This window comes from Uruburuella suis (assembly GCF_004341385.1).
GTDB classification, from domain to species: domain Bacteria; phylum Pseudomonadota; class Gammaproteobacteria; order Burkholderiales; family Neisseriaceae; genus Neisseria; species Neisseria suis.
In genome coordinates this window covers 57,672-115,342 of sequence record NZ_SLXE01000001.1, presented here as the reverse complement: position 1 = coordinate 115,342, position 57,671 = coordinate 57,672, and the positions used below count along the sequence as shown (strand labels likewise).

Below are 57,671 nucleotides of genomic sequence, written 5' to 3'. Positions count from 1 at the left end.
ACGCCTGCTTTTTCCACCCCTTTTTCACCGTTTTCACAGAAAGAATGCCATGTCTGCCCATGATCCGCTTTTGCCGCACCGCAATGCCATTGACGAAATCGATGCCGCTGTTTTGCGCTTGCTCAACGAGCGGGCCGGGCATGCGCGCGCCATTGGTGAATTGAAAGGCACGGGCGTGGTGTATCGCCCCGAGCGCGAGGCCGAAGTGTTGCGGCGTATTCAAAGCCTCAACACCGGCCCTTTGCCGGGCGAGGCGGTGGCGCGGCTGTTTCGCGAAATCATGAGCGAATGCTTGGCGGTGGAGCGCCCGCTCACCATCGCCTATCTGGGCCCGGCCGGCACCTTCACCCAGCAGGCGGCCGTCAAGCATTTCGGCCACGCCGCCCACACGCAGGCCTGCACCACCATCGACGAATGCTTCCGCATGGTGGAAGCGCGCCGCGCCGATTATGTGGTGGCGCCGGTGGAAAATTCCACCGAGGGCAGCGTGGGGCGCACGCTGGATTTATTGTCGGTGTCGCCCTTGCAGGCGTGCGGAGAAGTGGTGCTGCGCATCCACCATCATTTATTGCGCAAAGACCATGCCCAAATGGCCGGCATCAGCAAGGTTTATGCCCATGCGCAGGCGCTGGCGCAATGCCACGACTGGCTGAGCCGCCACCTGCCCGATGCGGTGTGCATTTCCGTGTCGAGCAATGCCGAAGCCGCGCGGCTGGCGGCTCAGAGTGGCGAAGCCGGCGTGGCGGCGATTGCCGGCCAGAGCGCCGCCGAAATTTATCAATTGGTGAAAGTGGCCGAAAATATTGAAGACGAGCCCAACAACACCACCCGCTTTCTCGTGCTCGGCCATCAAGACACCGCGCCCACCGGCCGCGACAAAACCTCGCTGGTGATTTCCACCCCCAACAAAGCCGGCGCGGTAAACGCCCTGCTCAAGCCCTTTACCGAGCTGGGCATTTCGATGACCAAATTCGAAAGCCGCCCCAGCCGCTCGGGCTTGTGGGATTATCTGTTTTTTATCGACATCGAAGGCCACCGCAACGATGCCAAAGTGCAGCAGGCGCTGGCCGAATTGGGCGAACGCGCATCGTTTGTGAAAGTGGTCGGCGCTTACCCGCAGGCGGTGTTGTAAAACAAGCTTTCAGACGGCCTGCCAACATTCAGGCCGTCTGAAAACCAAATAAAAGAAAATCAGAGAAAACATGAATAAAATGAACCATATCGTAGTGTATTGCGGCTCCAATCTGGGCAACAAACCCGCTTATTTCGAAGCCGCCCAAGCCATGGGCAAAGCCATTGCCGAGCGTGGCAGCACGCTGGTGTATGGCGGCGGCAAAATCGGCCTGATGGGCACGGTGGCCGATGCGGCGCTGGCCGAAGGCGGCCAAGTAATCGGCGTGATACCCACTTTTTTGCGCGAAAAAGAAGTGGCGCATTTGGGCTTGAGCCAATTAATCGAAACTGCCGACATGACCGAGCGCAAAAACAAAATGATCGAATTGGCCGATGCCTTCATCGCCCTGCCCGGCGGTCTGGGCACTTACGAAGAATTGTTTGAAGTAGTGTCGCAAGCGCAACTGCGCCTGCATGCCAAGCCCGTGGGCGTGCTCAATATCGGCGGCTTTTTCGACGGCCTGTTGGCGATGATGCAGCAAACCGCCGATGAGGGCTTTATGCCGCAGGCCAATATGAGCCTGCTGTGTGTGGCGGATCATCCGGCCGCGCTGTTGCAAAAAATGGCCGACTACCGTTTTGTGGAAGCCGCAAAATGGGTGGCGCCCGCCTGGCAGAGCGAGGCCGTCTGAAATGGGCGCGCCCGATGCAGCGGTGTTGGGGCTGGGCTATCTCGGCCGCCCTTTGGCCGAAAAGCTCTACCAGCAAGGCCGCCGCGTGGCCGCCATCAAACGCCACCTCACTTCCGACGACATCAATCTGCCGCCCGAAGTCAGCCTCAGCGCGCACGATTTGAATGCCGCGCAGGCTTTTGACGCGGCACGTTGGCAAGATTGGGCCGATAAGCCCTTGTGGTTTTGCCTGCTGCCGCCCTCTGCCGTGGCCGATTATGCGATGGTGCTGCAAAATTGGCTGAGCTTGGCTCAAACCTTTGGCGTGCAACACATTATTTATGGCAGCAGCATCAGCGTGTATGGCGATGAAGCGCGCTTGTGCAACGAAGCCAGCACGCTCAATCCGCACACCGCGTCTGCCGAAAAAGTGCTGGCCGCCGAGCAGCTTTTTTTAAACAGCGGCATCGCACACATCGACATTTTGCGCCTGGGCGGCCTTTATTCCGCCAGCCGCCACCCGCTCACCAGCCTGCTCAAAAAAAGCCGTATCGGCGGCGCACAGCAGCCGGTGAATATGCTGCACCAAGAAAGCGCCGTGGCCGCCCTGCTCCATGCTGCCGCGCATCCGGCGGGCGTGCGCATCCGCAATATCGTGTCGCCCGCGCACCCGCCCAAACACGAATTTTACCGCGCCGAAGCCGCCAAGCTCGGCCTGCCTGAAGCCGATTTCGATATGGCCGACACGCGCGGCGGCAAAATTGTGGCCAGCCTTTATAACGATTTTATTCCGCAGGCCGTCTGAACACTTTTGGCGGCCTGCCAAGCGAGAACACCATGTTTGCCTTAGCGATTATCAACCATTTGATTCAGCAAAACCGCGAAACCCAAGCCGCGCTGGCCGGCTACAACGGCATTGTGTTGCGCATCAATGCCGCCGGCCTTGTCCTGCACGGCCGCTTCAACGCCGAGGGCTTTTTGGAAGAAAGCGATCGTGAAGCCGATGCCGAAATCACGTTTCACCAATCGGCGCTGCAAAAAGTGCTGCAAGGGCAAACCCCCGGCGTGGGCGATGTGGCGCTCGATGGCGACACCGAGCTGGCCTTGGCGCTGCTGCCACTGATGGGCAGCCTGCGCTATTATGCCAACGACGACATCAGCCGCCTGTTTGGCGATGCCGCAGCCGGCGGCATCAACCGGCGCGCGGCGCAAGTGGGCGGCACGCTCAAGCAGATCGGCCAAAGCCTGATGGCACAATGGGGCGACTTTGCCCGCGAGCCCGAAGCGCCGGTGATCAGCCGCGAAGAATTCGATGCCTGGACCGCCGAAGTGGAGCGCCTGCGCGACGACATCGAGCGCTTGCAGGCGCGTTTGAATAAAATCAGCCCGGAGGCGAATTAATACCCATTCAAAACGGTTTCAGACGGCATTGGTGTGTCATACCAATTCTAAAAAATAACCTTACAAATAAAGCAGTTCAGCAGCAGCATCCGCGTAGTTTGGCCAACGGCCAAAGCGATGTGCGTGCCTTGTTCTGCGAACAAGTGTCGGATTCGAGAATCCGACCTACAGGCTAATCGTGCCAACGTTTATTTGTATGTGGGAAATGAAGCGAGGCCGTCTGAAAAAAGTTTCAGACGGCATTGGTGTGTCATGCGTACGATTACGCTTTGCTTTCACAAAGCTAATTGTAGCTACGTTTATTTGAATGTGAAAAACAAAACGATGCCGTCTGAAAAGTTTCAGACGGCATCGCTGCTTAAACCACCAATATTTGTTTAAAAGCGTGCGCCTATGCCGATTTGCAGGCCGGTGTGGCTTTGGTTGCGGTGGCCGAAATCTCGGCTGGCGGCGGCAAAAGCGTGCAGCGGGCTGCCTTGCGGCTGCCATTGCACGCCGGCGAGCGCGCCCAGCCAGCTGCGGTCTTGCTCGGGCGTGGCGGAATAAAAGTGGCTGCCGCCCAAGCCTGCGCTGATGCCCTGATCGTCTTTTTTCCATTCTTTCACCCAGCGCAGGTTGGCAAAAGGCTGCCAGCTGCCGCTTTGGTGGCGCACTTCAAAGCCCAGCCCACTTTGCAGCGAATGCAGGTTTTGCTTGCCAAACTGCATGCGGGCGGCATCGCTGCCCTGCTCGGCAAAGCCGTTGATTTTGCCTTTGGTGAGGGTGAGGTCGGCCAAGGCAGATAGGCGCGTGCTGTTGCTCTGCCACACATCGTAGCCACCAAAGAGGCCGCCGGCGCGGCTGTTGCCACTGGTGTCGCCGCTTTGGGTTAATGCAGCTTGGCCGAGGTTGAAATGGCGGCGGGTGGTGTAATCGCTGTCGTTAATCTGCACCAAGCCGCCCAGCCACCAGCGCGGTTGATCGTAGCGGATAAAGCCGCTGAGGCTGTTGGTTTTGCCCTCGATGTCGGTGCGGCCGCTGCTTTGTTCGTTTTCGCTGCGGCTGAACACGGCACCTGCCTGCCAGTTTTCATTAAATTGCGCTTTGGCACCGGCATGAATGCTGTGGCCGTCGCCGCTGTGGCGCTGGTAGGCGGCGATGGCATCGAGCGTGTGCGGCGCTTGCGGGTTGCTGCGTTGGCGGTTGCTCTCTTCGCGCACAAAGTCTTGCACGTTGCGGCTTTGCTCCATGACGCTGCGGCGCAGAGCTGCCATGTCTTGCGGCGCTTGCAGGGTGTTGATGATGTAGTCGGCCATAATTTGGTGTGCGGCGGGGCCGGGGTGGAAGCCGTCGGCAAACAGGCGGCTGTCGGCCTGCGCGGCATCGGCAGGCCGGCACAGGCTTTGTGCGGTGCTGCCGCTGCAAGCCGGGGCGGTGGTGTTGGCCAAGCCGTAGCGCTCGGGGCTGGCGAGCATATCGGCAAAGAGGCGGTCGGTGTCGATGCGCACGATGTTGCCGCCCACTTGATTGAGCGCGGCGGTGGTTTGGCTGTTGAGCAAGGTGGTGGCGCTGGTGGCGCTGGCGGCAAAGCTTTGGTATTGCGTTTGCAGATTGGCGTTAAACGCCGCTTCGCTGATGCCGGCGGCGCTCAACGCTTGGCCGAGCGGGCTGCTGTAGATTGCGGCGGCGGTGTTGGCCAGCACGGTGGCGCGGGCGCTGTTGAAATCGGCCAGCGATTGTTGCTCGGTTTGCGCCAGCGCGGCTGAAGCCGCTTGAAAAGCCTGATTAAAAGCGGCGGTGGCGGCGCTGCCCATATTCGGCGCAACCTGCTCCACTTGTGCGCCGAAACCTTGCGCGGCGGCTTGGCCGAAGCTTTGAAACAGCGTGGGCGTGTAGACCACATTGGGCACGTTGGGTATCACCGCCAAATCCACGCCGGCGCTGCGCAACGTTTGCCATTGGCGGGCGCTTTCGGCAGCGGCGGCGGCGGTGTCGGCGCTCACCGATGCGGTGGGCGAGGCAGCACTTTGGGCGCGCTCGAGAATGGCGGCCATATCGTTGCCGCCGCCCCATAAAATATGCAGGCTTTCAGGGCGCACGCCTTGGGCGGTGTAATTCGCAATTTGCTGTTGCAGGGCGAGGTTAGGCTGCGCGGCGGTGAGCGCGCTGTTGCTGCCCAGCACCACGCCGCCGCTGTAGGCATAATTGCTGCCGCCGCTGCCCGAAGCGGTGAGGCTGCTGCCGAGCGCGGCGGCCACATGCTCGTCGTAGAGCTTGTGCATTTGGCCGTTGGCATCGAGGTAGCTGGCTTTGAGCGCCCAGCCGGGCTGGCCGGTGTCGCTGAGGCTGTCGCCGAACACGACCACGTTTTGCCCCAAGGCAAGCGCCGGCAGAGCCGCAATCAGGGCGGCGGTGAGTTTGCGTTTCATGTTTTCTTCCTTTGTGGGTGTTTGTTTTATTTATGGCCGCTTGTTGGCGGTGAGGTGATACTAACGGGCTTTACAGGATTTGACAATCAGAGAATGCTGATGAAATGTTTCTATGTTTTTGAAAAATGGGTTGAAGCTGCGGCAAGTCAAAACGGCGGATGGTGTTACCCGATGCAATTTCTTGGCTGTTTGCACGGATAATGTAAAGGTTGAGCAGGCCGTCTGAAAGGTTTCAGACGGCCTTTGCATATGATTCATCATGCAATGCCTTATTTATAGTGGAATGAATGCAAAACTGATACAGCCGCATACAGCAAACCCTGCACGCCAAAGCCGTTTAAACCGTGTGCGTGGCTGCGCCACACCCTGCGCACGGTTTGAGGTTTATTGTTTTGCGTCGGTTTTTCTTTGATTCCACTATATTTGAATGCTTGCAAAATATTGTCCAAACACAAAAAAAGCGGCGATACGTTTAAGCGTATCGCCGAAGCTGCTTGCTGAGACTGGCTCATGCAGGAGGAAGCAATCTATGCTTTGGCACACCTGAAACCCAGGTTGTGCAATGAGAATTTGGCTTGCAGGCTGGTGCGCAAACCGTAGCGCAAAAAGGCGGCATAATCGCTCGGGTCGGCGGTGCCGATGGCCGCACCGCTGCAAAACATATTGGCATCCGCGCTGCCGGAGCTCAAAAGGCTGCTGTTGAAGTCTTCTGTCCATTCCCAAATCAGGCCGTGCATGTCGTGCACACCCCAATAATTGGCGCGGCTTTTGCCCACTTCGCGCAAGCCTTGCTGGCTGCTGTCGGCATACCAATCCAAAATGGTGCGGCTGTAGCCGGGCTCGGTGGTGCCGTTTTTGCGGGTGGCCGAAGCCTGGCCGGCATATTCCCATTGGTCGATGGTGGGCAGGCGTTTGCCTTGTGCGGCGCAATAGGCGTTGGCGGCAAACCACGATACGTTGGTGACCGGTTTATCGGCATCACCGGCTTTGGGTGCAAAGCTTTGGCCGCTTTTCACCCATTGCTGTAAATAGTGGCCGTCGGCCTGCTTGCTGCTGATTTTGCCGCGCTGCCATTGCGGATTTTTCTGCACAAATTGGGCAAATTCGCGGTTGGTTACCGGCGTTTTATCCAATTCAAACGCGGCCACGGCGATCATGGGCGTGTCTTTTTTCAGATAGAGCGGCCGATAGCTGCCGCCGCTGATTTTGGCCATATCGGCGGCAAAGGCCGAGCCGCAGAGCATCAACAGGCTGAGGGAGAGCAGTTTGGCTGTGTTCATGGCGGGTGTCTTTATCTTTATCATCAAAATGTTTTTCAGACGGCCTTTTTGCAAAAGCCGTATAAAAAGCATTCTGTTGCCGTTTTTTTGTTTTAAAGGCCGTCTGAAACCTTTCAGACGGCCTCTGTGCTTTTACTTGGCTTTGCGTTCGGTGGCAACCTCGGCCGGTGTAACTTGGCCGCCGGCATTACCCCAGCTGTTGAGGATATAGGTAAGCACGTTGGCGGTTTGCTCGTCGTTGAGCGCTACAGCCGGCATCACGCTGCTGTATTCCTTGCCGTTAACGGTAATCTTGCCGCTCACGCCGCGCAAGATGGCATGGATGCCGCGTTTGGTGTCGGCCGCCAGATAATCCGACTTGGCCAGCGGCGGGAATGCGCCTTCCACACCTTGGCCGTTGGCTTGGTGGCAGGCCAAACAGTTGGACTCATACACCGCTTTGCCCAGCTTGATTTGGTCTTCTTTGCTGGCCGCTTTGGCGGGGCCGGCTTCCACACGAGCCGCTTCGCTGGCGCTCAAAGGCACGGTTTGAATCGCGCCGCCTTCAGGCTGGTAAACCGTGTCGCCGATTTTTCCGGAGAAGATTTCTTTATTTTCAGGGCCTTCCACCACCAATTGGCCGAGCGCACCTTTGTTGAAGGCACGGAAAATCGAGTGATCGACCAAAGTGTAGCTGCCGGGCACATCCACTTTGAAATCAACCATCACCGCACCGCCGGCAGGCACCAGTGTGGTTTGAATGTTTTTATTGACCAAATCGCCGCCTTCTACATGCACATTATCGAAAATCTCACCGATCACATGGAATGAAGACACCAAATTGGGGCCGCCGTTGCCCACAAACATGCGCACGGTTTCGCCCACATTGGCTTTGAGCGCATTGTCGCCGGCAATCGCGCCGACATGGCCGTTAAACACCACATAATCAGCCTGCTCTTTGATGGCTTTTTCCATGTCGAAAGGTTGCAGGCCGCGTTCGCCATAAGCGCCTTTGGTGTAGAAATCGCCTTGCACCACATAAAATTCTTTATCCACTTTGGGCAGGCCGCCTTTGGGCTCGACCAAAATCAAGCCATACATGCCGTTGGCAATGTGCATCCCCACCGGCGCGGTGGCGCAGTGATAAATATAAAGACCGGGCTGCAAGGCTTTGAAGCTGAATGTAGAGGTGTGGCCGGGCGCGGTGAATGAAGCCGCAGCACCGCCGCCGGGGCCTGTGGCCGCATGAAAGTCGATATTGTGCGGCACTGTGGAAGTGGGATGGTTGGAGAATTGCACTTCCACTTGGTCGCCCTCGCGCACACGGATAAATTGGCCGGGCACATCGCCGCCGAATGTCCAATATTTATAGTCGACACCATCGGCCATCTGCATCACTTTTTCCAACACCTCGATTTTCACCACCACTTTGGCCGCATGGTCGCGATCAATCGGCGGCGGCACATCAGGTGCGTGCGTTACCACGGCATCAATCACCGGCAATTCGCCCTGCGGCTCTTGAGCCGCGGCTTGTTGGCTGGCGCCGGAGGCGGCCGGTGCGGGCGCTTCTGCTTTTTCAGCGCTCTGGCCGCAGGCAGCCAAGGCAAAAACGGAGGCAATCAGTGCGGCTAAGGTTTGGCGTTTCATGGTGGTTCCTTTTCTTCCCTGCCGGGAGAAATATTGTTGTAGGAAGGCGTAGCAATTGCGCTTTACGCTTTTTTACGGATTATGTGTTAAGCCTGTTTTACCTTCTTTGATGCACATCAAATTATTCAAAAATTATGAATCTTTAAGCAGGAATGTAGTTCTTTGTAACTAGATTTTTTGCCACCCAATCAGCCTTGATTTTTAAAATTAATGATTCTTTTCAAAAAAATAGCTGAAATATAATCAATTTATCTATTTTGCCACATATTCCAACCGGAAAAGACATAGGCCGTCTGAAAGCTTGTTTTTTGAAAAACAGCCGTGATACAATCTTTAACATTCATATAATATGAATTAAAAACCACCCAAACAACCCTTTCAGGAGCACAAAATGGGACAGTATAAAAAGCTTTGGTACGCGCTGATTGCCGTGCTGACGATTACTTTCTCCATCCTCGGCTATTTAGGCGTCGAGGTTTACCGCAAGGCCCCGCCTTTTCCGCAGCAATATGTTTCTGCTTCCGGCCAAGTGCTGATGAGCAAAGAAGATATTCTGGCCGGCCAATCTGCCTGGCAGAGCACCGGCGGCATGGAGCTGGGCTCGATTCTCGGCCACGGCGCTTATCAAGCGCCCGACTGGACAGCCGACTGGCTGCACCGCGAGCTGGTGGCGTGGCTGGACATCACCGCGCAAGCCGAACACGGCAAACCTTATGCCGAGCTGGATAAAGCCACACAAGCCAATCTGCGCGAGCGCATGGCCGAGGAATACCGCAATCAAAGCCGCGTGGGCAGCGATGGCAATGTGGTGCTTTCAGACACCCGCATCAAGGCGATTCAAAGCGTGGCGCCCTACTACATCACCCTTTATGGCAATGATCCTTCCATGATCACCACGCGCGAACATTTCGCGATGAAAAACAACACCCTGCCCAGCGAAGAAGCGCGCCAAAAGCTCACCAACTTCTTCTTCTGGACTGCATGGGCCGCCTCCACCAACCGCCCCGATCACGATGCCACTTATACCAACAACTGGCCGCACGAGCCTTTAATCAATAATGTGCCCACCACTGAAAACTATATGTGGTCGTTTGCATCGGTGGTGTTTTTGCTCTTGGGCATCGGCTTGTTGGTGTGGGGCTTCTCTTTCCTGAGCAGCAAAAACCCGCACGAGCTCAACAGCCAAAGCGAAGACCCGCTCTCGAAAGTGGTGCTCACCCCTTCGCAAAAAGCTTTGGGTAAATATGTGTTTCTCACCGTGGCGCTGTTTGTGGTGCAAGTGCTGCTCGGCGGCATTACCGCCCACTACACCGTGGAAGGCCAACAGTTTTACGGCATCAACCTTTCCGAGTGGTTTCCCTATGCCTTAGTGCGCACCTGGCACATTCAATCGGCCATTTTCTGGATTGCCACAGGCTTTCTCACCGCCGGCCTTTTCCTGGCACCGATTGTAAACGGCGGCAAAGACCCGAAATATCAGGCGCTGGGCGTAAACCTGCTTTACGTTGCCCTGTTTATCGTGGTGGCCGGCTCTTATGCAGGCAACTTCTTTGCCTTAAGCCACATCATGCCTTCGCACCTGAATTTCTGGTTTGGCCATCAAGGTTATGAATATTTGGATTTGGGCCGCTTTTGGCAAATTCTGCTCTTTGTCGGCCTGCTTTTGTGGCTGTGGCTGATGCTGCGCTGCACCATCAGCGCCTTTAAAGACAAAACCAGCGATAAAAACCTGCTCGCCATTTTCGTGGCTTCAATGATAGGCGTAGGCGTGTTTTACGGCCCCGGCCTGATGTATGGCGAACACACCAGCCTGACCATTATGGAATACTGGCGCTGGTGGGTGGTGCATCTGTGGGTGGAAGGCTTCTTCGAAGTGTTTGCCACCGCCGCACTGGCCTTTATCTTCTACAGCATGGGCTTGGTCACCAAAAAAATGGCTACCGTGGCTTCATTAGTGGCAGCCAGCCTGTTTATGGTCGGCGGCGTGCCCGGCACCTTCCACCACCTGTATTTCTCAGGCACCACCACCCCGGTGATGGCCGTGGGCGCATCTTTCTCCGCACTCGAAGTGGTGCCGCTGATTTTGCTGGGCAAAGAAGCTTATGAGCATTGGTCTTACCAAAACGCCGCACCGTGGGCGCGCCGCCTGCGCTGGCCGCTGATGTGTTTTGTGGCCGTGGCATTCTGGAACATGGTCGGCGCCGGCGTGTTCGGCTTCTTGATCAACCCGCCGATTTCACTCTTCTACCTGCAAGGCCTCAACACCACCGCCGTGCACGCGCACGCCGCCCTCTTCGGTGTGTATGGCTTCCTCGCCTTAGGCTTCGTGCTCTTGGTGGCGCGCTACATCCGCCCCAACGTAGCCTTTGACGACAAGCTGATGACTTGGGGCTTCTGGCTGCTCAACATCGGCCTCACCCTGATGATTGTAATCAGCCTCTTGCCCATAGGCGTATTCCAAGCACATGCCAGCATTTCACAAGGCCTGTGGTATGCCCGCAGCGAAGGCTTTATGCAGCAAGAGCTGCTCGACACCTTGCGCTGGGTGCGCACCATCGCCGACCTGATCTTCATCGGCGGCGCCTGCTGCGTGGCTTGGCAAGCAACCAAAATGATCTTCAGCCGCAATAAATAATTTGTCATATTTTATTTAATGAAAGGCCGTCTGAAAGCACAACATGCTTTCAGACGGCCTTTTCACAGCCGCCCGAAGGCGGCTGGATAATGTGTGGTACTTTTGGCAGATGCTGAAATTGTTTCAACTCGCAGCCGCCCGAAGGCGGCTGGCCGACAAGCCGGCCACTTCCTGCATCGCGTTTTCGTTTCAACTCACAGCCGCCCGAAGGCGGCTGGGGTTGAAAACGCTGCACGAGCAAACAGATTCAGGTTTGTTTCAACTCACAGCCGCCCGAAGGCGGCTGGGAGGGTTTGGGCAATCCTGCCCTTGTCGCCGCGATGTTTCAACTCACAGCCGCCCGAAGGCGGCTGGTTTTTAAAAATGTTGCCATGGTGAGCGTTTTCAAAGTTTCAACTCACAGCCGCCCGAAGGCGGCTGGCATGTGTCACCGCGCCACCGCCCCGAAATCAGCGCAGTTTCAACTCACAGCCGCCCGAAGGCGGCTGGCAAGCCGCGCGGCACCGCCGGCGATGCCGTGCCCGTTTCAACTCACAGCCGCCCGAAGGCGGCTGGCAAGGCGGTGAGCGCCAGCGCCAAAGTGCTGCCCGTTTCAACTCACAGCCGCCCGAAGGCGGCTGGTTGGACACATGAAAAAGGTCTTAAGAGAGCTAAGACGTTTCAACTCACAGCCGCCCGAAGGCGGCTGGCAAACCACAAATAGTCCATAATCCCTCCCCTGTGTCGTTTCAACTCACAGCCGCCCGAAGGCGGCTGGGTGGCCGTCATATTTTGGAGCATATTCAAGAACGGGTTTCAACTCACAGCCGCCCGAAGGCGGCTGGTTGACAAGGAATTTAAACATGGAAAAACGTGAAAACGTTTCAACTCACAGCCGCCCGAAGGCGGCTGGGCTATCGGCGGTCATTTGGCCGCCAGTAGAGGCTGTTTCAACTCACAGCCGCCCGAAGGCGGCTGGGAGCCAACACAGGATAGACCAGTTCTCAAGCAATCGTTTCAACTCACAGCCGCCCGAAGGCGGCTGGCGCAAGAGCCGGAACCGGATAAAGACGGTGCAGCGGTTTCAACTCACAGCCGCCCGAAGGCGGCTGGTGCCGCCGCTGAAACCCTTGGCCCGCAAGGCTTGCATCGCCCTGTTTCGCTAAGGTTTCACCGAAGACACATGACCTTACTATATCACAGCCAAGTAAGGCCGATTTTTCCAAATTGTTAAAGAAATCAAGCCTCGCTGATCTGCGGGCTTTTTGATGAGCACTACAGGTTAGCGCTCGTGCAATCCGTTCAGATAATTCGCCACAAGTTCAGATAATCAGGGTGTCTTTAAAAATATCTACTGCGGCTTTGGCGCCGTGGTGTTCTACTTTGCGCCGCCATTTGCTGCCCAGATGGTAAAAGCGCAGGCTGTCGGTTTCGGGTTGATAGGTGGCCAGCAGTTTGGCTTTCAGCTGCACCCATTGGTCGGGCGCGAGGTCGCATTCGAATACGGAATATTGTACGCGCACGCCGTAGTCGAGGCAGTGTTTGGCGATGCGGCGCAGGCGGGTTTGGCCTTCGGGGTCGGCCAGGGAGATGTCGTAAGTAATCAGCATCAGCATTTCAGGTAGCCTTTAGCGCATCAAAAACGGTGGGTATTCGGCCAGATCGCCGCGCAGGTGCCGCGCCAGCAGCATGGCTTGGATATGGGGCAGCAGGCCGATTTCCACTTCTTCCTGCAAATAGGGGTGGACGATTTTTTCCTGTTTCTTGGCTTGCAGGGTTTGAAACAGCAACTTGCGGGCTTCGGGCTTGATGTTGACGGCGCCGCCGGCTTCGGTGCTGAAGTCTTGCAGCCGGATTTGGCCGCGGTTGATTAGGCTCAGCACCAGGCGGTCAGCCCACCAAGCGCGGAATTCTTCCAGTAGGTCTTGCGCCAGGCTGTCGCGGCCGGGGCGGTCGGCGTGCAAAAAGCCCACTTGCGGGTCCAGCCCCACGCTTTGCAGGGCGCCGCTGATGTCTTTGCCGAGCACGCTGTAGAGAAACGACAATAAGGCGTTCACCGGATCGCGCGGCGGGCGGCGGTTGCGGCCGCCAAAGGTGAAACCGCTCTTTTCGGTGAGCAGATGTTGGAATACGCCGAAATAGCGGGCAGCGGCATCGCCTTCTATGCCGCGGATTAAGTCCAATGTGTGCGCCCGCTGCAATTGTTGCAAACTGAAATTCAATGCGCTAATGGCCGTCTGAATCTCGCTATGCTCGCCGTGGTTGCGTTGGCGGCGCTGCAACACGCGTTTGGCCGACTGGATTTTGGCGGCAATAATATGGCGCGCAATCGGCACAGGGTTGCTTTCGGATAAGCGATATTGGGCGCGGCGCAGCAACACATTGCCGCTCTGCCGCCCCTGCAAACGCCCGAGAAAGCGGCCATATTCGGTGAAAAAAGCCAGATTAACGTTATTCTCACCACAAAAACCCATTAAAAACGGCGACACCAGCACGTTGCCGAAACAAAAAATATGGCCGATGGCATGCACCGGCAATTGCGCCACTTTTTTGCGCTCCTGCGCTACGGTTTGCTCAATCACCAACGTTTCGCGCTCTTTGTGCAGATAACTGCCTTGGGTGGTGATGTAGAGCGTGTTTTGTAGTTTGCGCATGGTGAATTCCCTTGGTTTTGACCGCTCTTTTATTATGGTTTTTTTCTGATAAATGATGATATGCAAATGTAAAATGAATGCAAGCCCACTGTTTAGGCTACCTGAAACGTTTTCAGGCGGTCTTTTATTTTCTTTGAGATATTTGTTAAGTTATCCCTCTAACCAATTCAATCCACATTCCCTATAAAAATAAAAAAATCATTAATAATCAAAAATATCAATTTCTTTGTTATAAATAATATTATCTAATCTATTAAAGTCATCTTTTAAAAAAATAGCTGTATTTTCCAAAATTCTCTTCATATTTTTTCCTTTTATCCAATCATGATTCCATAAAGAAATTTTTTCCTCATTAGCTAATAAACACAACTTTTCAGAAAAATAAAATGGAGCTAAATCAGATTTCAGCATGCGTTGTAACCAAATTTGAGCAAATCCCGAGTTTGGCATTTTGCTCAATTTATCATGAACCAAAAGCGCAATATCTTCAGATGATTGCTCCATATAAGAAAATAACTTACTAATAATCGAACAACATATTGGAATTGTTTTAGGATTATGATAAGCAATATCTGTAACAATACTAATAAGCTGTTTAATACTATTTGGTGTTCTTTTTACTAACTCTATTTTTTTGTCAAATTGATTTAATGCAACAGTCAAGCTGCCAGAGTTTGGATATTCAATACCATGCTGTCTAATAACCAAAAGTTGTTTTTGTAAATTTCTATGACTCTGCTTAATTTTTAACCATGCCAATTTATCTTTTTTAATTGATTGTGTAATAACATCTTGACTACCTTTCGTTTTACTAGCATTTAACTTCAACCCAAGAGGCATCATAATTTCCGACAATAATTTTAAGATTTTCTCCCCATCATTAGCATTACAAACAAATATCCGATAATCATCTCGATAACGCAAAATTTGATATTTAATTATCTTCTGCTTTTGCAAAACAGCACTCAACATTCGGTCAATATAACCTAATACAATTTCTGCAATAAAATCCATCAGTACCGAACCTTGGGGAATACCATTAGTTTGCTGATACTGTGCATTTTGAATACTTTTATCTATAAAATTACCAAGTCTGTTTCCACTTCTATCTTGCTTAGCAACTTGCTTACTTTCCACTGCCCATGCAATAGAATGTGTATAAATTGAACCATAACAATCCGCTACATCTGTATCAAAAACATAATCGTATTCTAGCGAAAGAAAAATAGATTCCTGCTCAACCAACTCCCACCACTTCAAAATTTGCTGTGCTTTGTCCGACTGTCTACTTTCTGATTGAACAGGAATGCTCAAACATTTTATTTTTTTATTTTTTTGAAATTTTTTAAACCTCGCTTGCAATTTTCCCCAATTATCTTTTTTGGTGATTTCATGCACTAAGTCAACATATACCAACGGATGAATAAGCTGCAAAGGCCTCCACGAAAGCTTGCCATCTTTATTAGCATATATTAGGTGATTTACATCATCTAATTCCCCTATTGCACCTTTTGACATACTAAAATCAGTTAATCGCTTTGGCTCTGTAAATTCATGAGATATTTTATCCAACAACTCTGAAAACGAAAAATACTTTGGCAAATCAATATTGCAATAACTTTCCTGTTTTAAGAAAAACTTTCTTGCCTCGTCATAAGTCAGTTCTAAAACATTTACCCTATTCATTATTTTATCCTTCACTCCCCAAACAACCCCTCAACATACCCCGCCGACCTATCCCTCCCCATCAACTGCGGCTGGCAAATCTCCACCAGCGAGCAAGCTTTGCAATGCTTGCCATACACCGGCGGCGGGGTGCTGCCGCTTTCCAGCAGCAACCGCACTTTTTCAATCACCGCCAGCGTTTCCTGCCTAAGGCTACCTGAAAACACCACCGGCTCGCGATGGCGGGTTTGCTGATACCACAGCGCGCCTTCTTCTACCGTTTTGCCGGTCATTTCTTCCAAACACAAAGCTTGGGCGCAGAGTTGGATTTTGTCCCACAAGCCTACTTTGGGTTTGCCGCGTTTGTATTCCACCGGTTTCAGACGGCCTGTGGCCAATTCGTGCTCAATCATATCGAGCACGCCGCTGATGCCGAGCTTTTCTGCCGATGCGTGCACGCTGCGCTCAAAGCGAACGCCTTTGCGGGTTTCCGGCTCGCCGCCGTCCACCCGCTCGTGCAGCACCCTGCCCTGCGCGGTGAGGAAATTCTCCGCCCACGCCTGCTCATTGTGGATCAACGCGCATTGGCGCGGGCAGAAGGCGTAGTGTTGCAGGGCGGCGAGCGGGATGGTGCGCATGTTTAGAAGCCGTCAATCGCGTCGGGCGTTAAGCCATCCAATTGGCTCAATACATAGCTGCCGTCTGCATTGACTTTTAAACTGCCGTGCACTTTGGCGGATGAATATTGGCCGGATTTGCAGTTATGCTCCCACCAAATCAGCTTTAATACCTGCATGCTGCCTTCGGGGCGGGCGGAAGAGGCATCGCCTTCGAATAATTGGGTTAACACGGTTTTGATTTTTTCGGCATCGGCATCGGAAAAGCCGGTGCGCTCGGCCAATTGCGGCGACATGGCGCCATAGGCCACATACACGCCGCTGTCTACACGGTGTTTCATGCCCATGGTGTCGGAGCTTTTCTTCACGTCACTATCTCCATCACCATTTACGCTTTTGGTAATCTGTGTACTGGTAATATTAATAGGCTCAATGCTGTATGCCGAATGAAGTGTTACAGGCCCCCTTACTGCAATGGAAACACCGTCTTCATCTTTACCGCTAAATGCAAACACCTGCCCGAAACTGCGCACATCAAACCAATTTTCACAGGCACTCTTTGCGATTTCATCTTTTTTCACATCTTTCTTGCTTGTTTTCTTTTTGGATTTTGTCTCTACTTCATCTCCCAATAAATCGGTAGTTTGTGAATTATTCTTTTCTTCCAAATGCTTGATAAATCCGTCATAGCGATTTTTCAAACTCACCATGCCATCATCCTTACGCTCATTGGCTTGAACAAAAATCATCTCACCATTCTCTTGCAGGCGGTCGCGGATTTTGCGTTTCAGGCACACGTCGGTCATCTCGCCGATGCCGGAAAAATCGGCACGCGGGCGGTTGCCGTTTAAGGGATCGCCGTTGGGGTTGGCATTTTTCACGCCGATAATCAGGGCGAAGTCGATTTTTTTAGTTAAGCTCATGGTGTTTTCCTTGTTAAAATTTAAACGGTTTCGTTGTCAACTTGTTCATCTTCATTGGCGTCATTTGCAGCATTCCATTGGTGTCGATAAGCCATTTTTTGGCTGTGATAACCCAATAAAAACTCCCCATTCAATGGATCATCCATGGCTATGCCTGCTTTTCGATATTCGTTCAGTGCCACGCCGATTTCATCCAGCTCTTTTTCACGATTCCGTAAGAAACCCATATAACGGTTATTGCGCAATCTGTCTTTATAAGGTTCCAATCCGTTTGCAATCTGCAACCATGTGGTTAAAGGCCGCATTGCAAAACGCTGCAGATAGCGCTCTGCGTTGGTTGAGCGTGTTTCTCCCGCCACTTGCAGGGCTTTCGATTCAATTCTTTCCAAAACCGCGAATAACCTGCCAAACAAATAGTCACGGGAAGTATTTTCCGTTTCCAAACTCATAGTAAATGTTCTCCGTTGTAATAAATCATGATGACGCGCCCGCCAGCCTTTGTATAGGGCGCAGGCCACGCCCACATTGCGCTCCCATTCCCAGCGCTCATAACCGCTGGGGCTGCAGGCTACCTGAAAGCTTTGCTGCACCCAATCGAAAGGTATCGGCACATTTTGTCCGCCGGCAATCACCGGCAGCAGACGCGCATAGACTTGCTTTTTCAAGGTGTCGCTCAATGAGCGGCCATACACGGTTTGGGCGATGGCCAAAGGCGATGGCGGCATCCACGGCCATACGGTTTGTTTGGCTGTTTTTTTGCCCTCTTGCGTTTCACGCGTGTAGCGCTGATACCAAGCGAAATCGTCGACCCAGACATTTAGATTATCGAAATAATCGGCAGGCAGAAATTCCTGATAATAGGTTAGCGCCATGCGCCCGGGTGTGGCCGAATCCAGCATCAGCAAAGAAATTTGCTCGTGCGCGCTTAATTTTGCTTTAAAGCCGTGCATTTTCTTTTTGATGATTTGGGCGGCTTTGCGGCCGATATTGATGGACCAATCCAGCGTATTTGCTGTTTCAGACGGCCTTTCGTTGGCAAGGGATGGCGCAGCGTTATCCGTATCGTCTTCATCGTCCAGATAATGGTAGCTGTCTTGCAGCGGCGCGGGCACGGTTGCGCCATTGATTGCCCAAGCCACGCTCACCTGATCGCCATTGCGGATGCCTTGGCGCGCAATCAGCCAGCGCAAGGCACTGTGCGCTTTTGCAGACACTTCCGATGAAACGCTGGCGGCTTCTTCGGCGGCTTCAAAACGGCCGCGAAAAGTGTAGCCGCTTTTGTCGTTGGCGGAAATCAGCTTGGCTTTATCGCCGGTGTGGCGCAATTTGGCGGGGTGTAGCGTTGAAACTACCGCTTCTTTACCTTGGACTACGCAAAACCCTTTTTCTGCCGCATCACTGCTCGCCACATAGGCTGTCCAAGCCTCTTGAATGGATTTATCCTCCCATGTTTCGCTTTCGACGTCGCCGGCAATTTCTACTTGCCAGCACACTAAAGCCGCACCCGGCTCTATTTCTCCTTTGGTTTTGGGCAACACCGAAAAAATGGGTGGTGCATCTCCGTCTTCTATCCATTTATTCAAAATATGGCCGTCTGAATCCAACTGAAAAATACCGGCTTGAACCAAATCGGCCATCACCCGCCCTTTGCCCACATAACGTGAAATGGCCAACACTTTAGGATGCATGAAAGATGATTCACACCATTTTTGTAATTGATTGAAATATCCGTCGAAAAATGAGTCTTTACTGCCGCCGTAATTTGCATAATCTTTAGCAACATATTGAATCTTATCGGCCAACGGATGGGGTGGTGGCTTGGTGCCGGATCTACTTTCCGACGATTCAGTCACCGGCAGCATCACCACCGTTTTTGGTGCCATCACCCGTGCCGTCTGAAAATCACCCGCACCATCAATCACCACCACGATATGAGCGGTTTGCAAAGTATGACCCACCGGCGTGAGCGGGGCATCTGTGTTTTTCAGATTGTGTGCCAAGGCGGCGTTATACGTTTGATACAGCTTCTGCATCCAGCTCATAAGCCCAGCTCCTTCGCTTCATCGGCCACTGATTTCATATTGGCGCCGAGCACAAATGCTTTTTCAGGCAGCATTTTGCGGATAACGCGGCTTTTCAGACGGCCTGAGTCATCTTGTGTGCTCGGAAAGGTAATCACGCCGTTTTGCATATTGGCCGGCCAAAAGCGGCTGAGCAATTCGTGTTTGCCGGTTTCTTCGGGATAGGCAAAGCTGTGAAACATCAGGCCGAAATCAAGGTTATGCTCACCCAGTTTTTCCTTATCATAAGCACCCTCGCCGCTGCCGAATTCGCACGGCTCCACATAGCCCTGGCAATCGCGTGTGCCCAGAAAAATATCCTGCCGCCCGCCGCGCGCCAGCATGCGCTCGGCGATGGCCAGATGTTTGCCGGCAATGCGGTCGCCTGCCAAATCGGGGCGGTGTTCGTTCCATTCGAAATGGGCTTCCACCTGATATTCTACATCTTGCAAAAAAGTGTAAATCGCCAAGGTGTTGCCGCCGTCCCAATTGAGCGGTTTGGTGGATTTGCTTTGGGTGCGGATGGGCTTGATAATGCGCACGCGGTCGATGTGCCAAATCAAGGTCGGCTTCCAATAAATGCTGCGGGCAATGCCTTTTAAGGCTTCATAAGTGGGCACTTGATAGCTGAATTTTTCACCGCCGATTTTGGTTACCGGGTCGGTAAATAAAGCCTGCCGCCCCCACACGCGGAAACTGATTGTGTTATTCATTATTTCTCCTTATAAATCATAGAAATCCATTGGCGCGACCTCATCCGCCGCCAAGCCGTATTCTTCGCTGTAATGGCGTTCGTTTAAATAATAAACGCCTGTATCAGCAATTTCATGTATGGCATTTGATTCAATTAATTTTTTCCACACATTGGGGAACACATTCACGCTAAACCGCTGGGCTTGATTCAGGTAGCCATAAAAAGCCTTGGGCTCATATTCGCCGCACAGCTTGGCAATCAGCGCCTTGCCTTCACCATAGGGCACAATCACGGCGCGGGTGGGCGCATTAATCACTTGAAACGCGCGGCCGGCACTTTTAAACGAGTGCATCAGCAAGGGATATTGCTTGGTTTGGCGGCGTTGGTCGTTTTTTGCCGCGTAGTTGTTGGAGCCGTTGTCACTCAGCCAATCCAAAAGGCTGCCTGAAGCGCTGTTTTTAACGGCATAGGCCATTTCATCGCTGCGCTGGTAAAAATAATATTCAAAATATTGCCGCATGGCCTTTGGCTGCAAAATATCCTGCCCGGCAAACTCGCGCAACACGCGCTCCGCCTGTTGTTGGCCTGCATCAATATCGGGCAGCACTTTTGCCAAGCTCGGCTCTTGCAGGTTCAACACCCACACCCGCCCTTTGCCCGCGTTTTCTCCGTGGCGGTTGCAGCGCCCGGCGGCTTGGGCAATGCTGTCGAGCCCGCCCAAAGCGCGAATCACGCAAGCCATGGAAATATCCACGCCCGCTTCGATTAGTTGGGTGCTGATGCACACTACCGGCAATTTTTGCTCCAAGCGCTGCTTCATTCGCGCAAACAAGGCTTTGCGGTGCGCGGCGCATTGATTGGTGCTCAGGTGAAACAAGGCTTCAGACGGCACATTCTGCTGTTGGCAATATTGATAAAGGGCTTTCGCCCACTTTTTGGTGTTGACGATAAACAGGCAGCTCAAGGCCGTCTGAAACTGCGTCAGCAAAAAAGCGCCTGCTTCATCCACCGACCAGCCGCCGGCTTTTTCGTTAAACTTAATTTCCACGCGCGATAAGTCGGCAAAAAGCTTATCCAAAGCCTGATTTTTGCCCATAATCTCGGCATTGGACGCAAGCTGAAGCAAGCCGCGGGCTTTAACGAGCGCTCTTTTGTCTTCAGGGAATTCGTCCACGCCACACGCGCTGAGCAAAGGCTGGGTGGCGGTGCACAACACCGCGCTGCTGCCGCCAAACTGCACCAGCCAATTGAGGGCATTGCAAAACAGGTGCACGCATTTCACCGGCAGCGTTTGGATTTCATCAAAAATCAGCACGCTGTTGGCCATCGGGTGGATATGCCGCGCGCCGCGGGTGCCGCCGCCAAACCAGGCATCGAGAAACTGCACCATGGTGGTGAACACAATCGGTTTGTTCCAGTTTTCCGACAAGAGTTTGTTTTGCCAGGTTTGCTTTTCCGGATCCAGATTGGAATGGTGCTCCAGCACCCACTCGTCGCCCAGAATATCGCGCACGGCTTCGGCGTTTTGGTCGATAATCGAAGTATAGGGAATGATATAGATAATGCGTTCCAGCCCGTGTGTTTGGGCATGGTGCAAAGCATGGCGCAGGCTGGCCAGCGTTTTGCCGCCGCCGGTGGGCACGGTTAAGGTGTAAATGCCTTGCGCATCGGCGGCTCTTTGCAAGCAATCATCGGCGATTTGGCGGCGGATTTCGTCAATCGGATAGCGCCGCTCAAATTGCGCCAACTTCGCTTCCAGCTTGTTGATGGCCGCTTGCCAATCGGGTTTTTCTTGCAAGCGGCGGATTTCTTTTTGATTTTCCCGCTCGAAATCGGCGCTGTTGATGCGGTCGGCATCAATCAGGCAGCTGAAAAGAAAGCGGGTGAAGCAGCCCAGATAAAATTCTTTGATTTGATGGCAGGCCTGCGCTTCAGGCAGCATCAACACCGCTTTAAGCGGCGCGAGCATCTGCACCAGCAAAGCCTTGTCTGCCAAACCTTCGGCCTGCCGCAACACCGATTCATCGGCATTTTGCAGGCATTCGCTCAAATGGGTGAGGCTGTCGTCTTTATTAAAGCGCTTTTGCCACACCACATTGCCTTCGTCATCGAGGCAATCAATCAAGCCTGCGCCGTGGTGCGAGGCAATGCACAAGCCCAGCATCTGCCCGCATAACACACCGCTTTCTTTCTGCCCCATCGCCGCCAAACGGCGGTAAACCCATTGCGCACCGGCAGTAGAATGATCCACCTTACTGCCGCCGGGCGTGCTTTCTTCATCATCCAAATCCGGATTAATCAAGCCCGTGGCATCGTAAATATATTTTTGGAATTTCAAAGAATATTTGCCGAAATCGTGCATCAGGCCGAGCAATTCACCGGCCAAATCCAAGCCCAGCTTAGCGGCCAGCATTTTGGCGATGGCGGCGGTTTCGGTGAGGTGGGTGGCAAGCGATTGTTTCACATCGCTGCCATGGCGGACGTGGGCGATATATTCTGTTTTCAATGTGTTTCCCCTATTTTTAAAAATAATTAAATTATGCAGCTTGGGTTTTATTGATTTTTTTAAAAATATAACATAATTTATTATGTTATATACACTCATCATTCAATCTGCAATAAAGATGCCGCCTGAACATTTCAGACGGCATCTTTATTACATTTTCGGCTTATTTCATGTCGAATTATTGCTTTAAAAAGGCTTTATGAATCAAGCCTGCCGGCCGCCACATTAACGGATGAATGGTAACCAAACCTTAATCCGCAAACGGTTTTTTCTGCCAATAAGGCTGCCATGTTTTCAGACGGCCTGCCGTTACTTCTTCTCCGTCCAGCTCAAAAAGCAATGCCCCCTGCCTGTCGGTGCGCAAGAGCGTGCCGCCGTGGGCGCGCACTCGCGCTTGCACGGCCGGTGCGGGGTGGTTATACGCATTGGCATAGCCGCTCGAAGCCACGGCATAGCGCGGCGAAACTGCATTTAGAAACGTGCCGGCCGATGAAGAATTGCTGCCGTGATGGCCGAGCAGCAGCACCTGGCTATAAAGTTTTTCGCCATAGCGTGCCACCAGCGCCCGCTCGCCCGCCTGCCCCAAATCGCCGGTGAGCAATAAAGCCGAGCTGCCCGCCAACACACGCAACACGCAGCTTTGGTCGTTGTCGCTTTGGCCGGCAAAATCTTCAGACGGCCTCAAAAACTCAAAATGCACGCTGTTCCATTGCCAGCTTTGCTCTGCGCAATGCTGCGCCTGCGGATAAAACTCAGGCTGCCCCGCCCACAACACCGCCGGCTTTTTCGCCTGCGCCACCGCAGCAAAGCCGCCATCGTGGTCGGCATCTTGATGTGAGAGCACCAACGCATCCAGATGCCGCACGCCCACCGCATTCAGGCTCGGCAGCACCGCCATATTGGCCGCACCCTCGGTGCCCGTGTCAAACAACAGCGCATAATCGGCCGTTTGCAGCCACACCGACAAACCCTGCCCCGCATCCCACACCACCGCTTTCAGACGGCCTTCCGCCACCGGCGGCGGGCGGTAACACACAAAGCCTGCCAACACCAGCAGCGCAAACGGCCGCAAACCCAAGCCGCGCGGCAGCAGCAAAAGCCCCACCGCGGCCACCGAGAGCCCCACCAGCGGCCACGGTGCCGCCGCCACCGCATATTCCGGCGCATGCCCCGCCAGCCAAATCAGCGCGCGCAGAGTGTATTCGCCGGCCGCCGCCGCCAGCCATTGCAAAGGCGGCCACGGCAGCAGCGAAGCGATGAGCGCCAAAGGCACCAACACCCACGAAAACCAAGGAATCGCCAGCGCATTCACCAGCGGGCTGATCAGCGGCAGCGAAGCAAACAACACCCCCAGCGCCACCACCGACAGCAACGACACCGCCCATTGCCCTTCCAGCGCCAATCGCCAGCCGCGCCTGCCCTCATCAAGCCGCCCGAACGACACCCACAGCAAAGCCGCCACCAAACCAAACGAGAGCCAAAAACCCACGCTCAGCGCCGCCGCCGGTGCCATCAGCAGCACCAGCGCCAAAGCCTGCCACCAACCGCGCCACACCGAAGCGCCGCTGCCGCGCCACCATGCCCAAGCCAAGGCCAGCAGCATCAACACGCTGCGTTGTGTCGGCACCGAAAAGCCCGCCAAGCCCGCATAAAGCAAGCCCGCCGCCACAGCAGCCGCCAGCACCCACACGCGCGGCCGGCCGGGCAGATAAGGCGAAAAACGCAGCAGCTTTTTCATCAGCCAGCCCGCCATCAGTGCCACCATGCCCACATGCAGCCCCGAAATGCTCACCAAATGGTTCACCCCCAAAGGCCGAAACGCCTGCCAAGCCTGCGGCGGCAACGCGCCCTGCTCGCCTATGCTCAGCGCCCGCATCAAGCCGAGGCCGTCTGAAAGCGCATGGCCGCGCGTGTCCACCGCCTGCCAGCGGCGGCTGATGTGTTCGCGCCAGCCCAAAAGCGGCGAAACAAGCCCCGCGCTTTCAGACGGCATTTCCAGCCGCTCCTTGCCCAGCGTGCCCATGCCGCCGATGCCACCGGCCAGCGCCCACGCTTCGCGATTGAAACCGGCCGGATTCACCTCGCCCACCGGCGGCCTGATGCGCGCCGCCACACGCCAGCGGCTGCCCGAGGGCCACTCGCGCAACTGATAATCCGAAAGCTGCAAACGATAGCGCCGCCCAGCCTCATCCACCGCATCCGCCGCAAAGCGCACCCGCCGCTCATCGCGCTGTGGCAAATCCGCCACCGTAATCACCAAAGCCACCCCGCCCGCCGCCTGCAACGGCCATTGCGCCGCCAAATCCCGCTCGGTGCGCCACACGCCGTAAGCCATGCCCGCCAACAAAGCACACAGCAACATAAAAGGCTTGCAGCGCCAAGCCACCGCCAGCAAAAGCAGCCACAGCGCCGCCACCGCCGGCCACGCAGGCACGGCAGGCAGCGCAAACGATAAAATCACGCCCAGCGCCCAAAATGGCAACAGATAAGCCCGCAAACGATAATCTCCGCAGCAATGATAATGACGTAAAAATCATATCACCAAAGTTATCAATATGCCTGCATTCAGGCCGTCTGAAAAGCAAAACGCTTTTTTTAAGCCTTAAATAAACCCTTATTGCATCGTATGCCAAGCAACGTGTAGGTACGATTAGCTTTGTCAAAACAAAGCGTAATCGTACGCATGGCACACAAATGCCGTCTGAAACTTTTTTCAGACGGCATTGCTTTATTTTCCACATTCAAAACCAAACAGCTTATTTTTTAGAACGGGTTTCAGACGGCCTAGGGTCTGTTCACATTTTATCCGTGCGTAAGATTTTGAGCGCAAAAGCGCGCTTGCAAGGCAAAAAGCACAGCAAGGTTGAACACCTTGCGCGCATTTTCAACGCAGCAAGCGCGTTTTTGAGCCACAATATTGCCGCGTGATGAAATGTGAACAGACCCTAAAGCCAAACCCTGTATAATGCCGTCTGAAACCATTTTTAAAGCACACCATGGCCAACCAACGATTGATTTACGGCTTTCACGCCGTTAATGCCCGCCTGTGGCAAAACCCGAAAAGCATCACCGAGCTGTATATCCAAGAAGGCAGAAACGATGCCCGCACCCGCGATGTGCTCGAAAAAGCCGCCGCCGAAAACGTGCGCGTACATTTTGCCGATGCCGCGAGGCTCGATGCCATCAGCAAAGGCGCGCGCCATCAGGGCGTGGCCGGCTTTATCGATGCCTCGAAAAACCATGTGCACCTCGAAGACGTGCTCGAAAACCTGAGCGAGCCACCCTTGCTTTTGGTGCTCGACGGCATCACCGACCCGCACAATCTGGGCGCCTGCCTGCGCACCGCCGACGCCATGGGCGTGCACGCGGTGATTGCGCCGAAAGACAAAAGCGCCGGGCTCAACGCCACCGTGAGCAAAGTGGCCTGCGGCGCCGCCGAAACCGTGCCCTACATCACCGTCACCAACCTCGCCCGCACCTTGCGCGAGCTGAAAGAATACGGCATTTGGATCGTGGGCACCGACATGGGCGGCGAGGCCGACCTGTTTCACTGCGCGCTGCCCGAGAGCGTGGCTTGGGTGATGGGCAACGAGGGCGAAGGCATGCGCCGCCTCACGCGCGAGCATTGCGATTTATTGGTGTCGATACCGATGTTCGGCACGGTAGAGAGCATGAATGTTTCCGTGTCCGCCGGCATGGTGTTGAGCGAAACCCGCCGCCAGCGCACCTTAAAAACCGAGCAAGCATAAAACATCAGGCCGTCTGAAAAAGTTTTAGACGGCCTGAACAACATCTTTCTCAAAAACACAAATATCCCCGCCGTTTGCCGGAAATCGGCTCATATTCTGTTATGATTCTTGCAACATGGGCAAAAGGCCTCATATTCAACACACGCCCGCCATCGCAACCAAGCATTGCCCAGGCCGTCTGAAATCCCATCCCGCCAAAAAGGAGCGCTTCTCATGCTGAGCTGGTTTATCGCCGCCGCCCTGATTCTGATTTTCGAATTATTTGTCGGCACCATTTATCTCTTGGTGGTCAGCGCCGCGCTTTTCGGGGCCGGCTTGGCCGAATTATTGTTCGGGCAAACCACCATCAGCGTGCTCACCGCCGCCGTGCTCGCCGCCGTGGGCATTTGGTGGGCAAAAGGCTGGATACGCCGCCACCGCCGCGCGCCCGAAATCGAAGCCGCCCGCAGCGATTTGGATGTCGGCCAAACCGTGCAAATCGTGCGCCATCTGCACGGCAACCAATATGAAGTGTTTTACCGCGGCGCACAATGGCAGGCCGAAGCCGTCGGCTCAAGCGGCGCCAACGATGCGCAAACCGCCGTCATCACCGGCAAAAACGGCAACATCTTGCTGATTCAAATCAATTAATTCACCCATCACACACAAGGAGAACCCTATGGAGCTGCTGCTGAGCTTTCCCCTCTTAATCTTGCTCGCCGTGATTATTTTCGGTTTCAAATCATTCACCGTGGTGCCGCAGCAAGAAGCCTATGTGGTCGAGCGCCTCGGCCGCTTCCACAAAGTGCTCAACCCCGGCCTGAATATCCTGATTCCGTTTATCGACCGCATCGCCTACAAACACACCTTGAAAGAAATCCCGCTCGATGTGCCCAGCCAAGTGTGTATCACCCGCGACAACACCCAGCTCACCGTCGACGGCATCATTTATTTCCAAGTAACCGACCCCAAGCTCGCTTCATACGGCTCCAGCAACTACATCATGGCCATCACCCAGCTGGCGCAAACCACGCTGCGCTCGGTCATCGGCCGCATGGAATTGGACAAAACCTTTGAAGAGCGCGACGACATCAACGCCACCGTAGTGGCCTCGCTCGACCAAGCCGCCATTTCTTGGGGCGTGAAAGTGTTGCGCTACGAAATCAAAGATTTGGTGCCGCCGCAAGAAATTTTGCGCTCCATGCAGGCACAAATCACCGCCGAGCGTGAAAAACGTGCCCGCATCGCCGAATCCGAAGGCCGCAAAATCGAGCAAATCAACCTCGCCAGCGGCCGCCGCGAAGCCGACATCCAGCAATCCGAAGGCGAAATGCAGGCCGCCATCAACGAATCCAACGGCCAACGCATCGCCCAAGTCAACCGCGCCCAAGGTGAAGCCGAAGCCCTACGCCTGGTGGCTGAAGCCAATGCCGACGCCATCCGCGCCGTGGCCGCTGCCCTGCAAAACCCCGGCGGCAACGAAGCGGTGAACCTGAAAGTGGCCGAGCAATATGTGGAAGCCTTCGGCAAGCTCGCCAAAGAAAACAACACCTTGATTATGCCCGCCAACGTGGCCGACATCGGCGCCTTGGTGTCTGCCGGCCTAAAAATTGTGGAAGGCAACAAAATGCCGGCCAAATAAACAGCCGCAGTATAAAAAGGCCGTCTGAAAACTTTTTCAGACGGCCTTTTATGCGCTTGATTGATTTATTGATTTTAAGTGTTTGGTGTTTTATACCCATTCAAAAAAGTAAGCTAAGAAAGCAGAAGCCTGCGGCAATACAGATATAGTGGAATGCATAAAAAAGTGACACAACGGGTAGGTTGGGTTGAAAACCCAACAAGCCCACAGGCCGTCTGAAACTTTGGGTTTATCAACCCAGCCTGCTTCGTTATAGAGCGTAGTTTTGTATAACTTTTTTTGCATTCCACTATAGCAAGTGAATTGAATCATGGTTGCAACCCGCAGGTCGGATACTTGTATCCGACATTTTCCACAGCCTTGATGCTTGTTCTGCGAACAAGTGTCGGATTCGAGAATCCGGCCTACGCACCGCTGAAAGATTGCAGTGATTCAAAGATTTCCACTCGCTCGAATAATCAAGCGGCAATTGTTCAAGGCCGTCTGAAAAAACCTTTCAGACGGCCTTGAATGCTTACTCGACAAACAAATCAGCGCCGAACTTTTCTGCTACATGCGCGCCAATTCGCGCTGCAAAGCCTGAATATTCTGCTGGCGGTCGAGCACGCTGCCTTGCAGGCGGTGAACCAATTGCTGGTTAACCGAGCCGCCTTGGGCGGTGCGGGCGGACGTGAGTGCTTGTTGGTCGCTGGAAAGCGCTTGGCGCTCGTTGGCCAGCTCTTGCTGCAAAATGGCACGCCGGCCGTTGCTGCCGGCTGCTTTCGGCGCAGCGGGCACCACCGGCGCGGCGGCGGTTTGCACATTGCGCGGCGCGGCGGCTTTGGCGGTACGGCTCTTGGCCGGTGCCGGTGGCTGTGCGGCAGGCTCGCTGCGCGCTTGCGGGGCATCGTAGCGCAGGCTGCTGTAGCGGCCTATCGGCGGCAAATCGGCGCTGTGGCAATTGCCGCTGGGCTTGGTGGTGTAGGTCACACGGCCGTTGGCGGTGCAGGTGTAAATTTTGCCGGCATGGGCAAGCTGCATGGGCAGCAGGCCGATGGCCAATGTGCTCAGGGTAAGTAATGTTTTCATGGTGCAGGTTTTGTGCTGGGTAATGCGGCGGGAAAGCCTTTATGGCCGCGCCCTTTTTCAGAGGTTTTCTTAGGTGTGCTTGCGGCTTTGTGCTTGGCAGCCTGCCGCACCGGCTGGGATTGATTTTTTTTGGCCGGGCTTTTGCGGGTTTGCTTTTTGGAAGCGGCGGCTTTGCGGGGCGCGGCTTTGGTTTGACTGGCGGTGTAGGCGCTGATTTTCGGCAACGCGGCCTGCTCGCGGCAATCGGGCTGCGGCTCTGAGGTGTAAACTCGGCTGCTGCCGCTATCGCAGTGATACACGGGCGCCGCATCGGCTGCGGCAATGCCACCACTCAACACAGCAAATAAAATGGCTGATTTAAGCCACATAACGCCCCCTTATTCTCAAACATCAAACAAAGCTGCCGGCCTCGATTTCGCGATGGATTTGCTCCAATTCTTCTTGCCAAGCCAGCCAATTTTCTTCCAACTGGGATAATTTTACTTTGACTTCGGCCAATTGCGCGAGTGTTTGCTGCAAACGGGCTTTATTTTCATCAAGATACGCATCTTCTTGTGCCAAAAATGCTTCACACTCGGCCTGCTCGCCCCCCAAACGTGCCATCTCTTTTTCGGCTTTGTCGATTTGCTGCTGCACAGGTTTGACGCGGCGGGCTTTTTCCTGGCGGATTTGCGCTTCCTGGCGTTTGGCCTCTTTGCGGCTTTGGCCGGGCGTGGATGCGGCGGGCGCAGCGGCGGCGTTTTCCTGCGCTAGGCGCCAGAGGCGGTAGTCGTTCAAATCGCCGTCGAATTCGTTCAGACGGCCTTGGTGAATCAGCAAAAACTGATCGGTGGTGGCCTCCAGCAGGCTGCGGTCGTGCGACACCACAATCAATGCGCCTTGAAAACTTTGCAGGGCGAGCGTGAGCGCGTGGCGCATGTCTAAATCGAGGTGGTTGGTGGGCTCGTCGAGCAGCAATAAATTGGGCTTTTGCCACACAATCATCGCCAGCGCGAGCCGCGCTTTTTCACCGCCGGAAAAAGGTTCGATGGCCTGCAAAGCCATGTCGCCGACAAAGTGGAAGCCGCCGAGAAAATTGCGGATTTCCTGCTCCCGCACTTCAGGCGACAGCTGTTGGATGTGCCACACGGGGCTTTGGTCTGCACGCAAAGTGTCGAGCTGGTGCTGGGCGAAATAGCCGATATTGAGTTTGTCGGCGCGGATAATCTGCCCGCTCAAGGGCTTGAGGCCGTCTGAAAGCGCTTTAATCAAGGTAGATTTGCCGCTGCCGTTTACGCCGAGCAAGCCGTAGCGCGCGCCGCTTTCGAGCGAAAGATTGATGTCGTGCACCACGGCTTTGCCCTCATAGCCCAAGTTGATTTGGTCGAGCTTGAGCAAGGGGTTGGGCAGATGGGCGGGGGTGTCGAATTCGAATGAAAATTCGCTGTCCAAATGCGCCGGTGCGATGCGCTCCAGCCGCGCCAGCGCTTTCATGCGGCTTTGCGCCTGCACGGCTTTGGTGGCTTTGGCTTTGAAGCGGTCGATAAACGATTGCAGGTGCTTGATTTGGGTTTGCTGCTTTTGGTAAGCCGATTGCTGCTGCGCCAGGCGCTGGGCGCGCTCGGTTTGGTAGAAATCATAATTGCCGCCGTATTGGCTGAGCTTTTGCTGTGCCAATTCCACGGTTTGGGTGGTGGTGGCGTTGAGAAAATCGCGGTCGTGCGAGATGATGATTTGGGTGCACGGCAGATTGGCCAAATGGTTTTCCAGCCACAGCACGGTTTCTAAATCGAGGTGGTTGGTGGGCTCATCAAGCAGCAGCAAATCGGCGCGGCACATCAAGGCCTGCGCCAGATTCAAGCGCATGCGCCAGCCGCCGGAAAAGGCTTTTACCGGCTGCATGTGCTCTTCTTGCGCAAAGCCCAGCCCGTTGAGCAGCTTGGCTGCCCGCGCGGGTGCCGTGTAGGCATCGATTTCTTCCAACCGGGCATGGTACTCGGCGATTTTCATGCCCTCGTTGGCGGCTTCGGCTTCGGCCAAGGCCGTCTGAAAGGTTTGCAATTGCCTATCGCCCTGCAACACATAATCGAGCGCGGAAACATCCAGCGCCGGCGTTTCCTGCGCCACAGAGGCCAGGCGCCAATGTTTGGGCAGTTGCACTTCGCCGCCATCGGCGCTGATTTCGCCTTTTATCAGGGCAAACAGGCTGGATTTGCCGGTGCCGTTTTTGCCGATCAAGCCCACGCGCTGATTGGGGTTGATGGTGAGGTTGGCTTTGTCGAGCAACACTTTCAGGCCGCGTTGCAGGGTGAGGTTTTTGATTTCTATCATGAATGTGGCGGTGTGCAAAAAAGCAGGCAAAGGGGTTATTTTACCTGATTTGCCGATAATGTTTGCCAAACGGCGGCATATATTTTCAGACGGCCTCAGTTTTTTAATTTGCCGTATTTTTTTGTTTGCGCCGCCCAACTCAGATAAAAAACGGCACACCTGAAAAAGGTGCGCCGCTTGTTTAACGCTTGAGAACCGCTATTTTGGCAGTGGTTTGGTTTTAGTCCTCTTGCGCCCCGCTTTGCAGGTAATTGGGCAGGCCGATGCTGCTAATCAATTCCTGCTGGGTTTCCAGCCAGTCGATGTGCTCTTCGTTGGTGTCTTTCTGCTTTTCCAACAAAGCGCGGCTGACATAATCCTGCTTCTCTTCACACAGCGCGATGGCTGCCGTGAGCGCTTCGTGTTTTTCGCGCTCTTTGGTTAAATCACAAGCGATGATTTCGGCAGGCGCTTCGCCAATCAGAAGCTTGCCCAATTCTTGCAGGTTGGGCAGGCCTTCGAGCAGCAGCACGCGCTCGATAATTTCATCGGCCGCTTTCATTTCGGTGATGGATTGTTTGTAAAAATGCTCGCCCAGCTCTTCAAAACCCCAGTTTTTCAGAATGCGTGCGTGCAGGAAATACTGGTTGATGGTTACCAGCAGCAAGCCGAGATTTTTATTCAGCTCGCGAATTACCATACGGTCGCCTTGCATGATTTTTCCTCTCTTATTAATTTAATGTGGTGTGTTTAGGGTGCGTCAAACTTAGAGCTGGCTTTGCAGATAGTTTTGCAGGCCGATCAAATCAATCAGGCGCAGCTGCTGCTCCAGCCAATGGGCGTGGTCTTCTTCGGTGTCTTTCAATTGGCCGACCAACAAATCGCGGGTAACGTAATCTTGCTTTTCCTCGCACAAGGCGATGCCTTTTTTGAGGTGGTCGCGCACTTCATACTCGGTGTTTAAATCGGCTTTGAGCATTTCCACCACGTCTTTGCCCACGGTGATTTTGGCCGGCACCATATTGGGTGTGCCCTCCAGCATCAAAATGCGGCGGATAAAGGCTTCGGCGTGCTGGGTTTCATCTTCCATTTCGTGGCCGATGCGCTCGAAAAGTTTGTTGTAGCCCCATTCGGCATACATGCGCGAGTGAATGAAATATTGGTCGCGCGCGGCCAATTCGCCTGCGAGCAATTCGTTCATATAAGCGATAACTTCTTGATTGCCTTTCATAATCTTTCCTTTCGATGTGGTGGCGCCGCTTGGGCGTTGACAAGGCCGTCTGAAAGCGCCTTTTGGTGATGTGCGTCAATCTTTGTGATGATTTGAATTCTAGCAAACTTTCTACTTTTTTCAAATTTTCTATTTAAAATACAAATAATTATCAAATATAACAACATCAAAAAAAGGCCGTCTGAAAAGCTAGCGGCCTGTTTACGCTGATATTTTGTTGCTTATGATATTGAGAACCTATCACATAAAGTTTATTAATTTACGTTTTTTAACCAACATCGCCCAAAACACGCCCCAAGCCGTGCCACAGAGCTGCCATAAAACCGTGTTATAATCCGCAGTTACTTTTTATTATCACATCAAACAAGGCATATAAACCGCCATGAAACAAATCCGCAACATCGCCATTATCGCCCACGTCGATCACGGCAAAACCACCCTGGTCGACCAATTATTGCGTCAATCAGGCACCTTCCGCAGCAACCAGCACGTTGACGAGCGCGTGATGGACAGCGGCGACATCGAAAAAGAGCGCGGCATCACCATTTTGGCCAAAAACACCGCCATCGAATACGAAGGCTACCACATCAATATCGTCGACACCCCCGGACACGCCGATTTCGGCGGCGAAGTGGAGCGCGTGTTGGGCATGGTCGATTGCGTGGTGCTGCTGGTGGATGCGCAAGAAGGCCCGATGCCGCAAACCCGTTTTGTGACCAAAAAAGCCTTGGCGCTGGGCTTGCGCCCGATTGTGGTGATCAACAAAATCGACAAGCCGAGCGCGCGCCCGAGCTGGGTGGTCGACCAAACATTTGAATTGTTTGACAAATTGGGCGCCAGCGACGAGCAGCTCGATTTTCCCATTGTTTACGCTTCCGGCCTCTCCGGCTTTGCCAAACTGGAAGAAGAAGACGACAGCACCGATATGCGCCCGCTGTTTGAAACCATCCTCAAACACACCCCGCCGCCCTCAGGCAGCGCCGATGCGCCGTTGCAGCTACAAATCTCGCAACTCGATTACGACAGCTACACCGGCCGCCTAGGCATCGGCCGCATCCTCAACGGCCGCATCAAGCCCGGCCAAGTGGTGGCGGTGATGAACCACGAAAAACAAGTGGCACAAGGCCGCATCAACCAACTGCTCGGTTTCAAAGGCCTCGAGCGTGTGGCACAAGATGAAGCCGAAGCCGGCGAAATCGTGATTATTTCCGGCATCGACGACATCGGCATCGGCGTGACCATTTGCGAAAAAGACAACCCCGTGGGCGTGCCCATGCTCAGCGTCGATGAGCCCACCCTCACCATGGACTTTATGGTGAACACCAGCCCCTTGGCCGGCACCGAAGGCAAATTCGTCACCAGCCGCCAAATCCGCGACCGCCTGCAAAAAGAGCTGCTCACCAACGTGGCCTTGCGAGTGGAAGACACCGAAGATGCCGACATCTTCCGCGTGTCCGGCCGCGGCGAATTGCACCTCACCATTTTGCTGGAAAACATGCGCCGCGAAGGCTTTGAATTGGCCGTGGCCAAGCCGCGCGTGGTGTATCGCGACATCAACGGCGAAAAATGCGAGCCTTATGAAAACCTCACCGTCGATGTGCCCGACGACAACCAGGGCGCGGTGATGGAAGAACTGGGCCGCCGCCGCGGCGAGCTCACCAATATGGAAAGCGACGGCCACGGCCGCACCCGCCTCGAATACCACATGCCCGCCCGCGGCCTGATCGGCTTTCAAGGCGAATTCATGACCATGACGCGCGGCACCGGCCTGATGAGCCATGTGTTTGACGACTACGCCCCGGTAAAACCCGATATGCCCGGCCGCCACAACGGCGTGTTGGTATCGCAAGAGCAAGGTGAAGCCGTGGCTTATGCATTGTGGAACTTGGAAGACCGCGGCCGCATGTTTGTATCGCCCGGCGACAAAATCTACGAAGGCATGATTATCGGCATCCACAGCCGCGACAACGACTTGGTGGTGAATCCGCTCAAAGGCAAAAAGCTCACCAACGTGCGCGCCAGCGGCACCGACGAAGCCGTGCGCCTCACCACGCCGGTGAAGCTCACCCTTGAGAGCGCCGTGGAATTTATCGACGATGATGAATTGGTGGAAATCACCCCGCAATCCATCCGCCTGCGCAAACGCTGGCTGCAAGAGCACGAGCGCCGCAAACATTTTAAAAAGCTCGATTGATTAGTCAATTGAAAGCAAGGCCGTCTGAAAAAGTTTCAGACGGCCTTGCTTTTAACAAATCCCTTGATAAGCCCCCAAACCACCCCATATTAACGCCTATTCCTTCAATCGACACGGAAAACACATGAAACGCATAATCGCCCTGGCCGCCCTTTCCGCCTTCGCGCTGGCCGCCTGCAAAGACGACACCCAAGCCCAGCTGCAAGCGCAGCAAAAGCAAATCGAAGCGCTGCAACAACAGCTTACCCAGCAAAACCAAGCCGGCCAGGCCGCGCAAGACGACACCGTGTATCAGCTCAACGCCGATGCCGTGGCTTCCACCATTCCGGCCGAATTCCAAAACGGTAACAACGGCGAGCCGGTAACCGGCACCGACGGCCAGCAATATGTTTACGACCAATCCAGCGGCAGCTGGCTGCTGCAAAGCCTCATTGGCGCGGCCGCCGGCGCCATGCTCGGCAATATGCTGGCCAACAAATTCAGCAAAGCGCCCGCCAATTCGCCGGCCGCCCAGCAAGTGCGCAACAATTACCACCAATCGGCGCAATTCCGCGGCCAGAGCAGCCAGCAGCTCAACACCCGCACCGTGCCCGCGCAAAATGCCAACCGCGCCGCCAACCCCAACTACCGCCAAGCGCAGCAAGCCCAGCCCAACCACCGCAAGCCGCAGCGCCGCAGCTTCGGCCGCCGCCGCTAACCGGCACCATCAAACGGCACTATTGCCCTTTCAGACGGCCTGTTTCATAGTAAAATAGGCCGTCTGAATCTTTTCTGCCCATTCCATTCAAGGAAGCATCATGAGCCAACACCACAAACTGATTATTCTCGGCTCCGGCCCCGCCGGCTACACCGCCGCCGTTTACGCCGCCCGCGCCAACCTGCACCCCGTGATCATCACCGGCATCGCCCAAGGCGGCCAGCTGATGACCACCACCGATGTAGACAACTGGCCCGCCGACCCGCAAGGCGTGCAAGGGCCCGAGCTGATGGCGCGCTTTCAGGCGCACGCCGAGCGCTTCGGCACCGAAATGATTTTCGACCAAATCCACAGCGTGGATTTACAGCACCGCCCTTTCACACTCAAAGGCGATGCGGGCGAATACACCTGCGACGCGCTGATTATCGCCACCGGCGCATCAGCCAAATACCTCGGCCTACCCGGCGAGCAGATTTTCGCCGGCAAAGGCGTGTCGGCCTGCGCCACCTGCGACGGCTTTTTCTATAAAAAACAAGACATCGCCGTGGTCGGCGGCGGCAACACCGCCGTAGAAGAAGCGCTTTATTTAGCCAATATCGCCAACACCGTCACCCTCATCCACCGCCGTGACACCTTCCGTGCCGAAAAAATCATGGTCGACAAACTGATGCAGCGCGTGGCCGAAGGCAAAATCATCCTCAAGCTCAACGCCACCCTGGAAGACATTCTCGGCAACGACATGGGCGTAACCGGCGCGCGCCTGCTCTATAAAGACGGCAGCCGCGAAGATTTGGCCGTGAGCGGCGTGTTTATCGCCATCGGCCACCAGCCCAACACCGAAATCTTCAAAGGCCAGCTCGATATGGATGCCACCGGCTACCTGAAAACCCGCGGCGGCAGCGCCGACAACGTGGGTGCCACCAATATCGAAGGCGTATGGGCCGCCGGCGATGTGAAAGACCACACCTACCGCCAAGCCGTCACCAGCGCCGCCTCCGGCTGCCAAGCTGCGCTTGATGCTGAGCGCTGGCTAGACAGCCAGCATTAAGCGCAATCTTGCGGTAATAAAAAGGCCGTCTGAAAGTTTTTCAGACGGCCTTTTGCATCACATTGATTCCATCACATCAAAACCGCTTTAGTTTTTAAACACCAGCCTGCCGTGATCGGCTTCAACTTTAATGCTGCTGTCGGCCGGATAGCGACCTTCCAAAAGCGCTTTGGCCAGCGGGTTTTCGATTTCCGACTGAATTGCGCGTTTGAGCGGGCGGGCGCCATACACGGGGTCGAAGCCGGCTTCGGCGATGATGTCCAGCGCGGCATCGTCCACATGCAGATGCAGGTTTTGGGCGGCCAGGCGTTTTTCGAGACTGCGCAGCTGGATTTTGGCGATGCTGCGGATATTGGCCTGATCCAAGCCGTGGAACACCACCACTTCGTCGATACGGTTGATCAGCTCGGGGCGGAAATGCGCTTTCACGTCTTCCATCACCACTTCTTTGAGCGCTTCGTAATCGTGGGTGCCCATTTGCTGGATGTGCTGGCTGCCGATATTGGAAGTCATCACAATCACGGTGTTTTTAAAGTCTACCGTGCGCCCTTGGCCGTCGGTGAGGCGGCCGTCGTCGAGCACTTGCAGCAAAATGTTAAACACATCGGGGTGGGCTTTTTCCACTTCGTCGAGCAAAATCACGCTGTAAGGCTTGCGGCGCACCTGCTCGGTGAGGTAGCCGCCCTCTTCATAGCCCACATAGCCCGGCGGCGCGCCGATCAGGCGGGCAACGCTGTGTTTTTCCATGTATTCCGACATATCGATGCGGATTAAATGGTCTTCACTGTCAAACAAAAAGCTCGCCAGCGTTTTGCACAATTCGGTTTTGCCCACGCCGGTGGGGCCTAAAAATAAGAAGCTGCCGTAAGGTTTATTGGGGTCGGCCAGGCCGGAGCGCGAGCGGCGGATGGCGTCGGACACGGCGCGCACGGCTTCATCCTGCCCCACCACGCGCGCATGCAGCACATCTTCCATTTTCAAGAGCTTTTCACGCTCGCCTTCCATCATTTTGGCCACCGGAATGCCGGTGATGCGCGACACGATTTCGGCCACTTCGTCGGCACCCACTTTGGTGCGGAAAAGCTTGTTGGCCTGCTTGGCTTCGGGGTTGCTCTCTGCCGATTGCAGCTGCGCGCCCAGCTTGGGCAGTTCGCCGTATTCCAACTCGGATGCACGGCCGAAATCGCCTTGGCGCTTGGCCTGCTCGATTTTCACTTTAATATCGTCGATTTGTTTTTTGATGTCGGCGGTGCTGGAAGAAGACGCTTTTTCGGCTTTCCAGATTTCATCCAAATCGGCGTATTCTTTTTGCAGGCCGCTGATTTCTTCGTCGATCAGCACCAAGCGTTTTTTGCTCGCCTCGTCGCTTTCTTTTTCAACGTGCATTTTTTCCATGCGCAATTGGATGATGCGCCGGTCGAGCTTATCCATCTGCTCGGGTTTGCTGTCGAGTTCCATTTTGATGCGGCTGGCCGCTTCGTCAATCAAATCAATCGCTTTATCGGGTAAAAAGCGGTCGGTGATGTAGCGGTCGCTCAATTCGGCGGCAGCCACAATCGCCGGGTCGGTGATGTCGATGCCGTGGTGGATTTCATAGCGCTCTTGCAGACCGCGTAAAATGGCAATGGTGTCTTCCACGCTCGGCTCGCTCACCAGCACTTTTTGGAAACGGCGCTCCAGCGCGGCATCTTTTTCAATATATTGGCGGTATTCATCGAGCGTGGTGGCGCCGATGCAGTGCAATTCGCCGCGCGCCAAGGCAGGTTTCAGCATATTGCCGGCATCCATCGCGCCATCGGTTTTGCCCGCACCCACCAAGGTGTGGATTTCATCAATAAAAATCAGGGTTTGGCCGTCGTCTTTGGCCAAATCGTTGAGCACGGCTTTGAGCCGCTCTTCAAATTCGCCGCGATATTTGGCACCGGCAATCAGCGCGGCCAAATCGAGCACCAGCAGGCGCTTGTTGCGCAGGCTGTCGGGCACTTCGCCATCCACGATGCGCTGAGCCAGGCCTTCCACAATCGCGGTTTTGCCCACGCCGGGCTCGCCGATGAGCACGGGATTATTCTTGGTGCGCCGTTGCAGCACCTGAATGGCGCGGCGGATTTCATCGTCGCGGCCGATCACGGGGTCGAGCTTGCCTTCGCGGGCGCGCTCGGTTAAATCAAGCGTGTATTTGCTCAAGGCTTCACGTTGGTCTTCGGCATTGGGGTTGTCCACGGTTTCTCCTCCACGCACTTCATCAATGGCTTCGTTTAATTTGCTCTCGGTAATGCCGGCGTTTTTCAGAATTTTGCCGGTGGTGCCGTTTTCCTGCACCAGCGCCAGCAAAAACAATTCGCTGGCAATATAGGCATCGCCGCGCTTCGCGGCGGCTTTGTCCATCAGGTTTAAGGTGTTTTGCAGCTCGCGGCTGGGCAGAATTTCACCGCCCTGCCCCGACACTTTGGGCAGCGCATCAAGCTGTTGCTGCAAAGCGCGCTTGATTTGCGCCACATTGCCGCCGGCCTTCACCAAGAGGGCAGACATGCCGCTGTCGGCATCATCCAGCAGCGCTTTCAACACAAAACCGGCTTCCAAATAGCCGCAATCCTGCGCCAAAGCCAAACTCTGCCCGGTTTGTAGGGCTTGCTGGAATTTGGCGGTTAATTTATCAAATCTCATCAATACACTCCTTATATCGCTATAGATCAATGGTCGAATAAAAGCCATATGGGTATGGCCGGCGTAAACTCAACAGCTTATGGATATGTATTTCACACATTATTTTAATTTTTATTATAACCATATGAAATATATAAAAATAAAATCTAAATTTTCTATGGATAAGATATTTTCATTTATATTTAAATTAAGTGCAACATAAACGCGTTCTTCGGGCCGCCACAGCTTTATCATACAACAAGCCAACCTCAAGGAAAACAGCAACCGCCATCAGGCCGCAGCATCGGCAGCGCGATAAATTGCGCTATAATCAACCACTCTTTTCAGACGGCCTCTTTCCACGGCACACACCATGAAGCTCAACCCCCAGCAGCAACAAGCCATTCATTATCTCGGCGGCCCCTTATTCGTGCTGGCCGGTGCCGGCAGCGGCAAAACCCGTGTGATCACCGAAAAAATCGCCTATATGATCACCCAAAAAGGCTGGCCGCCGCACAATATCGCCGCCATCACTTTTACCAACAAAGCCGCCAAAGAAATGCAGGAGCGCATCGGCGGCATGTTGAGCAAAAAAGCCATGCGCGGGCTCACCGTGTGCACTTTTCACTCTTTAGGCATGCGCATGCTGCGCGAAGAAGCGCCGCACATCGGCTATAAAAAGAATTTCTCCATTCTCGATGCCACCGACAGCAGCAAAATCATCAACGAATTATTGGGCAGTAGCGGCCGCGAAGCCGTATTTAAAGCGCAGCACCAAATCTCACTGTGGAAAAACGATCTGCAAACGCCCGAGCAGGCGCTGCAAGCGGCGGCCAACGAATGGGAGCGCCAAATCGCCGTGATTTACGCCGGCTACCAAGCCACATTAGAAAGCTATCAAGCCGTTGATTTCGATGACTTAATCCGCCTACCCACCTTATTGTTGCAGCGCAACAGCGAAGTGCGCCACAAATGGCAGCTGCGGCTGCGCTATCTTTTGGTGGACGAATGCCAAGACACCAACACCTGTCAATACGCGCTGATGCGCCTTCTCACCGGCGCTGAGGGCATGTTTACCGCCGTGGGCGACGACGACCAAAGCATCTACGCCTGGCGTGGCGCCAATATGGAAAACCTGCGCCTGCTGCAAACCGACTATCCGCAGCTCAAAATCATCAAGCTCGAGCAAAACTACCGCTCTAGCGCGCGCATTCTCAAAGTGGCCAACCAAGTGATTGCCAATAATCCCAAGCTTTTTCCCAAAACATTATGGTCGCAATACGGCCTGGGCGAGCCTGTGAAAGTGGTGGCCTGCCAGCACGAGCAGCACGAAGCCGAAGTGGTCACCGGCTACATCAGCCGCCAAAAGCTCATCGGCGGCGACAAAGTGAATTATGCCGATTTTGCCATTCTCTATCGCGGCAACCATCAGGCGCGCGTGTTTGAAGAAGCGCTGCGCGCCGCCCGCATTCCCTATCAGCTCTCCGGCGGCCAAAGCTTTTTCGACAAAGCCGAAATCAAAGATGTGCTCGCCTACATCCGCCTATTGGCCAACCCCGACGACGACCCCGCCTTTCTGCGCGCCGCCACCACGCCTAAGCGCGGCATCGGCGACACCACCTTGGGCAAGCTCAACGAATATGCACGCCAACACAGTTGCAGCCTGTTTCAGACGGCCTCGAGCATGGAAGCCTTGGCTGAGCTCAACAGCAAAAGCCGCGAGCATCTGCAACAATTTATGCAGCTGATGCACGATTACCAAAGCCGCGCCGAACAAGAGCCTGCGGGTGCCTTGGTGCAAAGCCTGCTCGCCGACATCGGCTACGAAGCCCATCTGCTGGGCAGCGAAGAAGGCAAAGCCGGCGAAATCAAATGGCGAAACGTGCAGGATTTGGCCGGCTGGCTCACACGCAAAGGTGAAGAAGACGGCAAAAACATCATCGAAATCGCCCAAACCATCGCCCTGATGACCCTACTCGAAGGCCGCGACGATGAAGAAGTGGATGCCGTGAAAATGTCTACCCTGCATGCTTCCAAAGGGCTGGAATATCCGTTTGTGTTTCTGGTCGGCTGCGAAGAAGGCCTGTTTCCCCACGGCGACAGCGTTGAAGAGGGCAACCTCGAAGAAGAGCGCCGGCTGATGTATGTGGGCATCACCCGCGCCAAACGCCAGCTCACGCTCACTTATTGCGTCAAACGCAAAAGGCAGGGGCAATGGCAGTTTCCCGAGCCCAGCCGCTTTATCGACGAAATGCCGCAGGAAGACCTGAAAATATTGGGGCGCAAAGGTGGTGAGCCGATTATAGACAAAGCCGAGGGCAAAAGCCGCCTCGCCGGCCTCACTGCCATGTTGGCGCAAAAAAGCAAAGAATGAAGCGCAGATGCCGTCTGAAAGCTTTCAAACGGCATTTCTGTTTCATTCGCCCAATCACACTTTACTTTGCAAAGCTAATCGTATCTACGTCCGCTTTCGACCGAGGTGCGCACACCGCACTTTTTGCGGCGTAAGCGGGTAGGTTGGGTTGAAAACCCAACAAGCCGACAGGCCGTCTGAAACCTTGGGTTTATCAACCCAATCTACGCTATTGCAGAATACAGTTTAGTGTCACTTTTTCTTGCATGCCACTATATGCATAAAACAAACCCGTATAAAACATAAAGGCCGTCTGAAAACCTTTCAGACGGCCTGTTTGATAAAACCAATCAATTTTTCTTTTTACTCGCCACATTCAAAATGCAGCCCAACACAAAGCCCGCCGCCGCAGGCATCAGCCAGCCCAGGCCGATATCATAGAGCGGCAAAGCATTGTTGATGGCCGCCGCCGCTTCATCACTGAAGCCGAAAGCGGTTTTATAGGCATCGAGCAAGCCCACCACCAAAGTGGCGAAAATGGTGCACACATACACCAAGCGGCTGCCGCCGAACAATTTATCGAGGAAGGCCAGCAGAATAATCACCACCGTAAGCGGATAAAGCAGCATCAGCATCGGAATCGAAAAGCTGATAATCCCGGCCAAACCTTTATTCGCCAGCAGGCAGGAAACCAACGTAAACACAATCGCAAAATGCCGGTAAGACACGCGCGGCCAAATGCGGTTGAAATATTCCGCACACGAGGTAATCAAGCCCACCGATGTGCTCAAACACGCCAAAAACACAATGGCCGCCAGCAAAATATTGCCGCTCATGCCGAAATAATGCTGCGCCACCTGCGAGAGCACCGCCGCGCCATTGCCCAACATGCCAAACAAGCCCACGCTGCTCGCGCCCATATAGGCAATCAGCGCATACACCAGCGCCAAACAGGCCGCCGCCAACACACCGGCGCGGATGGTGAGCGAAGTGAGCGCTTTTTTATCGCTCACACCGCGCGCGCGGATAGAGTCGATCACAATAATGGCAAACACCAGCGAAGCGAGCGCATCCATGGTGTTGTAGCCTTCCAAAAAGCCTTTCACCAGCGGCCGGGTCACAAATTCGCCCTGCGCCGCCTGAAAATCTCCCATCGGCCACAACACCGAAGCGCCCACCAACACCGCAATACACAGCAGCAAAAACGGCGTCAGCACCTTGCCGATGCGGTCGATCAGCTTGCCCGGCGACATCGCCAGCCAATAAGACACCGCAAAAAAAGCAATGCTGAACACAGCCAGCGCCCAAGTGCGCTGCGATTCGGAAGGCTCGCCCAAAAACGGCACCACGCCGATTTCAAACGACACCGTGGCCGTGCGCGGAATGGCAAACAAAGGGCCTATCGACAAATAAAGCAACACCGCAAACAACAGCCCGTAAAGTGGCGTCACACGCGAAGCGAGCTCTTGCACATCGCGCGAGCCCGAATAGCCGATGGCGGCCACGCCCAAAAGCGGCAAACCCGCGCCGGTGAGCATAAAGCCCAACATCGCCGACACAATATGCTCACCTGCCTGCTGCCCCATGGCCGCAGGAAAAATCAAATTGCCCGCACCGAAAAACAGCGCAAACAGCATCAGGCCGGTCGCCCAAAACAAAGATTTATCACCGGCCGCGGGAGTAGAGGTTGCCATACACACACCTTCTTATTTTATCAATCGGTTCAACACGTTGGCGCACCAAACATCCGGCGCCGGCAGGCTTTCAGACGGCCTCGGCATCCGATGGCGCGAGCACGTCAAAAACGCTGCAAAAGGGTGGAATATAACAGATTTTTTACAGAAAATGGCATTTCCTGTGTTGCGCCGTATCCGCTATTTTTACTGCCCCGCCCAATCATTCAAATTTAACACGATGATTTTAAAAATAAATAAAGGCCGTCTGAAACTTTCAGACGGCCTATTCTGCTGATCAACACAACCCGTGCCGCAAACCTCAACCTTCCGGCTTTTCCAGCCAAATCAGGCTCACCATGCGGCCGGTTTGGCCGTCGCGGCGGTAAGAGAAAAACGTGTCGCGCTCGAGCACCGTGCAATGCGTGCCGCCGTAAATCTGCGTCACGCCCTCGCGTTGCAGCCGCAGCCGCGCCAGCGCATAAATATCGGCCAAATACTTGCCGCCGCCAATCGGCTCGAATGCGGCTTCGGCTTGCGGCAGCGGCAGGCAGAATGTGTCGAACACATCCTGCCCCACTTCAAACGCATCCGGGCCGATGGCAGGGCCCAGATAAGCCATGATTTCCGCCGCCGGCACGCCCATAGCGGCCACGGTGTTTTCCAACACACCCGCCGCCAACCCGCGCCAGCCGGCATGCGCCGCGCCCACCACGGTGCCGGCGCGGTCGCAAAAAAGCACCGGCAGGCAATCGGCCGTCATCACCGCGCAGGCGGCCGCACCGCTGCGGTCGACGGCGGCATCGGCATCCGGCGCGGTGTGCACACTTTGCGCGGCTTCCACCACATCGGGGCTGTGAATCTGATTGAGATAAGCCACCGGCCGCCCTGCTTCGGCCGCCACGAGCGCCCGATTATGTGCCACATCGGCAGGCGCATCGCCCACATGCGCGCCCACATTCAAGCCGGCAAAAGGCGCTCTGCTCACACCGCCTTTGCGGGTGGTGAGCAGCGTTTTCACCTGCGCCGGTGCCGGCCAATCGGCGCGCAAAAACGGTGTGTCGTATTGCGGCAGGCCGATGGCGGCGTTTAAATCCAGATTCAGTTTTTGGCTCATGTTGTGCTTTCGCGGTTTCAGACGGCCTTGTATCTATCGGCTTTTTATCAACAAAACGAAAGGCCGTCTTATACCAATTCAAAAAAGTAAGCTAACAAGGCGGAAGCCTGCGACAGTACAGATAGTACGGCAAGGCGAGACAACGAAGTTAGGTTATTTTTTTGGATTGGTATGAAAAGTTAATCTTTCACATACATCACTTCAACATCATAATCGTCGTCGTCCCAATCATCATCGTCATCGTCGATTTTGTTTTGCCATTCTACTTCGTTGCTCAGCGAAGAATCCAACCCGGCTTCGAGGCGCAGCACCGACAATAAATGATACATATCGTCCGGAATCGGCGCTTCAAACTGCACGGTTTCGCCCGTTTGCGGGTGCACAAAGCTCAAGCGGTAAGCGTGCAGCGCCTGGCGCGCCAGCCCTTTCACTGCGTCTTTGGCCACATCGGAGCAGGCATGGCGCGGGTTGCCATACACCGCATCGCCCGCGAGCGGGTGGTTGGCTTCGCGCATGTGCACGCGGATTTGGTGGGTGCGGCCGGTTTCCAGCGCGCATTCGATATAGCTGTGCGCCGGATAGCGCTCCAGCACTTTCACATGCGTAACCGCCTCTTTGCCGCCGAATTTCACCACCGCCATTTTCAGGCGGTTGTGCGGGTCGCGTCCGATTAAGGTGTCGATTTTGCCGTCAAACGGCACCACGCCGTTGGCCACGGCGCGATAAATGCGCTTCACCGTGCGCGCCTGCAATTGCTGCACCAGATGGTTTTGCGCCGGCAGCGTTTTGGCCACCACCATCAGACCGCTGGTGTCTTTATCGAGCCGGTGCACAATGCCGGCGCGCGGAATCTGCGCCAGCGCGGGGTTGTGTGCCAAAAGGCCGTTGAGCAGCGTGCCGCTCCAATTGCCTGCTGCCGGGTGCACCACCATGCCGGCGGGCTTATTGAGCACCATCACGCTGTCGTCTTCGTAGATAATGTCCAAATCCATCGGCTCGGGCGTAAATGCCAGCACTTCTTCGCTCTGCGGCACCGCCACTTCGATGCGCTCCGCGCCCACCAGCTTATCTTTCGGCTGCGCGGCGCGGCCGTTTACCTTAACCGCGCCCTCTTTAATCCAGCCGGTGAGGCGGCTGCGCGAATAATCGGGCAGCATTTTGGCCAAAGCCGCATCCAGCCGCAAACCGGCCAAATCCACCGGCACAGTTAAATTTATGCAACTTTCTGCATCAGGGGCTGCCGAAAAAGCCAAATCATCGTTATAATCGGCTTCATTGTCAAAGGAAGTGTTTTGCATGAAAAAAATTCTTTTAGTAGTTACCCTGGGCTTGGCGCTGGCCGGCTGCGCTAACACCGGCACCATCGATAAAGATGCGCAGATGACCCAGGATTGGACGGTGGATCGTCTCTACACCGAAGCGCAAGACGAATTAAACAGCAACAATTATACGCGAGCTGTCAAGTTATACGAAATTTTGGAATCGCGCTTCCCCAACGGCCGCCACGCCCAGCAAGCACAGCTCGACACCGCCTATGCTTATTATAAAGACGATGAGCCGGCTAAAGCGCTGGCCGCCATCGAGCGTTTCCAGCGCATGTATCCGCAGCATCCGAATATGGATTATGCCCTTTATCTCAAAGGCTTGGTGCTCTTTAACGAAGACCAATCCTTCCTCAACCGCTTGGCTTCGCAAGATTGGTCCGACCGCGACCCCAAAGCCAACCGCGAAGCTTATCAGGCTTTTGCCGAACTGGTGCAACGTTATCCCGACAGCCGCTACGCGCCCGACGCCACCGAGCGCATGGCCAAGCTTGTAGACGCTTTGGGCGGCAACGAAATCGCCGTGGCCCGCTATTATATGCGCCGCGGCGCTTATCTGGCGGCCAACAATCGCGCCCAAAAAGTGGTGCAGCAATATCAAAACACCCGCTTTGTGGAAGAAGCGCTGGCGATTATGGCGCAGTCTTACCAGCACATAAACCAGCCGCAGCTGGCCGAAGACACCCGCCGCATTTTGGCGCAAAACTTCCCCAACAGCCCCTATCTCACCCAAGCTTGGAAAGCCGACACCATGCCTTGGTGGCGCTATTGGAAATAAAACACCGCCGGCAAACAAACAGGCCGTCTGAAAAAAGTTTTCAGACGGCCTGTTGCTCATTCAGCCAAACTTTTATTCATTCACCAACACCACTTTCATCGCGCCGTTTTCAGCCGCGTGTTTGAACACATCATAAGCCTCTTCCAGCTCGCTGAGCTTGAAACGGTGGGTGAGCATGGCAGTGAAATCCACCGGGCTCGTGGAAATGGCTTTGAGCAGCATTTCGGTGGTGTTGGAATTCACCAAGCCGGTGGTGATGGCGAGGTTTTTAATCCACAAACGCTCGAGGTTGAAATCCACCGGCTTGCCGTGCACGCCCACCACGGCGATGTGGCCGCCGGCTTTTACCATATCTTGGCACATCGCCCAAGTGGCGGGCACGCCCACGGCTTCGATGGCGCAATCCACGCCGTCTTCGCCCACAATAGCTTTTACTTTGGCCGCCACATCGCCATCGCTCGGGTTGATGGTGTGGGTGGCGCCGAGCGCTTTGGCCATTTTGAGGCGGTTTTCATCCATATCACACACAATAATCACCGACGGGCTGTAAAACTGCGCCGTCACCAACACGCCCATGCCCACGGGGCCGGCGCCGGCGATAAACACGGTGTCACCCGGCTTCACATCGCCGTATTGCACGCCGATTTCATGGCCGGTGGGCAGCACATCGCTCAAGAGCAAGGCGATTTCATCGTCTACATTTTCCGGCAGCGGAATCAGGCTGTTGTCTGCAAACGGCGTGCGTACATATTCGGCCTGTGTGCCGTCGATCATATAACCCAGAATCCAGCCGCCGTTGCGGCAATGTGAATAAAGCTGCTTTTTGCAGTTGTCGCACGAGCAGCACTTGCTCACGCATGAAATGATAACTTTATCGCCTTTTTTGATGTTTTTCACCGCAGCGCCCACTTCTTCGACGATGCCCACGCCTTCATGGCCGAGAATGCGCCCGTCGGCCACTTCCGGATTTTTGCCTTTCCAAATGCCCAAATCGGTGCCGCAGATGGTGGTTTTCACAATGCGCACCACGGCATCGGTGGGATCGATAATTTGCGGCTTGGGCTTCTCTTCCAAACGAATATCGTTGGCGGCGTGATAGACCATGGCTTTCATATTGCTTTCCTTTCTCCGGGTAGATGCCGGCAGCATAGCTGCTTGCAATAAAATGATAGCTTCAGTGTAGGCCAAAGCTTATTTTAAAGTCAAATTACTTTTATATTTCAAATTGTTATTATATAACACAGGCCGTCTGAAAACGCGTTTTGCTGCGCCGGCACAGGCTTGAGCTTTCGCCATATTGCGAAATCAGGAGAAAAGCGATGCCAACAAAACACGCTTATCCGCCGCCGCACTTTTTTATTCATTTCACGCTACAATACGCGCTTTCTTTCAGACGGCCTGCCCACCGATGATTTCTCCTACCGATTTTTCCCGACGCCTGATTGCCTGGCAGCGCCAGCATGGCCGCCACCATCTGCCTTGGCAGGTGCGCGAGCCTTATCGGGTGTGGCTCTCGGAAATCATGTTGCAGCAAACCCAAGTGGCCACCGTGCTCGATTATTACCCGCGCTTTATCGCCCGCTTTCCCGATGTGGCCGCGCTGGCCGCCGCGCCGCAAGATGATGTGCTCAATTTGTGGGCAGGCCTGGGCTACTACAGCCGCGCCCGCAATCTGCACAAGGCCGCCAAGCAAGTGGTGCATGATTTCGGCGGCGCGTTTCCGCCGCAGCGCCAAGCTTTGGAAACGCTGTGCGGCGTGGGCAGAAGCACGGCCGCCGCGATTGCCGCCTTTGCCTTTCACGGGCGCGAAGCGATTCTGGACGGCAATGTGAAGCGCGTGCTCTGCCGCGTGTTTGCACAAGATGGCAATCCGGCCGATAAAAAATTCGAGCAGGCTTTATGGGCGCTGGCCGAAAGCCTGCTGCCGCCTGAAAATGAAAATATGCCCGCCTACACGCAAGGGCTGATGGATTTGGGCGCCACCGTGTGCAAACGCAGCAAGCCTTTGTGCGCGCAATGCCCGATGGCCGACGGCTGCCTGGCCAAAGCGCAAAACCGCATTGCCGATTTGCCGCGCAAAAAAGAAGCGGCCGAGGTGAAAACCCTGCCGCTTTATTGGCTGCTGCTGCGCAACCGAAAAGGCGCGCTGCTGCTGGAAAAGCGGCCGCAAAAAGGCATTTGGGGCGGCCTTTACTGCGTGCCCTGCTTCGAATCGCTCAGCGATATGCACCGCTTTGCCGCACAACACGGCATCGCTTCAGACGGCCTCGAAGAAGCCCCCGCGCTCACCCACCGCCTCACCCACCGCCTGCTGCTGATTACGCCGTTTGCCGGCCGCACCGACAGGCCGTCTGAAAGCCGGCACGAGGGCAACGGCTTATGGCTGCTTGAATCGGAATGGGCCGATTATGGTTTGCCCAAACCTTTGCAGAATTATCTGCGCCGCGCACAAGGCGATTTGTTTTGAATTTGAAAGGCCGTCTGAAACGTAAGAATGATGAGCTTTGTCAAACCAAAGCGTCATCCTACGCATGGCACACAGATGCCGTCTGAAAGGTTTCAGACGGCATCGTTTATTTTCCGCATTCAAGGCGGACAGCGCAGGCGGGTAGGTTGAGTTGTCAACCCAACCTACGCCGTTGTGGAATGCAGTTTCCTGCCACTTTTTCTTGCACTTCGCTATCAAATCGTACGCATGACGACAGATGCCGTCTGAAAGCTTTCAGACGGCCTTTCAAGCTGCCTTTAAAAAATCACAAAGCCCGATCGAAATAAAGCGGCACCGCGCTTTTTTCGCTCATCGCCAGCGTGTAGGCCAGCACCTTGGGCGGCATTTCCAACCCGCGCACCATGGTGAGGTTGCGCAGCACCGGAAAAATCAAAATATCTTCTATGCCCAATTCGCCGGCGAAAGCCTCGGGCGATTGCACCAGCGCTTCGAGTTCGGCCAAATGCGTGTGCACGCGTGCCAGGTATTTTTTGGTGTTGGCCAGATTGGTGTCGAAATTGCCGATGGTTTTTTCTTTTTTGCGCACAAAATAATCCATTGCCGCCTGCGTGGCAAATTCGGGCAAACCCAGCTTGATGTCGCGCGGCTGCACGAGCTTGTTGTAATACTCATTAACTTCGTCATACCACGTTTGCACTTCGACTCGAACGGCTTCGTTCAAGCGCTCTTTGCCCGCATATTCATCAATAAAGCGCACAATATCCAGGCTCTCGCCCATCGCCGTGCCGTCGGGCTTGATTAAAATCGGCACCTGTTTGGCGCCAATCAAGCCGATGGGCGTATCTTCATCATCGTTGAGCAACACTTCTTCATCCACCGCCACATCGCGCAAGCCGAAAATCATGCGCGCGCGCACGCAAAACGGGCAATGATCGTAAATATAAAGCTTCATCGCAACACCTTTCATTTTATAAACATCTTTATAAACATCGAAACTTGTTTACCTTAGCACTTTAGGCCGTCTGAAACAACGCCCGCCTGCGGCAACGCTCAAAATCACCGCAAAGCATATCGAAGCGCGGCAAAAGTTATAAAATAGCCGGCACAAATTTGCTACAATAGCCTCTCTTCATCAGCCCAATCGAGAATCGCAATGGCCAGCATCCGACAAGCGCCCAGCAGCATCGCCCCCAATCTGGACCACTACCGGCCGTGGTTTGACACCTATCTTGCCAAGCTGCCCGAAGCCGATGCCAAGCTGCTGCAAAACGCACTTTCGCTGGCCGAAGCCCATTACCCTGCCGATGCGCTCACCCCCAACGGCGAGCCCTTACTGAGCAACCTCTTGGGCGCTGCCGAAATGGTGGCCGATATGGATTTGCTGCCCGATGCCGTGGCCGCCACCTTGCTCACCGATATTTCCAGCTATTGCCCGAGCTGGCAGGAAAAAACCACCGAAGCGTGCAATGCCGACATCGCCTCTTTGGTCAAAGGCATCGATGAAGTGCAAAAGCTCACCCATTTTGCCAAAGTCGACAGCCTCGCTACGCCCGAAGAGCGTGCCGAGCAGGCCGAAACCATGCGTAAAATGCTGCTGGCGATGGTGAGCGACATCCGCGTGGTGCTCATCAAGCTGGCGCTGCGCACCCGCACCATGCAATTTATCGGCACCCAGCCCGACAGCCCCGAAAAGCGCGCGCTGGCCAAAGAAACGCTCGATATTTTCGCGCCGCTGGCCAACCGTTTGGGCGTGTGGCAGCTCAAATGGCAGCTCGAAGATTTGGGCTTTCGCCACCAAAACCCCGAAGAGTATAAAAAAATCGCCCGCCTGCTCGATGAAAAACGCACCGAGCGGCTCGAATATATCGAAAATTTCCTCAACGCCCTGCGCACCGAGCTGGATAAATACGGCATCCGCTATGATGTGGCCGGCCGCCCCAAGCATATTTATTCCATTTACAAAAAAATGGTTAAGAAAAAGCTCGATTTCGACGGCCTTTACGACATCCGCGCCGTGCGCATTTTGGTGGACTCCGTGCCCGAGTGCTACACCACATTAGGCCTTGTGCACAGCCTGTGGCAGCCGATACCGGGCGAATTTGACGACTACATCGCCTACCCCAAAGGCAACGGCTACAAAAGCCTGCACACCGTGGTGGTGGGGCCGGAAGACAAAGGCGTGGAAGTGCAGATCCGCACGTTCGACATGCACCAATTCAACGAATTCGGCGTGGCCGCCCACTGGCGCTACAAAGAAGGCGGCAAGGGCGACGGCGCTTACGAGCAGAAAATCGCCTGGCTGCGCCAATTGCTCGACTGGCGCGAAAACATGGCCGACAACGACCGCGAAGATTTGGCCAGCGCCTTTCGCACCGAGCTTTTCAACGACACCATTTACGTGCTCACCCCGCACGGCAAAGTGCTGTCGCTTCCCGTGGGCGCCACCCCCATCGACTTTGCCTACGCCCTGCACAGCAGCGTGGGCGACCGCTGCCGCGGCGCCAAAGTGGAAGGCCAGATTGTGCCGCTTTCCACCCCGCTCGAAAACGGCCAACGGGTGGAAATCATCACCGCCAAAGAAGGCTCGCCCTCGGTAAACTGGCTTTATGAAGGCTGGGTAAAAAGCCCACGCGCCATCAGCAAAATCCGTGCCTTTATCCGCCAGCAAAACGCCGACGCCGTGCGCGAAAACGGCCGCAACCAATTTGAAAAACAAATCGCCAAAATCTCGCCCAAACCCAATCTGCAAGATTTATCGGAAAAGCTCGGTTTCAAAAAAATCGACGAGCTCTACAGCGCCGTGGGCCAGGGCGAAATATCGGCGCGCGCCATTCAAAAAGCCTGCGGCGCGCTTAACGAGCCGCCGCCCGCGCCGGTGAGCGAAACCAGCATCGTCAAGCAATCGAAAATCAAAAAAACCGGCAAAAGCGGCGTGCTCATCGATGGCGAAGACGGCCTGATGACCACCTTGGCCAAATGCTGCAAACCCGCACCGCCCGACCAGATTATCGGCTTTGTCACCCGCGAGCGCGGCATTTCGGTGCACCGTCAAAGCTGCCCCTCTTTCCAATATCTGGCCGAACAATCGCCCGACAAAGTGCTGCCCGCAAGCTGGGCCGGCCTTTCAGACGGCCAAGTGTTTGCCGTGGATTTGGAAATCCGCGCACAAGACCGCGGCGGCTTGTTGCGCGATGTGTCCGACACGCTCGCCCGCCACAAGCTCAACGTCACCGCCGTGCAAACCCAATCACGCGATCTGGAAGCCAGCATGCGCTTCACCGTGGAAGTAAAACAAGTAAACGAATTGCCGCGCGTGCTCGCCAGCCTGGCCGAGGTGAAAGGCGTGTTGAGCGTGACACGACTGTGAAGATGCGGCAAACAAAGGCCGTCTGAAAAGCTTTCAGACGGCCTTTGTCTTGATACCCATCAAACAGTAAAAGGCTTAACCCAATCGTCCGTAAATGGTATCTCTGCGCCCCACGGCAACCACTATGACCACCACCCTGCCATCGTTCACTTCATACAGCAAACGGAATCCGCTCGAGCGCAATTTAATTTTATACAAATCTTTATACTTGGCACCGTGTAGCTTGTTTCCCGGGATGCGGGGGCTTTCCAAAACCTTTTCCAATTTTTTCAAAAATTGTTCCGCAATATCCGGACTGAGCTTATCAAATTCTTTCAGTGCTTTTTTGCTGAATTCTAGTTCGTAATTCATCAATAGAAACTTTCACAACAGGGTCATTTTCCCGCTCTATCGCAAGTTTCACCAAATCCTGATCTTCCAAAATATCAAGCATTTTTTCATACAGGCGGGCAGGAACACAGTAAAATGCAGGCGTATTGCGGTTTAAAATCGCCACTGGCTCGCCATTTGCATTACCAACGGTTTCCATCGGATTTTTTTTCAGATCACTGATACTTGCCACATAACGGCTGAATATTTGTTTAATCATGATAAAGCTCCTGATTATTGTATAAAGGAGTATTGAACCGGGCAGTCAAAAGCATCAATCTGATAATTGGTCGAACGTTAAAAATTTCCTGATTGTTTTGCTTAATGGGTATCAAATTAGCAGGTTGCTTTTGCTCTACCTTTTTTACAAACAACTTTCTCAAAATCATCAAACCGTAATCTTTTATTACTGTTTTCCGTATTGTCTCCAAAGAATCCCAATATTGATAAAAACAGCAAATTCCATACTCAGCATGTAAAAAAGCCGAAAGCTTCTCTCTATTCTCTAGGTTTTCCAGGAATATCTCTTCCAACAAATTATATATTTTACGCGGATACAGCATAAGCGGTTCAAATATAAACCTTCCGAAACCATCATTATATTTATTGAATGATATCAACTCATTAAATTCTACTGATTCCAATCTATGAAACCACATACTACCACCTAAAATTTTTTTAAAAGGTCTTTTAATAATACCTTTGAAAGCTTTATTATGCAAGCCTATGAAACAGCAAACGTAGATACGATTAGCTTTGTCAAAACAAAGCGTAATCGTGCGCATGACACTCAGATGCCGTCTGAAACATTTTTTTCAGACGGCATCGCTTTGTTTGGCGCATTCAAGGCGAGCTAATGCAGTTAGATTATTTTCAGATTTGGCACAAAGGCCGTCTGAAAGCTTTTCAGGCGGCCTTTGTACACCGCTATAAAATCAATACACCCTGCACGAAAAAAGCCGCCGGCGCTTTAGGGTCTGTTCACATTTCATCACGCGGCAATCTTTTGGCTCAAAAACGCGCCTGCTGCGTTGAAAATGCTCGCAAGGTGTTCAACCTTGCTGTGCTTTTCGCCTTGCAGCCACGCTTTTGCGCTCAAAATCTTACTCGCGGATGAATTGTGAACAGACCCTAGGGTATCCTAGCAAACCGACGGCTTTTACCGCTTCAATCAATCCAACAGCCTTTACAGCGGCCAGCGCAAGCCCGGGTAGCTTTCCACCACGGCTTTAAACTGGTTTTGAATACGCGCAATGGCTTCATCGCTGTCGGCTTCAAAGCGCAACACCAGCACCGGCGTGGTGTTGGAAGCGCGCATCAGGCCGAAGCCGTCGGGGTATTCCACGCGCAGGCCGTCGATGGTGATGATTTCGTCGCTGCCGGCAAATTGCGCCGTTTGCGCCAGCTTCGCAATCACTTCGTGGCCGTTGCTGCCCTCGGCCAGATGAATGTTGAGCTCGGGTGTGGAAATGCTGTTGGGCAGCGCATTGAGCACGGCTGTGGGGCTGTCGAAAGCCGACAAGATTTCCAGCATGCGCGCGCCGGCATACATGCCGTCGTCAAAGCCGAACCAGCGCTCTTTGAAAAACACGTGGCCGCTCATTTCACCGGCCATCAGCGCGCCGTTTTTCTTCATCGAAGCTTTGATAAAGCTGTGGCCGGTTTTTTCCATCACCGGCTCGCCGCCGTGCTCACGAATCCACGGTGCCAGCAGGCGGGTGGATTTCACATCGTAAATCACTTTTGCGCCCGGGTTGCGGCTCAACACATCTTGTGCAAACAGCATCAATTGGCGATCGGGATAAATAATCTGCGCATCTTTGGTGACCACGCCCAAGCGGTCGCCGTCGCCGTCAAAGGCAAAGCCGATTTCCGCATCGCTCTCTTGCAGGGCGCGAATCAGATCTTGCAGGTTTTCCGGCTTGGCCGGATCGGGATGGTGGTTGGGGAAATGGCCGTCGACATCGCAAAAGAGCTCGGTCACTTCGCAGCCCAAAGCGCGATACAGATCGCCGGCAAAGGCACCGGCCACGCCGTTGCCCGCATCAATCACGATTTTCATCGGCCGCTTGAGCTTGATGTGGCCGACAATATGCGCCTGATATTCGGCGGCGATGTTTTTCTCGGTCACGCTGCCGGGCTTCGCGGAGGTGTTGAAGGCATCTTTTTCAATAATGGCCAACAAATCCTGAATCAGCTCGCCGGCCAATGTTTCGCCGCCCAACATCATTTTAAAGCCGTTATAATCGGGCGGATTGTGGCTGCCAGTGATCATCACGCCGCTGCCTTCGGAATGCTGCCAGGCTGCAAAATAAAGCATGGGCGTGGCCACCATGCCCACATTGAGCACATCGATGCCGCTCTCGGTGATGCCGCGCGTGAGGTTTTCCATCAATTCGGGGCCGCTGAGGCGGCCATCGCGACCCAGCGCAATTTGGCGGATATTTTTTTCTGCCGCCTGCGTGCCGATGGCGCGGCCAATCAGATAAGCCGCTTCGTTGGTGAGCGTTTTGCCGACGATACCGCGGATATCGTAGGCCTTGAAAATGTCGCGGGCGATGGTAGCCATAAGCAAATCCTTTGTTTTAATTGAGTGGTCAACCGAAAAGCGAATCTCTAAGAGCCTGTTCGCCATCTTGATTTGCAGCCGGTTTCAGCATGCAAACAACACAAGAAAAGATTGTAAACTGACTCTAAAATATTGTAACACAACGCCATAACGAAGCCAGCGTTTGCATGCGCTTCAGACGGCCTTAAGCATCAGATGTTTATACTGCATCAATATTGCTTTTGCTTTCATGCCAACACCCGCCCAAACGGAAACCTTTTATGGATACCAAACGTGAAACCCTGCTGCCGCTGGCCACTTATGCTTCAGTAGCCACCGCCATTTTGCTGGTGGGCTTGAAAACCTGGGCCTGGCTGGCCAGCGGCTCGGTGAGCCTTTTGGCCAGCTTGGTCGATTCGCTCACCGATTCGCTGGCCAGCATCGTGAATTTATTTGCCGTGCGGCTGGCTTTGCGCCCGGCCGATGACAACCACCCTTTCGGCCACGGCAAGGCCGAGAGCCTCTCGGCGCTGGCGCAATCGGCCTTTATCGGCGGCTCGGCGGTGTTTTTGCTGCTCAATGCCGTGGAGCGGCTCTTGCATCCGCAGCCTTTGCAGCAAACCACGCTGGGCATTGCCGTGATGTTGGTGTCGCTACTGCTCACGCTGGCGCTGGTGCTGTTTCAACGCTGGGTGTTGCGCCACGCGCAATCGCAAGCCGTGTCGGCCGATAGCCTGCATTATGTAACCGATTTCGCTTCCAATATCGTGGTGCTGGTGGCGCTGGTGCTGGCGGCTTGGGGCTGGCAGCGTGCCGATGCCGTGCTAGCGCTGCTTTTGGGCGGCTGGATTTTCTGGAGCGCCGCGAAAATTGCGATAGAAGCGGTAAACACCTTGATGGACAAAGCCCTGCCACCGGCCGATGTTGCCCGCATCGAAGCCGCCGCGCTAGCCGTTCCCGGCGTGCTCGGCCTCCACGATTTGCGCACCCGCCTCTCCGGTGCGCGCCATTTTATTCAAATGCATATTGATTTGGATGCGCGGCTGAACATTGTGGAAGCACACGATATCGCCGTGGCCGTGGCCGCACAGGTAAGGGCTTTATTTGAAGATGCGGAAGTGATGGTGCATCAAGATCCGGTTGAAGCAAACGGGCAAAGCGCCGGGCAAGGGGCCGTCTGAACGCATGCTTTCAGACGGCCTGCAAGCTGCCCTTTTGCCGCTAAAACCTATTGAATCAGAACATGATTTTATCATTCAATTGTGCTAAACTCCGGCACATTCATGATAGATACAGTATCACAACAAAAGGGGAAACCATGCTGAATCAATTAAAAGCCCATCTGAGCGCCGAGCAAATCGAGCGCATCGCCGCCAGCGCGCAAAACGTGTTGGCGCTCACCTTATCACCCGCGCCGGACTCATTGCCGCCCACCTCTTCACGCGTGGGCGGCATCGGCTATTGGCCGCAACAGCGCGATTACCCGCGCAATTGCCGCGGCCAGCCGCTGGCTTTGTTGGCGCAATTTAATCTGGCCGAGCTGCCGCCGCACCCGGCCTTGCCCGCCGCCGGCCTGCTGGCCTTTTACATCGACCCGTTTGATGACGGCTTGGGCATGGATTACGACAATCCCGACAACCGCAGCGGCATCGCCACCGTGTATTTTGCCGACACCGCCGCCGCCTCGCTCAGCCGCGCCGAGCAACGCGCCCTCTTTCCCGCCAACGCCTTTTACGAAGATGAAGACGGCGAACCGGAAACCTTGGCCGACCCCGAATTTCAAGCACGCTGGGCGGCAGACCCACAAGCCGAAATCCGCCGCTGGCTGGCGCTCAAAGCAGCCGTGGCGGCCAAAGTGGCCGATGCCGAGTTAAGCCGCTATTGGCAGCAGGAAGAAGCCGCCATGCTGGCCGCGTTGCCTGCATTTGTGGCTGAAATCGAGCAAAAAGAAGTGAACGACATCAGCGCCATCAGTGCGGCGGCATCACCGTGGCTGGCGCAAAGCGAAAAACGGGTGCTGGATTTAATGGCTTCCGGCGAGCACACCATGGCGCTGATGGATTGGTATATGCACGACACCGCGCTTTATGTGAATGGCGAGCCCGTGGCCGTTAATTCGGATTGGCAGCAAACCGATGAAGCTTTCCAGGCCGATTGGCAACACCACCCCGAAGCGCTGATACAAGGCTGGGCGGCGCGCAAAAACCATCTGGTCAAAGCCATCAACCATGCCGGATTAAACGAAGCTTGGCAGGCCGAACACAGCGCCATACTGAGCAACATCAAAGCGCGCATTGCCAGCCTCAACAAGCTTGAGCCCTTGCGCAATCCCGCGCAATTGGGGCAGGCGCTGGCGGCCTTGTGCCCGCGCAGCGAAGCGGCCATTATCGAATTGATGGGGCAGAGCCCTTATGTCGATTTATGGGCGCTGAGCGATGAAATGGACGATGCCGCCCTGCTCGACGCCATTGCCGGTGTGCGCAGCCAATCGCAATGGCAAGCCTATTGGCGCAGCCACCCGCAAGCCGTGCTGGAAGTGGATTGGCAAATGCAGGATGAATTGGTGGCCGCCTTTGGCGATGCCAAACTCAGCCAAACCTGGGCACAGGAGCGGGCAAAAATGCAGGCCGCGGCCGACACCTTGATTGCCCAAGGCGCCCTATTCGAGCAAGCCGAACAATTAGACATGCTGCTGGCCATGGCCATACCCGACACCGCCGCTGCCATGCAGGCGGCCATCAGCGCCGATGCCGACTTGCGGACGCGCATCAGCGGCTTGGAACGCACCATGCTCGGCGGGCGCATGGCGCGGCTGGCGGCGCATTTTCAGGCCGCCGGTTTGACTGTGGACGAAAGCACCGCCATGCCCGCGAATATCGCCCCCAGCCGCGAGCAGCTGCTGCAAGTGCGCGACTTATTCGGC

Annotated in this window: 44 protein-coding genes and 1 CRISPR repeat array (1 of these 45 only partly in view); of the genes, 17 read left to right on the top strand and 27 right to left on the bottom strand. The window is 54.7% G+C overall.

Annotated features, from left to right (window positions below; genetic code table 11):
• Nucleotides 1–49: 49 nt before the first annotated feature.
• From pheA to EV680_RS00435, 4 genes are all read left to right on the top strand, one after another.
• Complete coding sequence (pheA, locus tag EV680_RS00450) at nucleotides 50–1,132, top strand: prephenate dehydratase (RefSeq protein ID WP_132952070.1); 1,083 nt, start codon at nucleotides 50–52, stop codon at nucleotides 1,130–1,132.
• A 79-nt stretch (nucleotides 1,133–1,211) separates the two neighbouring features.
• Nucleotides 1,212–1,805 (top strand): LOG family protein, encoded by a 594-nt coding sequence (locus EV680_RS00445; protein ID WP_132952068.1) that lies wholly within the window; start codon nucleotides 1,212–1,214, stop codon nucleotides 1,803–1,805.
• Between the two features lies 1 nt (nucleotide 1,806).
• Complete coding sequence (locus EV680_RS00440) at nucleotides 1,807–2,589, top strand: Rossmann-fold NAD(P)-binding domain-containing protein (RefSeq protein ID WP_207894256.1); 783 nt, start codon at nucleotides 1,807–1,809, stop codon at nucleotides 2,587–2,589.
• 32 nt (nucleotides 2,590–2,621) lie between these two features.
• Nucleotides 2,622–3,185 (top strand): ubiquinone biosynthesis accessory factor UbiJ, encoded by a 564-nt coding sequence (locus EV680_RS00435; RefSeq protein WP_132952066.1) that lies wholly within the window; start codon nucleotides 2,622–2,624, stop codon nucleotides 3,183–3,185.
• 377 nt (nucleotides 3,186–3,562) lie between these two features.
• On the opposite strand, the gene EV680_RS00430 is transcribed toward EV680_RS00435, so the two are convergent.
• The 3 genes from EV680_RS00430 to nirK form a co-directional block, all read right to left on the bottom strand.
• Nucleotides 3,563–5,593, bottom strand: a complete 2,031-nt coding sequence (locus EV680_RS00430) for an autotransporter outer membrane beta-barrel domain-containing protein (protein WP_132952064.1) — start codon at nucleotides 5,591–5,593, stop codon at nucleotides 3,563–3,565.
• Between the two features lie 527 nt (nucleotides 5,594–6,120).
• The gene (locus EV680_RS00425) at nucleotides 6,121–6,873 is read right to left on the bottom strand and encodes a formylglycine-generating enzyme family protein (RefSeq protein ID WP_132952062.1); all 753 of its coding nucleotides are present in this window, start codon (nucleotides 6,871–6,873) and stop codon (nucleotides 6,121–6,123) included.
• A 132-nt stretch (nucleotides 6,874–7,005) separates the two neighbouring features.
• On the bottom strand, nucleotides 7,006–8,499 hold the full coding sequence (gene nirK / locus EV680_RS00420) for a copper-containing nitrite reductase (RefSeq protein WP_132952060.1): 1,494 nt from the start codon (nucleotides 8,497–8,499) through the stop codon (nucleotides 7,006–7,008).
• Between the two features lie 391 nt (nucleotides 8,500–8,890).
• Between nirK and EV680_RS00415 the strand changes: the two genes are divergently transcribed.
• Nucleotides 8,891–11,134 (top strand): nitric-oxide reductase large subunit, encoded by a 2,244-nt coding sequence (locus tag EV680_RS00415; RefSeq protein WP_132952058.1) that lies wholly within the window; start codon nucleotides 8,891–8,893, stop codon nucleotides 11,132–11,134.
• Between the two features lie 120 nt (nucleotides 11,135–11,254).
• A CRISPR array of direct repeats spans nucleotides 11,255–12,226; the repeat unit is 32 nt; unit sequence GTTTCAACTCACAGCCGCCCGAAGGCGGCTGG.
• A 209-nt stretch (nucleotides 12,227–12,435) separates the two neighbouring features.
• Here the strand turns inward: EV680_RS00415 and cas2 are convergent.
• From cas2 to EV680_RS00370, 9 genes are all read right to left on the bottom strand, one after another.
• On the bottom strand, nucleotides 12,436–12,729 hold the full coding sequence (gene cas2 / locus EV680_RS00410; RefSeq protein ID WP_132951948.1) for a CRISPR-associated endonuclease Cas2: 294 nt from the start codon (nucleotides 12,727–12,729) through the stop codon (nucleotides 12,436–12,438).
• A gap of 12 nt (nucleotides 12,730–12,741) precedes the next feature.
• Nucleotides 12,742–13,767: a type I-C CRISPR-associated endonuclease Cas1c gene (cas1c, locus tag EV680_RS00405; protein WP_132952056.1), complete on the bottom strand. Its 1,026-nt coding sequence runs from the start codon at nucleotides 13,765–13,767 to the stop codon at nucleotides 12,742–12,744.
• Between the two features lie 201 nt (nucleotides 13,768–13,968).
• The gene (locus EV680_RS00400) at nucleotides 13,969–15,453 is read right to left on the bottom strand and encodes an RNA-directed DNA polymerase (RefSeq protein WP_132952054.1); all 1,485 of its coding nucleotides are present in this window, start codon (nucleotides 15,451–15,453) and stop codon (nucleotides 13,969–13,971) included.
• Between the two features lie 11 nt (nucleotides 15,454–15,464).
• On the bottom strand, nucleotides 15,465–16,070 hold the full coding sequence (gene cas4, locus EV680_RS00395) for a CRISPR-associated protein Cas4 (protein ID WP_132952052.1): 606 nt from the start codon (nucleotides 16,068–16,070) through the stop codon (nucleotides 15,465–15,467).
• A 2-nt stretch (nucleotides 16,071–16,072) separates the two neighbouring features.
• Nucleotides 16,073–16,930, bottom strand: coding sequence for a type I-C CRISPR-associated protein Cas7/Csd2 (gene cas7c, locus EV680_RS00390; RefSeq protein WP_243650311.1), 858 nt, complete (start codon nucleotides 16,928–16,930; stop codon nucleotides 16,073–16,075).
• 62 nt (nucleotides 16,931–16,992) lie between these two features.
• The gene (gene cas8c / locus EV680_RS00385; RefSeq protein WP_132952048.1) at nucleotides 16,993–19,014 is read right to left on the bottom strand and encodes a type I-C CRISPR-associated protein Cas8c/Csd1; all 2,022 of its coding nucleotides are present in this window, start codon (nucleotides 19,012–19,014) and stop codon (nucleotides 16,993–16,995) included.
• Complete coding sequence (cas5c, locus tag EV680_RS00380; protein WP_132952046.1) at nucleotides 19,011–19,745, bottom strand: type I-C CRISPR-associated protein Cas5c; 735 nt, start codon at nucleotides 19,743–19,745, stop codon at nucleotides 19,011–19,013. Before cas5c ends, cas8c begins: the two co-directional genes overlap by 4 nt.
• 9 nt (nucleotides 19,746–19,754) lie before the next feature.
• Complete coding sequence (cas3, locus tag EV680_RS00375; RefSeq protein WP_243650310.1) at nucleotides 19,755–22,232, bottom strand: CRISPR-associated helicase Cas3'; 2,478 nt, start codon at nucleotides 22,230–22,232, stop codon at nucleotides 19,755–19,757.
• A 250-nt stretch (nucleotides 22,233–22,482) separates the two neighbouring features.
• The gene (locus tag EV680_RS00370) at nucleotides 22,483–24,729 is read right to left on the bottom strand and encodes a DNA internalization-related competence protein ComEC/Rec2 (protein ID WP_132952043.1); all 2,247 of its coding nucleotides are present in this window, start codon (nucleotides 24,727–24,729) and stop codon (nucleotides 22,483–22,485) included.
• A 499-nt stretch (nucleotides 24,730–25,228) separates the two neighbouring features.
• Between EV680_RS00370 and rlmB the strand changes: the two genes are divergently transcribed.
• The 3 genes from rlmB (at nucleotide 25,229) to EV680_RS00355 (ending at nucleotide 27,602) form a co-directional block, all read left to right on the top strand.
• Entirely contained in the window at nucleotides 25,229–25,981 is a 753-nt protein-coding gene (rlmB, locus tag EV680_RS00365) for a 23S rRNA (guanosine(2251)-2'-O)-methyltransferase RlmB (RefSeq protein ID WP_132952041.1), read from the top strand.
• A gap of 213 nt (nucleotides 25,982–26,194) precedes the next feature.
• Entirely contained in the window at nucleotides 26,195–26,611 is a 417-nt protein-coding gene (locus EV680_RS00360) for an NfeD family protein (protein WP_132952039.1), read from the top strand.
• A 28-nt stretch (nucleotides 26,612–26,639) separates the two neighbouring features.
• Nucleotides 26,640–27,602, top strand: a complete 963-nt coding sequence (locus tag EV680_RS00355; protein WP_132952037.1) for an SPFH domain-containing protein — start codon at nucleotides 26,640–26,642, stop codon at nucleotides 27,600–27,602.
• A gap of 549 nt (nucleotides 27,603–28,151) precedes the next feature.
• Here EV680_RS00355 and EV680_RS00350 read toward each other — a convergent pair.
• From EV680_RS00350 to bfr (EV680_RS00330), 5 genes are all read right to left on the bottom strand, one after another.
• Nucleotides 28,152–28,670 carry a hypothetical protein gene (locus EV680_RS00350; RefSeq protein ID WP_132952036.1) on the bottom strand — a complete coding sequence of 173 codons (519 nt, stop codon included), beginning with the start codon at nucleotides 28,668–28,670 and terminating at the stop codon, nucleotides 28,152–28,154.
• A complete protein-coding gene (locus EV680_RS00345; protein ID WP_132952034.1) occupies nucleotides 28,667–29,038 on the bottom strand; it encodes a hypothetical protein in 372 nt (123 codons plus the stop codon). The genes EV680_RS00350 and EV680_RS00345 overlap by 4 nt, the downstream gene beginning before the upstream one ends.
• Before the next feature lie 22 nt (nucleotides 29,039–29,060).
• On the bottom strand, nucleotides 29,061–30,980 hold the full coding sequence (locus EV680_RS00340; RefSeq protein ID WP_132952032.1) for an ATP-binding cassette domain-containing protein: 1,920 nt from the start codon (nucleotides 30,978–30,980) through the stop codon (nucleotides 29,061–29,063).
• Between the two features lie 220 nt (nucleotides 30,981–31,200).
• The gene (bfr, locus tag EV680_RS00335) at nucleotides 31,201–31,674 is read right to left on the bottom strand and encodes a bacterioferritin (protein ID WP_132952030.1); all 474 of its coding nucleotides are present in this window, start codon (nucleotides 31,672–31,674) and stop codon (nucleotides 31,201–31,203) included.
• Between the two features lie 51 nt (nucleotides 31,675–31,725).
• Entirely contained in the window at nucleotides 31,726–32,190 is a 465-nt protein-coding gene (gene bfr, locus EV680_RS00330) for a bacterioferritin (RefSeq protein ID WP_132952028.1), read from the bottom strand.
• A 382-nt stretch (nucleotides 32,191–32,572) separates the two neighbouring features.
• Here bfr (EV680_RS00330) and typA point away from each other — a divergent pair, with 382 nt between their 5' ends.
• The 3 genes from typA to trxB all read left to right on the top strand — a co-directional run bounded on the left by typA (nucleotide 32,573) and on the right by trxB (nucleotide 36,129).
• A complete protein-coding gene (typA, locus tag EV680_RS00325; protein WP_132952025.1) occupies nucleotides 32,573–34,384 on the top strand; it encodes a translational GTPase TypA in 1,812 nt (603 codons plus the stop codon).
• Between the two features lie 124 nt (nucleotides 34,385–34,508).
• On the top strand, nucleotides 34,509–35,081 hold the full coding sequence (locus tag EV680_RS00320) for a hypothetical protein (protein ID WP_132952023.1): 573 nt from the start codon (nucleotides 34,509–34,511) through the stop codon (nucleotides 35,079–35,081).
• Nucleotides 35,082–35,181: 100 nt separating this feature from the next.
• Nucleotides 35,182–36,129, top strand: coding sequence for a thioredoxin-disulfide reductase (gene trxB / locus EV680_RS00315; RefSeq protein ID WP_132952021.1), 948 nt, complete (start codon nucleotides 35,182–35,184; stop codon nucleotides 36,127–36,129).
• An 87-nt stretch (nucleotides 36,130–36,216) separates the two neighbouring features.
• Here the strand turns inward: trxB and clpB are convergent, their stop codons facing one another.
• Complete coding sequence (clpB, locus tag EV680_RS00310) at nucleotides 36,217–38,793, bottom strand: ATP-dependent chaperone ClpB (RefSeq protein ID WP_132952019.1); 2,577 nt, start codon at nucleotides 38,791–38,793, stop codon at nucleotides 36,217–36,219.
• 352 nt (nucleotides 38,794–39,145) lie between these two features.
• Between clpB and rep the strand changes: the two genes are divergently transcribed.
• The gene (rep, locus tag EV680_RS00305; protein WP_132952017.1) at nucleotides 39,146–41,146 is read left to right on the top strand and encodes a DNA helicase Rep; all 2,001 of its coding nucleotides are present in this window, start codon (nucleotides 39,146–39,148) and stop codon (nucleotides 41,144–41,146) included.
• Nucleotides 41,147–41,475: 329 nt separating this feature from the next.
• Here the strand turns inward: rep and brnQ are convergent, their stop codons facing one another.
• The 3 genes from brnQ to rluD form a co-directional block, all read right to left on the bottom strand.
• Nucleotides 41,476–42,819, bottom strand: coding sequence for a branched-chain amino acid transport system II carrier protein (brnQ, locus tag EV680_RS00300; protein ID WP_243650309.1), 1,344 nt, complete (start codon nucleotides 42,817–42,819; stop codon nucleotides 41,476–41,478).
• A 301-nt stretch (nucleotides 42,820–43,120) separates the two neighbouring features.
• Nucleotides 43,121–43,915, bottom strand: coding sequence for a peptidoglycan editing factor PgeF (pgeF, locus tag EV680_RS00295; protein WP_132952015.1), 795 nt, complete (start codon nucleotides 43,913–43,915; stop codon nucleotides 43,121–43,123).
• Between the two features lie 179 nt (nucleotides 43,916–44,094).
• Nucleotides 44,095–45,213, bottom strand: a complete 1,119-nt coding sequence (gene rluD / locus EV680_RS00290) for a 23S rRNA pseudouridine(1911/1915/1917) synthase RluD (protein WP_132952013.1) — start codon at nucleotides 45,211–45,213, stop codon at nucleotides 44,095–44,097.
• Between rluD and EV680_RS00285 the strand changes: the two genes are divergently transcribed.
• Nucleotides 45,212–46,015 carry an outer membrane protein assembly factor BamD gene (locus EV680_RS00285; RefSeq protein WP_132952011.1) on the top strand — a complete coding sequence of 268 codons (804 nt, stop codon included), beginning with the start codon at nucleotides 45,212–45,214 and terminating at the stop codon, nucleotides 46,013–46,015. The genes rluD and EV680_RS00285 overlap by 2 nt on opposite strands.
• A gap of 72 nt (nucleotides 46,016–46,087) precedes the next feature.
• On the opposite strand, the gene EV680_RS00280 is transcribed toward EV680_RS00285, so the two are convergent.
• Nucleotides 46,088–47,128 (bottom strand): zinc-dependent alcohol dehydrogenase family protein, encoded by a 1,041-nt coding sequence (locus EV680_RS00280; protein ID WP_132952009.1) that lies wholly within the window; start codon nucleotides 47,126–47,128, stop codon nucleotides 46,088–46,090.
• Between the two features lie 295 nt (nucleotides 47,129–47,423).
• Here EV680_RS00280 and mutY point away from each other — a divergent pair, with 295 nt between their 5' ends.
• Nucleotides 47,424–48,482: an A/G-specific adenine glycosylase gene (gene mutY / locus EV680_RS00275; protein ID WP_132952005.1), complete on the top strand. Its 1,059-nt coding sequence runs from the start codon at nucleotides 47,424–47,426 to the stop codon at nucleotides 48,480–48,482.
• Nucleotides 48,483–48,768: 286 nt separating this feature from the next.
• On the opposite strand, the gene grxB is transcribed toward mutY, so the two are convergent.
• Nucleotides 48,769–49,416 carry a glutaredoxin 2 gene (gene grxB, locus EV680_RS00270; RefSeq protein ID WP_132952003.1) on the bottom strand — a complete coding sequence of 216 codons (648 nt, stop codon included), beginning with the start codon at nucleotides 49,414–49,416 and terminating at the stop codon, nucleotides 48,769–48,771.
• A 201-nt stretch (nucleotides 49,417–49,617) separates the two neighbouring features.
• On the opposite strand from grxB, the gene EV680_RS00265 reads away from it, so the two are divergent.
• Nucleotides 49,618–51,831 (top strand): RelA/SpoT family protein, encoded by a 2,214-nt coding sequence (locus EV680_RS00265; protein ID WP_132952001.1) that lies wholly within the window; start codon nucleotides 49,618–49,620, stop codon nucleotides 51,829–51,831.
• A gap of 75 nt (nucleotides 51,832–51,906) precedes the next feature.
• Here EV680_RS00265 and EV680_RS00260 read toward each other — a convergent pair whose 3' ends face one another.
• The 4 genes from EV680_RS00260 to EV680_RS00245 form a co-directional block, all read right to left on the bottom strand.
• Nucleotides 51,907–52,182, bottom strand: coding sequence for a type II toxin-antitoxin system RelE family toxin (locus EV680_RS00260; RefSeq protein WP_132951999.1), 276 nt, complete (start codon nucleotides 52,180–52,182; stop codon nucleotides 51,907–51,909).
• On the bottom strand, nucleotides 52,136–52,420 hold the full coding sequence (locus tag EV680_RS00255; RefSeq protein WP_132951997.1) for a type II toxin-antitoxin system Phd/YefM family antitoxin: 285 nt from the start codon (nucleotides 52,418–52,420) through the stop codon (nucleotides 52,136–52,138). Before EV680_RS00255 ends, EV680_RS00260 begins: the two co-directional genes overlap by 47 nt.
• Complete coding sequence (locus EV680_RS00250; protein WP_132951995.1) at nucleotides 52,413–52,985, bottom strand: hypothetical protein; 573 nt, start codon at nucleotides 52,983–52,985, stop codon at nucleotides 52,413–52,415. Before EV680_RS00250 ends, EV680_RS00255 begins: the two co-directional genes overlap by 8 nt.
• Before the next feature lie 401 nt (nucleotides 52,986–53,386).
• Nucleotides 53,387–54,769, bottom strand: coding sequence for a phosphomannomutase/phosphoglucomutase (locus EV680_RS00245; protein WP_132951993.1), 1,383 nt, complete (start codon nucleotides 54,767–54,769; stop codon nucleotides 53,387–53,389).
• A 260-nt stretch (nucleotides 54,770–55,029) separates the two neighbouring features.
• On the opposite strand from EV680_RS00245, the gene EV680_RS00240 reads away from it, so the two are divergent.
• On the top strand, nucleotides 55,030–55,929 hold the full coding sequence (locus EV680_RS00240) for a cation diffusion facilitator family transporter (protein ID WP_132951991.1): 900 nt from the start codon (nucleotides 55,030–55,032) through the stop codon (nucleotides 55,927–55,929).
• Between the two features lie 137 nt (nucleotides 55,930–56,066).
• Nucleotides 56,067–57,671, top strand: the 5' portion of a protein-coding gene (locus EV680_RS00235; RefSeq protein ID WP_165870879.1) for a DUF1963 domain-containing protein. Its footprint extends 741 nt past the window's final position; only the first 1,605 of its 2,346 coding nucleotides appear in the window; it begins with the start codon at nucleotides 56,067–56,069; its stop codon lies beyond the right edge, outside the window.

Bases quoted from the DNA above. Each gene is read 5' to 3' on its own strand.
- bfr (WP_132952030.1), bottom strand. From the start codon at position 31,674: ATGCAAGGCGACCGTATGGTAATTCGCGAGCTGAATAAAAATCTCGGC.
- bfr (WP_132952028.1), bottom strand. From the start codon at position 32,190: ATGAAAGGCAATCAAGAAGTTATCGCTTATATGAACGAATTGCTCGCA.
- grxB (WP_132952003.1), bottom strand. From the start codon at position 49,416: ATGAAGCTTTATATTTACGATCATTGCCCGTTTTGCGTGCGCGCGCGC.
- EV680_RS00320 (WP_132952023.1), top strand. From the start codon at position 34,509: ATGAAACGCATAATCGCCCTGGCCGCCCTTTCCGCCTTCGCGCTGGCC.
- EV680_RS00400 (WP_132952054.1), bottom strand. From the start codon at position 15,453: ATGAATAGGGTAAATGTTTTAGAACTGACTTATGACGAGGCAAGAAAG.
- EV680_RS00435 (WP_132952066.1), top strand. From the start codon at position 2,622: ATGTTTGCCTTAGCGATTATCAACCATTTGATTCAGCAAAACCGCGAA.
- EV680_RS00245 (WP_132951993.1), bottom strand. From the start codon at position 54,769: ATGGCTACCATCGCCCGCGACATTTTCAAGGCCTACGATATCCGCGGT.
- EV680_RS00425 (WP_132952062.1), bottom strand. From the start codon at position 6,873: ATGAACACAGCCAAACTGCTCTCCCTCAGCCTGTTGATGCTCTGCGGC.
- EV680_RS00360 (WP_132952039.1), top strand. From the start codon at position 26,195: ATGCTGAGCTGGTTTATCGCCGCCGCCCTGATTCTGATTTTCGAATTA.
- pheA (WP_132952070.1), top strand. From the start codon at position 50: ATGTCTGCCCATGATCCGCTTTTGCCGCACCGCAATGCCATTGACGAA.
- typA (WP_132952025.1), top strand. From the start codon at position 32,573: ATGAAACAAATCCGCAACATCGCCATTATCGCCCACGTCGATCACGGC.
- EV680_RS00265 (WP_132952001.1), top strand. From the start codon at position 49,618: ATGGCCAGCATCCGACAAGCGCCCAGCAGCATCGCCCCCAATCTGGAC.
- rlmB (WP_132952041.1), top strand. From the start codon at position 25,229: ATGGCCAACCAACGATTGATTTACGGCTTTCACGCCGTTAATGCCCGC.
- rluD (WP_132952013.1), bottom strand. From the start codon at position 45,213: ATGCAAAACACTTCCTTTGACAATGAAGCCGATTATAACGATGATTTG.
- trxB (WP_132952021.1), top strand. From the start codon at position 35,182: ATGAGCCAACACCACAAACTGATTATTCTCGGCTCCGGCCCCGCCGGC.
- EV680_RS00445 (WP_132952068.1), top strand. From the start codon at position 1,212: ATGAACCATATCGTAGTGTATTGCGGCTCCAATCTGGGCAACAAACCC.
- EV680_RS00240 (WP_132951991.1), top strand. From the start codon at position 55,030: ATGGATACCAAACGTGAAACCCTGCTGCCGCTGGCCACTTATGCTTCA.
- EV680_RS00415 (WP_132952058.1), top strand. From the start codon at position 8,891: ATGGGACAGTATAAAAAGCTTTGGTACGCGCTGATTGCCGTGCTGACG.
- cas1c (WP_132952056.1), bottom strand. From the start codon at position 13,767: ATGCGCAAACTACAAAACACGCTCTACATCACCACCCAAGGCAGTTAT.
- EV680_RS00350 (WP_132952036.1), bottom strand. From the start codon at position 28,670: ATGAAAACATTACTTACCCTGAGCACATTGGCCATCGGCCTGCTGCCC.
- nirK (WP_132952060.1), bottom strand. From the start codon at position 8,499: ATGAAACGCCAAACCTTAGCCGCACTGATTGCCTCCGTTTTTGCCTTG.
- EV680_RS00255 (WP_132951997.1), bottom strand. From the start codon at position 52,420: ATGATTAAACAAATATTCAGCCGTTATGTGGCAAGTATCAGTGATCTG.
- EV680_RS00285 (WP_132952011.1), top strand. From the start codon at position 45,212: ATGAAAAAAATTCTTTTAGTAGTTACCCTGGGCTTGGCGCTGGCCGGC.
- rep (WP_132952017.1), top strand. From the start codon at position 39,146: ATGAAGCTCAACCCCCAGCAGCAACAAGCCATTCATTATCTCGGCGGC.
- mutY (WP_132952005.1), top strand. From the start codon at position 47,424: ATGATTTCTCCTACCGATTTTTCCCGACGCCTGATTGCCTGGCAGCGC.
- cas4 (WP_132952052.1), bottom strand. From the start codon at position 16,070: ATGCGCACCATCCCGCTCGCCGCCCTGCAACACTACGCCTTCTGCCCG.
- pgeF (WP_132952015.1), bottom strand. From the start codon at position 43,915: ATGAGCCAAAAACTGAATCTGGATTTAAACGCCGCCATCGGCCTGCCG.
- clpB (WP_132952019.1), bottom strand. From the start codon at position 38,793: ATGAGATTTGATAAATTAACCGCCAAATTCCAGCAAGCCCTACAAACC.
- EV680_RS00355 (WP_132952037.1), top strand. From the start codon at position 26,640: ATGGAGCTGCTGCTGAGCTTTCCCCTCTTAATCTTGCTCGCCGTGATT.
- EV680_RS00430 (WP_132952064.1), bottom strand. From the start codon at position 5,593: ATGAAACGCAAACTCACCGCCGCCCTGATTGCGGCTCTGCCGGCGCTT.
- EV680_RS00340 (WP_132952032.1), bottom strand. From the start codon at position 30,980: ATGATAGAAATCAAAAACCTCACCCTGCAACGCGGCCTGAAAGTGTTG.
- brnQ (WP_243650309.1), bottom strand. From the start codon at position 42,819: ATGGCAACCTCTACTCCCGCGGCCGGTGATAAATCTTTGTTTTGGGCG.
- EV680_RS00440 (WP_207894256.1), top strand. From the start codon at position 1,807: ATGGGCGCGCCCGATGCAGCGGTGTTGGGGCTGGGCTATCTCGGCCGC.
- EV680_RS00250 (WP_132951995.1), bottom strand. From the start codon at position 52,985: ATGCGCACGATTACGCTTTGTTTTGACAAAGCTAATCGTATCTACGTT.
- EV680_RS00260 (WP_132951999.1), bottom strand. From the start codon at position 52,182: ATGAATTACGAACTAGAATTCAGCAAAAAAGCACTGAAAGAATTTGAT.
- EV680_RS00280 (WP_132952009.1), bottom strand. From the start codon at position 47,128: ATGAAAGCCATGGTCTATCACGCCGCCAACGATATTCGTTTGGAAGAG.
- EV680_RS00345 (WP_132952034.1), bottom strand. From the start codon at position 29,038: ATGTGGCTTAAATCAGCCATTTTATTTGCTGTGTTGAGTGGTGGCATT.
- cas2 (WP_132951948.1), bottom strand. From the start codon at position 12,729: ATGCTGATGCTGATTACTTACGACATCTCCCTGGCCGACCCCGAAGGC.
- cas5c (WP_132952046.1), bottom strand. From the start codon at position 19,745: ATGAATAACACAATCAGTTTCCGCGTGTGGGGGCGGCAGGCTTTATTT.
- cas8c (WP_132952048.1), bottom strand. From the start codon at position 19,014: ATGAGCTGGATGCAGAAGCTGTATCAAACGTATAACGCCGCCTTGGCA.